This window comes from Bradyrhizobium sp. CCBAU 11361 (assembly GCF_028128935.1).
GTDB classification, from domain to species: domain Bacteria; phylum Pseudomonadota; class Alphaproteobacteria; order Rhizobiales; family Xanthobacteraceae; genus Bradyrhizobium; species Bradyrhizobium niftali.
In genome coordinates this window covers 113,876-158,497 of the sequence record NZ_LBJZ01000004.1, presented here as the reverse complement: position 1 = coordinate 158,497, position 44,622 = coordinate 113,876, and the positions used below count along the sequence as shown (strand labels likewise).

Genomic DNA, 44,622 nt, shown 5'->3' with positions numbered 1-44,622 from the left:
ATGCCATCGCCCGCAACGCTACTGTCAGGCGAGAACGTCGCAATGCTCGGTGCGGCCGGCGGGGTCGTATCAACGACGGTGCCCGCCGAAGAGGTGCCCGACGTCACACTTCCATCGCCAACCTGAATGACAAGTGGATGATCAGTCAACGCGACGTGCAGGTTCGAGACGTTCGTGTAGATCGCGATGGGACTGGTCCCGACGAGCGGGTCGTAAACGTAAACCACCCCATAGGACTTTCCGAGATTGACCGTCACATCACTAGTTGGGGACGCGATCTCCTTTTTCAGGTTCGGATCCCAGATGACATGCTCATCCCACACCACAAGATCAAACGTGCCATTGTGCTTCTCCAACAACATCTGGGAGGCGCTCGATGGCATGTTGTCCAGACTATAGGCCAGGCCGCCGGGCGTGAACGGTTGCGAGGCGTTGGGATCGCTCAAAATCGTCGTGAGGTTGTGTATTGCGGTCGCAACACGCTTTGGACTACCATCATTGTTGAATAGGCCGAAATGAGCTTCCTTGTTCGTAAAGTTCGGATCAGATGCCTCATCGAAGAGCTCATACAGGAAGGTTTGCGCGACGCCGTCCTTGAACGCGTCCATCAGGGTGTCGAGCGTGTACTTCGCCTGGACCGTCTGATCGACCCCGCTCATGGGATCGCTCGTCATCGTGTCGTAGCCCGTTTCCGTGAAGATGACGGGCAATCCGGCCGCGTCCCATTGTGCAATCTTCACGTCATTCATCAGGACCTGGTTCGGCGTGGCCCCCGACCAGACGTAGGCGTGAATATTAGCGTAGTCGGCCGACGACGAGAGATTTCCTACCTGGCTATAGTTGGCGCTGTTCGGCTGAGATAGCGTGAGATTGTAAACCGGCACGTCCGCGAGGTTTGCATCGGCCTGAACGGCTGCATAAAGTGCTTTCTGGAATGCAGCCGCGCTCGATAATGACGAACTGCCATTGTACGAAAAGGTCTGGATATCCACCTCATTGGGGCCTTCGATCGCGAACAGCCCGTTCGGATAAGCTGCGACAAATGCGTCCAGCTGTTTGATGAATGTCGAGAGGTTGGTTCCTGGCGGAGTGAAAAAGTCAAACTTGATTCCATCACTCGCCAGTTGTGAATACGCCGCCTGAGCGTGCGCCGTCGAGAACATGCTGCCGTCGCGGACGGTCGTCACTCCAAGGTACGCGAGTGAACTCTCAACCAGTCCAACATTCTCGTACACGGTCCAGTTGCCAAGATGGGTATTTACGCCGATAGACTGCACAAACTTGGCGGCGTCGATCGCTGTCACATTTGATATGGCGGTCGTCATTATAAGCCCTGCAACGACGACCAGGAGGCGGTCGTATCGAGTCACAGACTAGGCGACAAGCATTGCGATCGATTGAACGGCCGTTTCTCGTTTTTATCGAAGAAGGAAGATCAAGGTCGAGCTGGTAGCGATAATGATGCTTTAAGATTGGCGAACGTTGAAGCTGCGTCTCACGAACGAGAGGCCCCGCCCCCGTGCAACTACGGATATTTATGTGTTACCAAATCGACCAAGCGCCGTGCGCACTCGCCAACGAGACTCGTATAGATTCCAACTGCAGAAACACAGTATTTACCGATATTTCACGCTAGTTCTGCGACGAAAAGCGAGCGGCGCATACTGCCTCTCCTAACAGCGCCGCGGGCGCTGGCGCGGTGGGCGCGCCGGCGTTGGCGTGGGCTACTCAGCGAATGGCTTGCCCATCGGCACCACGGGCTCCGGACCAGGCTCTTCTGAGCAACCGATCGGTTCAAATAACCGGCAGAAAATTTGCATCGGACCTTATGCCCGCGTGCGGAGGGGTTGCCCCAGAAAGCGTGACCAAACCAAATCAGACACCACGGGGGAACGGTGCTATCAACAGGAATGAAGATATTCCTGTTAGTGGCTTTCATGGTCGCAGGCTGGTCATCCGCGTCCGCCGAGACAAACGCTCCGGATTCGCTGAAAGGGGAATCGTCCCTCCACGATGAAGTTAAAGCGGCCAGGGCCAAAGAGAAGGCGGACGATGTTCGTGGGCCGAAAGAACGATGGTGGGATCGCGACGCCGAAGGGAAGCGGCCTTGGGACAAACCCACGAGCACATCAGAAGGGTTTCCAAAGCCATAACGACTGCCGCTGCCTTGAGAACGCGGAACGCTTTCAGCGGTCACTGACGCTTGTTGCCGAACTCTGGTGGACGCGTGTTTTTTGTGTAGCAGTAGCCGGCAATTGTGGCGGCCGAGTTGACGGTATCGACCATGACGAGCGATCGATCGATCCCTCTGGTGAATACGAAGACGCGGCCCGGCATTTTGCGCCGGGCCACCAAGGCGGCGAAAAGATCAGACGTATTGTACAACCGACGCAGCGTCGTTGCCGGTCGCGAAGCCATAGCGCGGTTCGAAGCCAAAATGGTGGCGTCGACCAGCGAGGCCGCGGTCCCGACCGTCACCGACAGCCGAAACCACTTGAAGCCGTTGTTGAAGTCGAGGTCTTCCTGCTTGAGGTCGATCGCGACTTGGTCGTTGGCGTTGGATGCCTTGACCAACAGCCTTGCCGTGACATCCTTGACGCGCGTCCGCGGCGCGCCTGATCGCAGTGTTCACCTTCAATCGAAGCGGTGGCCTGATGATGTCTTACCGATTGTTCTAGCCTTTGCTGGAGCTCCACGGTGCGTTGAGGCAAAAATAGTTGGTCGTTGCTCCTCGAGCGCGGTGTACCTCGCGATGGCGGCAAATGTTCGAACCCGTGTTCCCGGTGGAACAGTACTGATCCATCGGTCGTCAAGGATTGTTACGCGAGAGCAATACGAAATGATGCAGCTCCTTTCCGTTGACGACAAAATGCGATCAACGATTCCCCCAACGCGACGGACGACGTTACAGCGTCGCTCTGATCGTCGACTTGGCATATCCGAGCGGCTTGCGCGCGAGTGGCCGGCGACCGAGGCGTCATCGACAGGCTTCGTTCACGCGAACGACGCTGATGTGAAGGGGGCATGAGCAGGATCGACGAAATTCATTTGATCGAGATCACTGCTGAATCGCTCCTCATGTGCGAGGTGAATCGCTGACGACTCCGGCATCATCAAATTTCCCAACCTGAATATCGGTGGCGAGGGAACGATATTGTCGTCTGGATAGGCAAGGTTCTTGGTCTAGGTTCTACCGGCGATGTCGTTGGTGTTGCGCTGGAGCCAGGCAATTTGGCCGTTTGGTTGCGTCAAAACGGTGGCACTTGGAATGGCGACGCAACTGCCAACCCCGCAGCGAAGTAATGCGCCGATCGTCGGATTCCACAATACATCTGGCGACAACTTCACGGCCAACTTCGGGGCGACGCGTTTGTGTACACGGTACCGTCGGGCTTCACCGCCGGCTGGCCGTTGTGATGCCTATCACCAGAGCAAGTGGGGAATGTAAATGGCTACTGACGCTGACCACCAGCACTCAAGGCGCGAACCTCAACCCATGCGGCGATCGGCCCCGAATAGGTTGGGTCCGATCTCGCTGCGCTCGACGGAGGGAGAGAATCTAGAAAGAAAGTTGCTCTTCCGCTGCATCTCAGGTTCTCTCGGGGACGCAAATTGCATGCTCTCAAGCGCAATTCGCACCCGACACATGAGTAATCCCCGATAACAGCTTATCGGGCGGCTGGCTGATATTGGGTTACGAATGAGGCTACCAGCATGCCCCCTAAGGTTCAGCTTCCGGACCCAAGAATCGCGCGTGAAGGGTAATGCAGTGCTTGGAGTTGTCCAGCCGAACCCTGACTTGGTTTATGGTCGCGCCATTTCCGACGACGACCCCGTGCTTGCCGGCAAGCCTCGGGCCAGCTGACGGCGCCACAACTATGCGGCTGCCCTTGCTCAGTCTCTCAATCACTGTACTCTGCTCAGCTGCAGACCGTGAAGTGCGACTGCTCAGTGGCATGGTCTCCCAACCGTTTCGGTCGCTCCTATAGATGCTTCGCTGCCCCGGCATCTCAGAATCTGAGGCACCGGCGCTGACCCGGAGTTGATCCAAACCTTCACTCGGACGTGAGGTAGATCGGCCTTCTGACGACATACGAAGAGCACCGTTCGCGCGCGATTGTAGTGATTGCACACCTTCATAACAAAATAGAAAACTTGTTTGAATAGCCGTAGTTTTTTGAAGAGCACTGTCCATCTGTTTAGAGTTGTGCAGAACGCAACTCAGATAATCATCGCGTCCACCTTTATGCTTCGCAGCTCGATGAAGGTGGTCGCAATCGCACATAGTTCCGCCCAGCATAAACAGCCGGCCATGCAATCGATGCATCCAAGCTACGTTGCAAAGAGATAATCGCTGCTATGAACACCAACGGACGTAGCGATGCCCTTCAGCGTAATTAGTTCATTGTGACCGTCCAATCCGGAGTGGATTTGCCAAATAGAATCGGCGCCCGTGGTGCTGACGAAGGTAAATGTCGCACCTTGCGCTGCCGTACCGAAGCCCTCAAAATCAATAGAGTCTCCAGCTGCGGCGCCATTGCCGGCGAAGTCAGAGATTGTGGCGCCATCGGCAAGAGCTGCTTTGAACTTAAATTGATCGTTGCCCGTTCCCCCGATAAGGGTGTTCGCTCCTCCATTTGCAACGAGGATATCGTCGCCTCCGCGGCCATCCAATGTCACACTTCCAGACTTGCCGATAATCTGATCGCCAAAATCGGAGCCGCGCACTGCAGCAACTCCAGTGAATGTGTCGGTTCCGACATGTGCGAGGTCTCCATTTACAAGACCCGTGGAGGTGCCAGCGCTGAGGTCTACGTTCACGCCGTTGGCAGCGTGATAAAACGCTATACGAGTGTTGCCGTTTCCCGTGATGGTATCGTTGCCGGCTTCTCCCTCGAATTCGTTTAGCGTGCCATTGCTGCCGGCGTTCACGCTAGAACCGCTGAACCCCGTTGCATTAAATGTGTCAGCGAAATCAGTCCCGCGGATAGATTCGATCGATTTCAATGTATCGTTGCCTATCGAGGCATCGCCAGAGACCGCGCCCGCTGCAAGATCAACGACAATTGCTCCTGTGGTCGTATCATTGGACGAAACTGAATACAGGGCGCGATCAAATCCGCCACGCCCGTCAATGGTGTCGTTGCCGGCGCCGCCGATAAACTCCTCTGCACCGGCGGCATTATTGCTGCCAAAGAGTGCGTCGTTGAAATCTGAACCACGTACGGAGTTTACACCACCCGTGAAAGTATCGAACCCGACGCCTGCTATATCACCTACGGCGGCGCCTTGTCCGGTTCCAGCAACCAGATCAACAGTGACCGCGGCGAGTGCTTGCGAGTAATCAACACGAGTGTCGCCGTTTCCTGTCACGGTGTCGTTGCCCGCCATGCCTTCGAAGGTATTGAAAGTGTCATACGAACCTGCGTTTGTGCTGCCGCCATTGAAGCCAGTGGCATCAAACGTGTCTGCAAACCTGGTGCCTCGAACGAGCTCGACACCGTGCAGTATGTCACTCCCCACTGAGCCGTCGCCCACCACGGTGCCGGCTGCAAGATTGACATTAATTGCAGCGGATACGCTGCTGTCATTATAGTTTGCGAGGTCGTAACCGCCACGACCATCTATTGTGTCGTTACCAGCGNCACACCTATGCTGGTCGAAACAGCGCTGAGATCACCCACTCCGTCAGCGGCCACCGCCGAAAATGAGTGACTTCCGTCTGTCAAAGTGCCAGTGGTGAAGCTCCAACTACCGTTGCTGTCAGCGGTCGCCACACCAATCTGGACTGTCTGGTCAAACAACTTGATCGTAACGCCTGCCTGTGCAGATCCGGTCAGGGTCAAATGATCTGCGTTGGTGAGCCCCCCGGCGCCCAGCGTGCTTGCAGAAGCGAGCGAGATCGTCGGCGCCGTCAGTCCGGCCATGGTCATGGATACGCCGGTAGCGGAGACGAATGCGTAGTCGGACGATGACAATTGCGTCACGCCGGCAATTCGGAAACTGTCAGTTCCCCCTGCATAATGAACGGTCCACTCTTCGCCCACATTCGTCAAGTAAGCGCTAGCATCGTGGCCCTTCAGGATCAGCTTGTCGTGCTCCGCCGTCGTGCTGGTCAGGACGTGAAAGTCGGCTATCGTGTCGTGGCCACTACCGATGCCATAAATGAACGTGTCATTACCCGCCCCCCCGAAGAGCCAATCATCGCCACCGGCACCATTCAAGACGTCATTTCCGCTGGAGCCAACCATCCGGTTGGCCAGTTCGTTTCCAGTGCCCGTAAGGCCTCCCATCATAAGGGTCAGATTTTCGACATTTGCGGACAGCGTATAAGATGTCCACGCTTCGACGCTGTCGATGCCACCGCCCGGATTCTCAGTGATCTTCTGATTCACATTGTTTACAACGTATGTGTCATCGCCAGTCCACCCGACCAGCGTATCGTCGTAGTTTAACGCCGTAATCTTATCGTTCGCAGCGGTACCGTAAACAGTATGGCTGCTGGTTGATCCGTTGATCCAGGATGTGATGGTGCCTCCGACCGGCAAGCTTCCTGGCAGCTGGAAGTCATCACTGGTGAACGCTGAAATCGTGGCGTTGCGAAAAACTAGCGTATCCTGGCTTGTCAGCGCGAGATACACGTCGTTGCCGACCTGCGTCATCGCCGCCTTGATGTCGTTGAAGGAGGTGAACGCAAAGCCGTTCAGTTGAACGATATCGTGTCCCGAGAGTGATCCAGGCGTAAAGTCGGTGATAACGTCCGAGCCATCGCCCGACTTGATGACGAACGTGTCGGCACCTCCGCCGCCGGTCAGGATGTCATTGCCAAGTCCGCCGGTGATAATGTTGGCCGCATCGTTGCCGATGATGATATTGGCTTCGGAATTGCCGGTGCCGTTGATCGCGGCCGACCCGGTCAGCGTCAGATTTTCGACATAATCAGACAGCGCGTACGAGACGGAGGACATGACCGTATCGACGCCGCCGCCGTAACCTTCGATAATCTTAGCACTTGGATCCGTGACAATATAGGTATCGTCTCCGAGACCGCCGATCATCGTATCGGCCCCGCCCGCACCACCGAGCAGGTCGTTGCCTGACGTTCCGGTCAAGGCATCCGCACTCGCGGTGCCCGCGATGGTCGTTGTTGGAGCTCCGCTGGTCAGAAGCGTGTAGTTCGCGAGCGTATACTCCGGCAGCTGATAGGCCTTGATGTAGTCAATGCTCATCTGCGCCGTTGCGCTCGGATCCGCATTGCCGGCCCAACTGCCGCCCATCGCCAGATTAGCGATCATGTACATCGCGGTGTTCATGTCGGATGGGGTTGCAACCTGTCCGACCTCCACGCCATCGACAAAATAGGTCAGCGTATAGGGCGTCCATTCTACGCCGAAGGTGTGATCGCCGGCTGTGAGATCGGGGGTATTCGCCCAATAGCCCTGCCCCGACGTGGAGGAAGACACAAAGCCCCAATGGGCCTGGTCAGGATCTCTACCCAGCGCTTCCAACGCGTCGAGTTCCGTCGCCTGGCCGTGCGTGTTGATCGGCAGCATCCAGAAGGCAGGCCAAGCGCCCTTGGTATCAGGCAGCGTGGCCTTCATCTCAAAGTAACCGTAGGTCTGGACGAAGCTATTCTCGGTGGTGATCACGCCCGACGAGAATTGATGGTTGCCGACATAGGCCGCATCGCTGGAGGGGATCGGCGCCGCCGTGATGACAAGATGGCCGTTCTGTATCGAGAACGGATTAAGGCCTAACGGGCTCGACGCCTGGGTCCCGGGCAGACCAGTGAAGCTCGGGTCGACATACACCTCCTGCTCACCGGAGAGCGTGTAGCTTGCTACCCCGCTCCAGGCGTAACTCGTCTTCCAGGTCAGATGCGGGTCCTGGCCGGCGGAAAGCGAGTTGAAATCGTCGCTAAAGGTCTGAACCAGTCCTGTTGGCGCTGTGACGATATTGATGTTGGAGGTCGTGAAATTCTGAACCTGCGTATTTTCGAGCGTTAGCTTCTCGCCGTTGCCGAGCGACAGAACGACATCCGTGCCGACCTGCTGCATGGCGGCCGTGACGTCGGCGAGCGTCTTGAAGTTCGTGCCATTGATTTGAAGAATGTCCCCACCGGCGCCTGTCCGAAAATCGGTGATGCTGTCGTTGCCATTCCCAGTCTTGATAACAAACGTGTCGCTGCCGCCTCCGCCGGTGAGGACGTCATTGCCCTTGCCTCCATCGATCATGTTATTGCCGGCGTTGCCGACGATGATGTTGTCTAGATCGTTGCCGGTCGCGGGAGAGCTGTAGCTTGCCCCCAGCGTTAGATTCTCGACATTCGGCGCATTGACGAGACTATAGCCGTCGATCATGCCATCGTAGATGGTATCGATGCCTTGACCGGCGAGCTCGACCACCTTCGTTTCGTGATTGTACATAAAGTACGAGTCGTCGCCTGCGCCGCCGATCAACGTAACGCCGTCGCCGATCGCCTGCAGCGAATCATTGGTCGCGCCGCCCGTCAGCGTCCCCCCGGCTCCGACCGTGGTCCACGCCGTATTCGGCGATGCGCTGACCGGCAGCGGATTGTCGAGGACGACGTTTGCCGCCGTAAGAGACGAGAGCGCAACATTCTCCAACGTGAGCGTCTCGCTCGACGAGAGCGTGACGATAACATCAGTGCCGGTCTGCTTTGCAACGGACATGAAGTTTGCAAGCGTTGCAAAACCGTAGTTCTGCACGCGCAGCACGTCCCCACCGGTGCCGCCTTGAAAGTCGCTGATGGTGTCGGAGCCATACCCCTTCGAAACAACGAAGAGGTCGCTGCTGGCGCCGCCGGTTAACAGGTCGTTTCCGGTACCGCCAAACAGGATATCGCCGCCGGAAGTTCCATTGATCGTTAAGGCATAGGTCATGATGGTCGCGTGCTCTCGTTGCACGACGACCATGGAAGACGGGCCTCAATGGCGACTTAGCCGTACGTGGACAATTTGAGATATGGGTCGGTTTTCGAGCGACTCCGATAACGAGGCTCTAAAATCGCCCCTTCACGACGCTTTCACAATCACGATAGCCCCGTAGATTTCCGGGGTCGCTGCTCTGCCGCATCTGATGAAAGCGCTGTCACCCCACGGTCTCTTATTCGCCTGAGAGCCCTGCCGCGGGAACGATACAGTAACCCTCTGGCTTGGGCTGCGGCGTGATCGTTTTTGGTGAATCACGTGGCGGACGCACCGGCTACTTCGTCAAACCAGCGCGAACCGATCTAGGGAGCACGTAATCTATAGATCTGATATTTCGGAGTGTCAGCCTCGAGCGAATGAGCAGTGGCAAGATAGGCGAGCAGCTGTCCGTGGTGTTGGTCAAATGTCTGAGGTGGCTCAGACAGATCGGCAGCGCTCTTTACAATACCGAACCACCTCGCGCCGCGGCGAATCAGATCCTTGATGACCATGATCGACGGTTCGCCGTCTTCCATGTAAACCGTGAAATAATCGTCTGGAAGCGGAAACAACCAGCCTCGATGTCGGCTGTAATAGATCGCTACCGGATTGCCCGCGACGCCGCCGCTCACGACCACTAGTTCTTCCGGCCCTGCAAGCCGTGCCAGCGCATTCCCAAGCTCGTAATCTGCCGTTGCAAGAAAGGTCTGCTTGACCTCTTTGGCGGCAATGATGTTGCTCGCAAGAAGCACCGCGATCAATGCGATAGTCCGTGCCAATGTGCCCAATTCATACTTGTCGCGCCCGAGGGTAGCGACTTTCACAAACCCAATGCCCGCCAGAGCGACGATGGCTGGACTGGCTATATGGAAATTCCACGGCTGTTCCACGATTTCTCGCGCGGCGATGAAATAAAGTAGCGCAAAGCCACCGAGCCAAACATGGAAAATCCAGGGGGCCAAGATTTCGGTCTTGGCTCGCTCCGCGCCGCCATCCTGGCCACTGATCGGCGGTGAACACAAAGCGACTGCGCACAGAAGCATGATTGGCCAGCCCCAGAGCCATGTCCTCACATGGAAGAGCGCTTCTTTGACGAAGAATCGCTTGGACAGGAACTCCGTAAAGCCGTCGCTCCAAATGTATCCTTGGCCAGCGATATGGTAAGGCGGATACGTACGACCGAGATGGACGGTCCAACGGTAGTAGAGACTAACGAGAACGATCGCCAAACACAGCCACAGGCCGAATAGAACGATCCGCTTTCGGCGGGCGAGTTTGGTTGGTACGCACCACACGATGTAAAAGGCCGCGGGCAGGGCTGCCAAGGCCGGAAGCTTTGCCAGAATGCCTAAAATGCCCGCCCCTGCTGCCGTCCAAAGCGTTACAGGGTGGTGTTCTTGTAAGCCCTTGACGAGCAGCCACAACGCAAGCGTTACAAAGGCGACCATGGCAGGGTCTGGCAGATACGATGTATCGACCACGATGGCCGCAGGAAGCAGGGCATAAATCAGCGCTGCCGCGCGAGCGTCCCAGGAATTGCGAAGCCGCAAGACCAGATTGTGTAACGAGGTAAGCGTTACCAGGCCGAACAGCATCGCCGCCAATCGGCCATGCCAGTCGCGCCAACCCAACAGGTGATCTAGGTAAGCCGCGACGTATGTTAGAGTCTGAAATTCCCGCCCCTGGTATCCGGGCCTGTCTCCATTCCAACTCACTTCTGGCCAGAAAGGGCTCCAACCGTTTTTGGGCAGGTTGTCGGCCATCATCGCGGTGCTCGCTTCGCGCCACGTGAACCAGTCGGTGAGCGGCTGTGTCAAATCCCCGAGGCGCAAAGCTACGGCCACGACCAAGATGCCGCCTAAAAAGAGGTAGACAAGCCTACCTTGCTGCGAGCCCTTGGCGCCCATCCATACACCGTATCGTGCACTACATTGCCTATACGTCCCCGGTGCTTACTTGGCGCCTCGCCGCAACGCAAGCATGTCTCCGGCGCTGCATAGAATATGAGCATTGAGTCCATCAACGGCTCGACGACGTCGGCAGAGTTCGCCGGAGAGGTTGTGCAAGACGATGCAAGCCGTTGTAGCTAAGCAGCGGCCAGCTTGGAGCTACTCTAAGCCACTCTCGACGGTCGCCGTCGCGAGGTAGCTTAAATGGACGCAGCCCGCCATGAGGATTGCCTCAGGGACCCCGTTTGCCCGCAGCCACCGACTCGGCTTTTGCCATGGCGTTACGATCACCAGGACGTTTCCAAGCAGGAATGAGATCTTGGCGAAGCGAACGGTCCAGACACCACAGGAAGTTTGTCCGTGACCCGTTCGCTGCGCTCAAACGTTGAAAGGTATAGCAACGGCCCCAATCCACGATATGAGGCCGCCAGTGACTCCTGCTCGGAAGAACGTCAGAATTCGAGGCATTAACCTCAGATGGCAGAAGCGATTGTCCAGGTTATGCAAGCCACTCCAAACAAAGTTGCCGACCCGACCAGGAAAACCAATTCGTTCCGCGCGGCTGTCGCATTCCGCGAAAACGACTGCTCACCCTCAATCAATATGGCCGAACTCGTTCCCATTCGAGCGTACTTCCGACGATTGCATCGAGTGTGCCGAAAATTGGCGTCCATCCCAGTTCAGATCGCGCGAGGCTCGGGTCGGCCACAACTGCGACCGGATCTCCGGCGCGCCGCGCCGTCTTGCGGATGTCGAGCTTCGTTCCAGCGATCCGCTCGATTGCACGGAGCACCTCCATGACCGAATAGCCGCGACCGTAACCGCAATTTGCCGTGAGATTTGATCCGCCGGTCCGAAGCCGGGCAAGAGCAAGCCGATGAGCAACCGCGAGATCCCTGACGTGAAGGTAGTCTCGAATGCAGGTTCCGTCTGGCGTTGGATAGTCCGTACCGAATACCTCAACAAATTGTCTTTTGCCGAGGGCCGCCTCGCTTGCGACCTTGATAAGGTGACTGGCGCCTTTCGTCGCCTGCCCGACACCTTTCTGTGGATCGGCTCCCGCCACGTTGAAGTATCGCAAGACGGTGTATCTGAGCGGATGCACCCTGGAAACATCCTCCAGCATCCACTCCGAGATCAGCTTGGATCGTCCGTAGGGTGACTGCGGTCGAACGGGATCGTCTTCCCTGACGGGCAATAGTTCTTTGGAGTCGTACACCGCCGCGGTCGAGGAGAATATGAAATGCGGCACGCGGCCGCCGACGGCGGCCTCGATCAGGCTGCGCGTCTTGCTGGTGTTGTTCAGATAATAGTGAAGCGGGTCCGCGATCGATTCTGGAACGACGATCGAGCCGGCGAAATGGATGATGGCATCAATGTTGTGCTCGGCGATGAGGCTGGACACGAGCATCGCGTCACCGACATCTCCAACGACCAGCCGGGCATTTGGAGGGACAGCAGCTTCGAAGCCGGTGGAGAGGTCGTCGAGGACGACGACCGTTTCGCCGGCATCAACCAGGTCCAATACTGTTTGGCTCCCGATGTAACCTGCCCCACCAGTCACCAGAATTGGCATATGCGATGCTCCCCCTCTGCGGACTTCAGTTCAGAGAAGGCGATTTTGCGCGGCCCCCGTACGCGCGTCCCAACCGATGAAGCAACCACCGCCCCACTTCGAGGACGGCGATCTTCGCGAAGCTCATACTTCGCGCGACGGAGCGAAGAGCAGTCCTCGAGCGCCAGCTGCGCCTCAGATCACTTACAATCTCATCTTTGTAGTATCTAACCCAGACCCGCCGTCCGAGGAGACGCTCATGCTCCAGCAAGGGAGCGCCTGCCGTGCGGGCTCTTTGGCGATCATTGATGCGGAGCACCCATTTCAGCATGACGGAGGGATCTGCGGACATATTCTGTCCGTGCCAGCGATAGAGTGCAACAACCTCGGGGTGAGAACGGACCGGGTGTTTCGCCGCCATGCGGAAATAGACATCATAGTCCTCACAACGCGGCAAGGAGACGTCGAACGCCCCGATATCGCACAGCTTCTTCCGATCGTAGATAACGGTGGCATGCATGCCAATGGCGTTACCCGTCAGAAAGGTACGAAAAGCGTCGGGACCGATATCCGAATAGACGTCTCCACCCAGCGGCTCGCCTTGAGGCCCCACGCGGCGGTGCGCTCCATAGACGAGACCTGTGCACGGACTAAGGGCATGGCAGACCAGGCCCGCCCGCACCGCATTAGGCATCAAGAGATCATCAGCATCGAGGAAAACGATGTAGGATGATGACGATGCCTTTAGCCCGGTGTTGCGTGCCGCGGCAAGTCCGGCGTTCTGTTGCGTGACCAGCCGGACGCCTGGATAACCGGCAACGACGGACGCCGGATCGTCCGTTGATCCGTCATCCACGACGATGATCTCGTCAAACGGCACGGTCTGCGCGAGTCCGCTTTCGATCGACGCGGGAAGAAAATGAGCCTGCTGGTAGGTATTGATTACGAGAGCGATTGAAGTGGTCATGAAACTCGTCCGCGGCTGGCAACACCGGGTTCACGCCCGGATTCTCTCAGCCGCAAATCCTCGAAAACGTAAAAAAATATTGTCGATTGTGCCTTCAAAAATAAGATCAAGCAAGCAGCCGCTTCGCCCTGATAGCTGGAGAACCGGGACGAGACTACTTTGCTTCGTCCGGTTACCTTAACGGCGACATGGTCGGGACGGCCTGGAGGCATTATGAATAATGCTCAGAATACCAAACGGGACCCATCCAAGCGGGCTGGCACGATGCCATTGGTCAGCGTTCTCATTCCTGCCTTCAATGCCCAGCAAACGATTGCCGAGTCCCTACGCTCTGCGCAGCGGCAGACCTATGCCGAGCTCGAGATCATCGTGGTCGACGACGGATCCACCGACGACACACCGAACATCGTGTCTCGGTTCGGCGAACAAGACCCCCGAATCGTCCTGATACGTCAAGCGAATACCGGCGTCGCCGTCGCACGAAACACAGCTCTTGCAAACTCCAAGGGATCTCTGATTGCCCCGCTGGACGCCGATGATCTTTGGCACCCTCAAAAGATCGAACGGCAGGTCGCCAACCTGCATCCGGCGCCCAACGACGTCGGGCTCGATTATTGCTGGTTCGTCGACATCGACACGGACTCGCTGGTCACCCGCTGCTACGAGAGCCGCTTCGAGGGAGATATTTACTGCCCCCTCATCCTGGGCAACTTCATTGGCAATTCGAGCGTTCCGCTGATCAGAAGGGCGTTGCTCGAGGAAATCGGTGGTTGGGAGCCCGGTTTGCGTGCAGCCGACGCCCAGGGATGCGAAGACTGGCTGCTCTACCTGCAAATCGCCGAACGCGCGCGCGTCGTGCTCTCACCGGCCTTCTTGGTCGGTTACCGTCAACTGCCCCAGGCGATGTCCAGAAACGTGGGGCAGATGACGCGCTCCTACGAGATGACGATGAGTTACGCCCGGACGAAACGGCCGGATATTCCAGATGAGCTGTTTGCGAGATCACGCCACGATTTCGACATCTACATCTCCGCCATGTGTGGGGACACAAGCCGCCGGGCGACCACGATCCGACACATGCTTGCCTCGATAGCACGTGATCCGCTGAACGAACAACACAATGTCGGCGTACTGCGAGAACTCGCCCGCCGGCTTCTCCAGATGCCGCGCGCTGCCTCCCGTTTGAGCATGGGCGCGGATGCCGCAGCGCACGGGCGCCCCTTCAGCGCAATCGAACCTGATCTGCGGTGCCCGATTTGCAGTCCAAACGAGTAGATCGTTCCGGGGAACTCTTGCTGTTGCGCAAAGTTTACCAAGCGACGGCCAACTGGTCCGGCACACCTTATTCTCATCTCACAATTCCTGTATGCTGCCCGATGTTTCCACCGGCGGTATTAGTATGAGTATGGGTTCGGCGATTTCAGGCAACGGCACAGGGCGACCCGATCCCCTCGTTTCCACCATCATGATTTTCCTCGACGCTGAGGCTTTCATGGCAGAGGCCATTGAAAGCGTCATCGCCCAGACCTATCCCAACTGGGAACTCCTGCTAGTCGATGACGGATCAACCGATCCGAGCACCGCGATAGCCAGGGAATTCGCAAGCCGGTATCCCGGGCAAATTCGATATCTCGAACATCCCGGACACGTAAATCGCGGGATGAGCGCGACCAGGAACCTGGGCATAAGCGCAGCCCGCGGTGAATTGATCTCGTTCATCGATTCGGACGACATCTGGGAGCCGAACAAGCTTTCCGATCAGGTGCGGATCATGCGCGAGCATCCCGAGCTCGGCATGGTCTGTGGCGCGGTGCTTTACTGGGGCAGCTGGTCGGGAGACCATGATTTCCTGATCCCGACAGGGCACGTTTTTGATCGCCCGGTCCCGCAGCCGGAGGCGCTGCTCGCGCTCTACCCTCTTGGCAAGGCAGATGCACCATGTCCGTCCGATGTTATGATTCGAGCCGATGTCCTGGCGCGCATCGGCGGCTTCGAGGAGCACTTCACTGGCGAGAAGCAAGCCTATGAGGACCAGGGATGCTTTTCCAAGCTCTACCTCGAAGCCCCCGTATTCTTCTCCAGCACGGTCTGGCTGAAGTACCGACAGCATCGCACCTCTTGTCTCACAACGGTGCGCCGCGAGGGGCAGTACGCGAGTGTTCGGCTGTACTATCTGTCGTGGCTCAAGCGCTACTTAAATACGAGGGGAGTGGCGGAGCCCCGTATCGATGAAGCCATCAACCGCTCGATGTGGCGCTATGCGCACCCAGTAATCTACCGTTTGCTAACCTTGCCCTACCGAGTGCTCGAGGAGATTCTCTGGCGGGTCGGAAAACATCATCTGCTCCACCGGAGAAGGCCCGTCAGGCCGGCCGGTCAACCCGGTCGCGTCTGAGAGCCGCAGGGTTCGTGCGTCGCTACGAGCCGGGCACACGCAGATTGGCGGAATGGGACAACCGCACGATGCCGTGGTACTCTCTCAAATAGGGCCAATATGCATCGTTGACGGTCGCTGCGACGACCTCGAAGCTGAGGCAAGCCTCGACGGACAGTCTTGGCTCTTCCTCTCCCCAGGCAAAGAGGGAAAATCCCGCGATATAGGTCCCCGGCAACAAGCCGAGTGAACGCACATTGAACACGATTTCGACCGGCTGCGTGAAGTCAAACTGGTCGACGCCTTCCGCGAGGCTTTCGAGGGACGAGATCCGTGCTCCCTCCTGATCGAAAATGCTGATCTCGGCGACGCCACGCCTGAACGGCTGGCTGGCACCGAGCCGAAGAACAAAATCGTAATCTCCCCCGAATTTGAGATGATCGCATGCGGTTTCGGATGACGGTTCGAGAATGCGAAGCTCGCCCCAAAGCTCGTCTGTCCCCGTCCGTTCACCTTGGGTGGATCGTGGGGTCGAGCCCAGCAGATAGGCATCGATGACGGAAGCGGATGCGCCGATCTGTTTCAGATGGCCAGCCTCCAGATAAACCGCTATATCGCAGAGCTGGCGGACCATTGCCATGTTGTGGCTCACGAACAGCACGGTTCGGCCTTCTCCTGCGGCATCCTTCATCTTGGCGAGCGACTTGCGCTGAAAATCGGCATCCCCGACCGCCAGGACCTCATCCACCAACAGAATATCGGGCTCGAGATGTGCCGCAATCGCAAAGGCCAGGCGGACATACATTCCGGAGGAATAGCGCTTCACGGGCGTCTCCATGACATCGCCGATGTCCGCGAACTGGATGATGCGATCCAGCTTCGACGTAATCTCGGACTTGCTCATCCCGAGAATCGCGCCGTTGAGATAAATGTTCTCGATCCCATCCAGTTCGGGATGGAAGCCCGCGCCCACTTCAAGAAGACTGCCAACGCGTCCCCTCAGTGTGGCCTCTCCCTCCTCCGGCTCGGTAATCGACGTTAGCACCTTGAGGAGCGTCGTCTTGCCCGAACCATTTCGGCCGATAATCCCGCAAACGCTCCCGGCGGGAACGGAAAACGTGACATCCTTCAGCGCGTAGAACTCCCTGCTCGCTCGCCCCGGCCGCTGATCGCGTCGGCGAGCGAGAAACAGCTCGACCTCCTCGCGCAGGGAACTCATTCCGATGGCCCCGCGCCGATATCGCTTCGAAAGCCCCCGAATCTCGATGGCCAGATGGTCCTGCATCTCAGATCGTATCCATAACGGTGCGCTCAACGCGCTGATAGAGTACAACGCCGCATGCCAGAGCAATCGCCGTCGTGAGAAGCGAAGCAAGGACCTGGCCCGGCGTGAGCATGGATTCGCCGAGAAGGCACCAGCGGCTTTCCTCGACGATCGCGGCCAATGGATTGGCAAGGCTCGCCATGACCCTGTACTGCTCGGGAATAGCGGAGAAAGGATAGAGGACCGGGGTTACGAACATCGAGACCTGGACCAGGAACGACGTCATGAAGCCCAAGTCGCGGTACTTGGCCGTTGACGCTCCTAGAATGAGCCCGGTCGCGAGCGAGGCGGCGGCGAGATGCAGCACCACCAACGGAAACCCGACAATGCGCCATGAGAGCCCGTCCGACTTTCCCATCCAGTGAAAGGCGATGAGGAACACAAGGACGACGACGAACTGAATCAGGAGCGCTACTCCAGTCGAAATCAGGGACGACAAGGGGACCACAATGCGGGGGAAGTAGATCTTGCTGAAGAGGTGTTCGTTTTCGATGAAGACCAGGCTGGTGGCAAAGATGACCTGCGAGAAATAGGACCACACGATCAGGCCCGAAAGATAGAACAAGGGCGCCGGCTGATTTGCAGTCGACACCCCGGCCACACCGCTGATCGTGACCGTGAAGACCGCCGTCCAGACCAGAGGCTGAAGGATCAACCAGCCGGGGCCAAGCAGCGTCTGCTTGTGACGAACCTTGATGTCACGCAGAGCAAACAGGAACAGGAGATCGCGGTGTTCCCAGGCGCGTCGCAAGTCAAGGTCGAACCAGCCGCTCCGACGCTTGATGATCGTAATTCGCTTCGCGCTTCCGGTCATAGCGAAGGATCCTCAATCCTCTTTTCGAACTCATCGCCCTTCCAATCGCCCACGTAAATTCGCGGTAGCGTCAGGGGTTCGGCGTTTCGCCTGACAGAACGAGCGTCCACCGTGCAGGCAAGATCGAATCCGGCCTCTCTGACCGCTCGCACGGTCGTGTCGCTGTGATCACCAAACGGGTAGGCAAAGGTCCGCACTCGGGTGCCTGCGAGTTTCTCGCAGGCGCGCCGACTTTCCGCGATCTCCCTGAACTGAACGTCCGCGCTATGAGCTGGCAAGGTTGGATGCGTGAGCGTGTGTGCCCCGATCGTAATAAGACCGTCGGAGATATTGCGAACCTCTGGAGCCGTCATCGCCCGATGCATCTCCCGAGCGACGAGGTCGCAGGAGGACCATTCGCCGATCCCTGCCAGGAGCTTCGTCAGAACCTCGTGCGGAAGGACCCGCAAGCGACCCCACACCTCCCGGAAGATCCGATCGCGCGCTTGATGATCCGAGGCCGGCGGCACCGTCCAGTGGCACTCCTTGCCTGCGATGTCCAGTGTGAGGCTCTCGGGCAGATGTTCGATTTCGAGGAAGACTCGCGCAACGGCGTCCCACCAAAACTCCCTGTCCGTGCCGATGATCCCGGTCGTCACGAACAACGTCATGGGACAGTCAAGCCTTTGCAACACGGGTCGCGCGTTCGAATAAACGTCATGATAGCCATCGTCAAAGGTAACCGCCGCGAGCGGCTTGTCCGAAGGCGCGCGACGCCGTTCCAGGTCAAGCAATTCGTGGAGATGGACAACGCGTCGAAGGCGCCTGAGACGCGCGATCTGCTGTTCGAACCGCGCCGGGTGCACCGCAAGCCCCCAGGGATCGACCGGAATATCCGCGACACGGTGATACATCAGTATGATCGGATCGGCGCCAAAGATCCGCCGCCCAATCGATCGCTTGAGGCTTCGCAACGGCTGGAGCGTCATTCGCCCCGCCTTCTTGCCGCGGCGGATACAATCACGGGAAACGACTTATCGAGCACGTCAAGCTTGGCCTGTGATACTTCAGAGACCGCCAATCCTTGCAGGAAGCATGTCGCCGCGAACACGTTCCCGAACGTCTCGAGCTCAACACCCTTTTCCTCGAAGAGAGACCCTAGCAGTCGCCCTAGTGCGATCTCCGTCAACGACCAGAACCACGTATGTCCCCATGCACCCCGAGCGACGGGGGAAATTCCGGGCACCGTCACAAGAAGCGTTCCGCCCGGTTTGAGCGCCCCCGCAAGCTCCGCCAGCGCGCCCCGCATGTCGAAAATTAGATGGAGGGTTTGCGTGAGGATGACGCAATCAAACGCCCGTTCAGGCAAGGTCCCCGGGACCGAGATATCGCCAATGATTGTGGCGAGCGGGTTGGTCACGTCGACATGGAGAACGTCGCTTTTCTCGACCTGCTTGCCGCCGAACCGGAGCGTATACGCATTGTCGCCAATTTCGAGAACTCTGCCGCGAATCCTGGCGGCGTTGCGAGCCAGAAAACTCTCGATGTAATAGCGATCGATCGGCGCTCCCCTGTCGAAGCCGAAATCGGCGCTGATCGGCTCGGTTCGTCCGAAATCTCCGAAATCGATGGTGCCTGGCGGCGGCGCCCAGAGGCAACGCGACAGACGCTGACCGATCGGCGCGGGGGCTTTCGCGATGAGACGCAGCAATTGTCGACGGCCGAATCTTGCGACGTCACGAAGCAGGGACGAGGCGGTCATGAGGGATCTTCCAATATCGGCTGCCCGGACTCAAGGCGTGGGTCAAGCCAGGTCAGGCACACAAGCATGCACCTTTCATCGCACCTGATCACTGCCGTCCCCCTCTACCCATCGCTCACAACGGGCTTGGCACGTCCCTGTCCGGCCAGCCAGGCCCGATATTCCTTCGACGCAGCAAGGAAGCCATTGTCCAGCAACTCATCGGTCGTCGACAGCAACCTTGCCGACTCGAGTTTCAGGCAAAGACCCGGCAGCTTTTGGAGCCCGGCCCAATAGCCCGAATACTCGTCACTCGTCAGATAGCCATAGCGCCCGCTTTTGACGGCTTCGGCGACCTTTGCGTAAAAGGAGTCCACGAATGGAAAGTGGAGAAGAACACCGGAGAAATCCGCCAATCTAGCATTCAACGCGTGGTGCCACGCGATGAAGGGCTTGATCTTCCCATCCATTCGAAAGAGAGAAACCTTGCTAAGACCATTCTTCGTTCCGAAGACCTTCTTCCTGATGCCGCCATGATAAGTCATGATCGCAGGGTTGCTAACCTCACCGAACACATACGGCGTCTTGTCGACGGCCGATACGTCGTAGAAGGGGTACTGCAAGCATAGGCCGATGCCAGGCCTGATCCTTGCCTCTGAGATCGGTCCGTCACTGAACATGTCCAGCATCTGGGTGATCACGGCGTTGAAACCTCTTTGATCGAGGTAGCCAATTAAGGCGTGCAATGACGCGTGAGCCGATCCGGGAAAATCGAACTGTTCGTCGACGTCCACGCACAGACACCACCGATCGCGGCAGTACTTGTTCGCCAGATAGCGCTTCATGGTGTTTTCATAGGCATGATAGGGAGCAGAGCTCGCCAGCAGCGTGACGTCGGCTTGTCTGGAAAGTACTTCGATTGACTGATCGGTCGACCCGTTGTCGAGGATCACGAAATGCTTGATTCCCATCGAGCGGTGATGAGTCAGAAAGGATTCGAGCCAAGGCTCGCCGTTTCGCATGACGCTGATGACAATGACGTCATCAGAATCGGAAAGGAGCTCTACCGGCCCGCTGAGATGCCTGACGCGGAACGGCAGCAGGAGGCCCCGCAGCCCGAACTGGACCGCGTCGAGCTTGTTCACGCGTCCGGGAAGGGAACGTAATCTATCCAGAAACACGGCAGGGCTGTCCTTTATCTCTTCCGTGAAGAGGTACTCTGCTCCGCAGATGCAGAGCACCCCGGGTGCGGCAAGCTCCAACCATCAATGCGATGAACGTCGTGCAGCCGAAGGGTGATCTCGCCACCTCAAAGCTGTCTCCACGATGAAATCGATCTGCGAGTTCGTTGGGTGCCAACCCAATTCGCGTGCGGCTTTTTCGAACGACGCGACGAGCTTTGGCGGGTCGCCTTCACGGCGCGATCCATAGAGCACGGCCGGGGCGGCCCCGGCAATGCGTGCAATAGCCTCAACAAGCTCGAGCACGCTCGTACCCACGCCGGTACCGAGATTGAAGACGTGCACTCCGCCCTGCCGGATCAACATTTCGCCCGCCAGCAAATGTGCCTGCGCGAGGTCTTTGACGTGGATGTAGTCCCTGATCGCGCTGCCATCGGGCGTTGGAAAGTCCGTTCCGAAGACCGTGAACGGACGATCTGGACTGCGAGCGGCTTCGATCATCAGCGGAATGGCGTGGGTCTCGGGCTCGTGACATTCGCCAATCTCCCCGTCAGGATCACAGCCTGCCGCGTTGAAGTACCTTAGCGAGACCGAAGCCATCCCGTAGGCCCTGCCATAGTGCTCGAGCATGCGCTCGATGATCATCTTCGTCCAGCCATACGGATTGATCGGTAGTTGCGGATGCCCCTCGTCGATCGGCACGTGTTGAGGCACGCCATAGCTTGCGCATGTACTGGAGAACAGAATGCGATCGCATCCGGCCGCGCGCATCGATTCGAGCAACGCAAGTGTACCGGCGGTATTGTTCGCATAGTACAGCGCGGGATCCGTCACCGATTCACCCACATAGGCCAGAGCCGCAAAGTGGGCAACGAGGTCCGGCTTGTACATCTCCAAGGCACCGCGTACCCGCGTCCCATCCCGGATGTCGCATTCGATCAGCGGCCCCCAGCGCACGGAATCGCGCCAGCCCCGTGAAAGATTATCGACGGTGATGACAGCCCATCCAGCGCTGGCGAACGCTTTGCAACAATGCGACCCCACATAACCCGCGCCACCGGTGACAAGGACGGTTTTTGTCATGCTACCACAGCAAGTCCTTCCGAACGGAGCAGGTCGTCGAAATATGCGATCGTCTTCGTAAGGCCTTCGCGCAGCGGCACGGAAGGCGACCAACCAAGCGTATCGCGCGCCCGACCGATGTCGGGCTGCCGCTGTCGTGGATCGTCGGTTGGAAGTGGCTTGAACTCGATCAGAGACTTCGACGCGGTGAGCTCGATGACAATCTCCGCCAGTCCAATCATCGTAAACTCGTTGGGATTTCCGAGATTGATCGGTCCGGTTATCTCATCGCCCGTGTCCATCAACCGCATGAGACCATCGATCAGATCGTCGACGTAACAGAAAGAACGGGTCTGTTTGCCGTCGCCGTAGATCGTAATCGGCCGGCCAGTGAGAGCCTGCACGATGAAGTTTGAAACGACTCGCCCGTCATTGAGCTGCATCCGCGGACCATAAGTGTTGAAGATGCGCGCGACCTTGATCGTGAGATTGTGCTGTCGCCTGTAGTCGAAAAACAACGTCTCAGCGCAACGCTTGCCTTCGTCATAGCAGGAGCGCGGACCGATGGGATTTACCCTACCCCAATAGGCTTCGTTCTGCGGGTGCACCTCAGGATCACCGTAGACTTCCGAGGTTGAGGCCTGCAGAATTTTCGCCTTAACTCGCTTTGCCAAACCCAGCATGTTGATTGCCCCATGCACGCTGGTCTTCGTCGTCTGCACGGGATCGTATTGATAGTGAATAGGGCTGGCCGGACAGGCCAAGTTGTAGATCTCGTCCACCTCGACATATAAGGGAAAGGTAATATCATGTCTCATGAGCTCAAAGTGAGGACACTTCAACAGGCCACTCACGTTCTGCTTAGAGCCCGTGTAGAAGTTGTCGACACAGAGAACTTCATGTTGGGCGTTTACTAGTCGCTCGCACAGGTGCGAACCTAGGAACCCCGTACCACCGGTAACCAGTATCCGTTTCGTTTGACGCGGCACGGAACAACCCTTTGTAATTATTCGTTATTTACTCTATTGTCGTACAATCGTCGCTATTTAAACGCCTTCCCGATAAAGTCTTATTGGATTGCTTTCAAGAGTACAGTTCAATTGCGATTAAGCATTAAAACAGTATGGCGCGTTCTCAAGGTGTGCTGACCAACAAACTTGTCTCGATCGTCGTGCCAGCCTTCAATGCTGCGGACACGATCCACGATACCGTCGTCAGCGCGCTAAATCAAACTTACCGGAATATAGAAATCATCATAGTCGATGATGGCTCCTCGGATTGGACGAAGTCGATTGCGACCACTCTGATGCGGGGCGATTCGAGAGTCCGATATATCTACAAGCAGAACGGCGGCGTAGCATCGGCGCGCAACCGAGGAATTGCAGATGCGCAGGGAGATTTCATCGCCACGCTTGATGCCGATGATCTCTGGCACCCGACAAAGCTTGAACGACAGCTCGAGCGGTTTGAGGCAAGCGGCCCGGAAACCGCACTCGTGTACGCGTGGTGCTGCTGGATCGATGATGACGGCAACGTTACCGGTTGCGCTCCGCCAATCCGGCAGGAAGGCAGTATCCTAGCACAAATGTGCCTGGGCAATGTCGTCATCAGCGGCAGCAACGCGCTCATAAGGCGAGAGGCATTGGTCGCCACAGGCGGCTTCGATGAGTCACTGCGCTCCCGCGGAGGCCAGGGGTGCGAAGACTGGAAGCTGTATCTCGAGATTGCGGAGCGACACGAGATAGCTGTGGTGCCGGAATATCTGATTGGTTACCGCATCTCCCCAGGCTCAATGTCAGATGATTTTCGGCAGATGATGAGATCGCGTCGGATGGTAGAAATTGAGTTCAACCAAACGCATCCGGAGCTTGCCGGTCAGTTTGCGCGTGGCGAGGCGATACTCGCCTGCTCGCTAGCCCTGCGAGCAATCGAACAAGGGCAATTTCGTGATGCACTGGAGCTAATCACTAAGCTATCGCGCAGCAGCCTTCAGACGGGCATCGCGTCCCTGATCTGGCTATTGGCCGGCCTAACTCGACGTGTGCTAAGGTGGGTTCAGACGGGTCCTCGAACTCCATCTAGCAAATTCCTGTCGGTATCTCCGCATAGGAACGACCAAACACCATGCAGCCGATCGAGCAACTAGAGGGCATATTGCACGTCCGGGCAGACCAATGCCGACTGCCTCACAATCATCTGCTTTCACTTCGTATAATTTTTTCGGACGCGAGCTCATCAGTCGGATAGACACGAGCTCGGCGAGCTTCGGCCAAGACTTCCCCCTTCGAGGATTTTGCCACCGCGGTCCATTGATACACGTCTGACCTGCAAGGACCGAATGTTCGGATGCTTCCAGACGGCAGAACGCCGTTTGCCGGCATGGCGATTTCCTGACCGCCCATTTCCCTGGTCCCTTGCGAGAGCGTAAGTACAAGTAATTTGGCGTCTGGGGGCACGTTTTTGAAGCGGATCTCGGGATTCGGAAAAAGTGTGATACAGCCTCCTGCGCCCTGCCAAGAAAAATCAATGGTCATTGGTTCGGCCAAGGCTTCACCGGACGCGGAGATCCATGCCGCGAATGCACAAAGCAAGATCCTGACAAGCACGATGGCCTCTAGTTCTTCAATAGCTGTAGCATACGCAGAAAAATCCCAGTCGAACCTACCGGAGAAAGATGCTGGGCAATCCAGCTTCGCGAAACTGGGCGACGTTGTCGCACAGGAGACGGTAGTCGCAAGCAAGACAAGAGATCAAGCGTCAAATGCACTGAAAGAACTCACGAAAGCGGTTTTGCCCACGATCGAGCCCTCAGCTAATGGGACGGGATCAATAAGGTGACGGGCCGTGAGCATGTAAAACTTCCGCCGCTATTAAGGGTTAAGCGAGTCTCGCATAGACAATCAAAGGGTGACGGGTCATGTATCCCCAATTGGCAAACAATGAAATCGCGCGTCCGGTAGGTGTCCATTGAAGATTCTGGTTCATGACTATGCCGGCCACCCCTTCCAAGTCGATCTGAGCCGCGAGCTTGCCTTGCGAGGACACCAGGTTACTCACGCCTATTTCCACGGCGACCATGGCCCTAAGGGGCGCCTTCACCGCACCTCGTCTGACCCGGTCGGCCTGTCCTTCAAAGGTGTAAGTCTGCCGCGTCCGTACGACAAGACCTCCTTTGTAAAACGCCGTTTTGACGACGTCGCGTATGGCAAGGCCGTCGCACAACTGGTTCTGGCGCTCAAGCCCGACCTCGTCATCTCGGGAAATACTCCCACCGAAGCCCAATCGGCAATCGTGAAGGCATCCCGCAAGAGCGGCGCATCCTTCGTGTTCTGGGTTCAGGACTTCTACAGCATCGCCGCTTCAAAGCTGCTGCGAAAAAAGATGGGCGCCGTGGGCGCAGGGATCGGCGCTTATTATTCGTATCTCGAACGTGGGCAGTTTGCCAATTCTGACGCAATCGTGGTGATCACCGATTCCTTTGCTGATGTTGCAAAAAAATGGGGCAGCGCCAAGGACAAAGTCTTCACCATCGAGAACTGGGGGACACTAAACGAGATTTCCCCGCTCCCAAAGGACAATGACTGGGCACTCCGTCACGGGCTCGGTGGCACCTTCAACTTCCTTTATTCGGGCACACTCGCACTGAAGCATAATCCTCAGTTGCTCGTCGAACTTGCAAAGCAGGTAAAGGGACAGGCAAATGTTGTTGTCGTCAGCCAAGGCGTGGGCGTCTCCGAGCTCGAGCGGGCAAAGAACGAGCAATCGATCGACAATTTGATCCTGCTGCCGCTGCAACCGTTCGCTGATCTGCCCAAAGTTCTTGCAACGTCGGACGTGACAGTTGCAACGATCGAACCGGATGCCGGCATGTTTTCTGTTCCCTCCAAGGTGCAGTCATATTTCTGCGCCCAACGCCCGGTATTGCTGGCGGCGCCAGCTGAAAACCTTGCTTCCCAAGTGGTCCGCAAGAACGGAGCGGGCATCGTCGTCGATCCGACCGACAAGGGAGGTTTTCTACGTTCCGCAATCCAATTGATGAAGGATGATGCCCTTCGCATCGGAGCGGCCGAAAGTGGTAGGAAATTTGCTTTGAACAATTACGACATCAAACGGGTGACCGATCGTTTTGAGACTGTATTCCAATATGCTATCGATGCGAGAGATGTGAGAAAGGGAACTTCATGACTAAGACTGCCCTGGTGTGCGGCGCGGGTGGGTTCATCGGCGGGCACCTGGTCAAACGGCTTAAGCGGGAAGGATTTTGGGTCCGCGGCGTCGACCTGAAATTTCCGCCGTTTGCGGAAACCGAGGCGGATGACTTCGCCGTTGGCGATCTCCGCGATCAATATTTCTGTCGCCAGATTACGGATCGGCGGTTCGACGAGGTGTACCAGCTCGCCGCGGATATGGGCGGTGCTGGCTATATTTTCACCGGCGAGCATGACGCCGATGTGATGCACAATTCGGCCACCATCAACCTCAACATGCTCGATGCCTGCCAGAAGCGGAATGTGCGCGGGATGTTCTATTCCTCTTCAGCCTGCATGTATCCCGAACACAATCAGATGGATCCGAACAATCCGAACTGTGCCGAGGATTCCGCCTATCCGGCGAACCCCGACAGCGAATATGGCTGGGAGAAGCTGTTCTCGGAGCGCCTCTACCTTGCCTATAATCGCAACCATGGCATGCGCAATCGCGTCGCGCGCTATCACAACATCTTCGGGCCGGAAGGCACCTGGGACGGCGGCAAGGAGAAGGCACCAGCCGCGGTGTGCCGCAAGGTTGCCCAGGCTACCAACGGTGGCGACGTCGAGATCTGGGGCGACGGCACCCAGACGCGCTCGTTCCTCTTCATCGAAGAATGCCTGGAAGGCACGATCCGCCTGACCCGGTCCGACTTCGAGGGCCCCGTCAACGTTGGCTCGGAAGAGATGGTCACGATCAATCAGCTTGTCGACATCGTCGCCGATATTGCGGGCAAGAAGCTTCACAAAAAGCACATCCCGGGTCCGCTCGGTGTGCGTGGCCGCAATTCGGACAACCGGCTGATTGGGCAGAAGCTCGGCTGGAAACCTAGTGCTACGCTACGCTCTGGCCTTGAGAAGACCTATGAATGGATCGAGCGGCAGGTGCGCGGGAACAAGGAGCGGGCAAAAGCGGCTTAAAACGCCTCCGGATCTGACCAATTGAAAGGAGATGAAGCGCAGCCAGCCAAGCTGGCGGCGCTTCATTGTTGTCGTCGATGCAGTGGGGCTGGCGAACTCTTGACAGAGGATGCCTGCGACCATGCCAAACATTCGCCCAGACTTCTGGTTCGGTGGGCACGAGGGATCTCATGATGCAGCACCCGACCCGCACAGACGCGAAGATCGGAGTCGTGAATGGCTTCCGCGGTATCGCCATTCTCATGGTGGTGCTCCACCATCTCTTTATCCCCTACGCGGCCAAGGACCCACTGCACGCCGGGCAGCTCGACCCGAATGGCATCTTCGCAGCCTTCATTGCAAATGCCTGGCTCGGCGTTCCTCTCTTCTTTGTCCTTTCCGGCTTTGTGCTCTATCTCCCCTACCGTCTCGGACGTCGCAATATAGAGAGCCTCGCCGATGTTCGGTCGTTCTATCTGCATCGCGCCCATCGGCTCTTGCCCCTCTACTATGTCGTCGTCCTTGTAACGCTGACGTTGCATGCCCAGACCGGCGTCGGCTCTCTGCGATGGTATCTCGAGGCTGGCGGGCTTCTTTCAACACTGTTCGTGTTTTCGCCTCACGGGTTCATGCCGCCGTCCAACATGGTGCTCTGGTCCGTCGCCGTTGAGATCTGGTTCAGCCTGCTGTTTCCAGTCTTGATCATCGCTATCCGCCGCTGGGGCATTGGCACCGTCGTGGTTGCGGCGCTGGTGGCATGTTCAATATTCAACTTCATTGGCGGCTCGATTCCGGTCGCGAACATCGGCTCTTTCCGTCCATTCACCAACGGCATATTCGGAAGCTGCTATCAGTTCGTCTTGGGCATGTTGGTTTGTGATGTCTACGTGCGACACCTCGAAAATCCAAAACGGCCTGCGTCGAGTCTCCCGTCGCTGCTCTCAGGCCTCGTGCTGGGCGGGTTCGGGCTCTATCTGACTCACCACGCGCCTTGGCTCGCTGTGCGAGTTCTGGGCGGCATGATGTTTTCGATGGCTTCTTCTCTCTTTCTCTTCGGCAGCCTGTTCGCCGGCAGCCTCTTCCGCTCGCTTCTCGAAATCTGGCCGCTGCAACTGCTCGGCTGCATGTGCTACAGCATCTACGCTTGGCACGGGATCGTGATGAACGACATGATTCCGCCCGAGGCTTCGATGCTGGCGGACACGATGCGGCTGCTAACGCCGTTCACGTTTCTGACCTTGGCGCTAAGCGCCCTGAGTTATCGCTACATCGAATTCGGTCACGTGAGGGACTGGAAGGCGCTGTTCCTGATCGCGCCAGTGCGCCCCGCGCCGTCGACCAGCGTGCATTCTCCGGTGCTGATCGTTCCGGCTGAAGAACCAGGCATGCGCTGAAAACTTCATGATCACGCGTCCCGGGGGCGGCCGGTTATGCTACCTCGACGAGATGGGTTCAACTGAATGTCATTCACAGGATCGCATTCGCGATGATGCAAACGACCAGACGCGATATGTTGATTGGCACCGCGAGCATTACGTTCGTCGGCGCCAGCATCTCGTCAGCTGCTTACGCGCAGGCACCAAGTACTGTCTTGCCTGTTTTCGATGAAGGCTTCAGCGTCTCGATCGGCGACACGACAATTGGAAGCAGCGACCGTCTTGCGCAGCTTCCGGTGACGCTCAGTACCCCCCCCAACCGCACCATCGTCGTTGAATATTCCGCGCGCACGGGGGCCAGCGAGTCCGCCGCCAACTTGGCGGCCCTACGTGGCCAGGTGATCTTTCAGCCAGGCGAGCAAAAGAAGCTAATCGAGGTTCCCCTCCTGCGTCCGCTTCAAACTGGGGAGGCAGTTGAAGTGCAACTGGCCGATTTCCGCTATCCTTGGCACACCTACGCCAAAAAGATCGGCCGGATCATATCGAGCGAGAGCGCTGCATTTCACGTCACTTCCGGAGACGTGGTCGAACTACCGCCGCTTCCCACCGGCGGCTCTGTGGTTTTCTCGGACGACCTCCTTGATCCGCACTTCGCCAGCGACAGCGGATTCCGCCCGGACGGAAAGCCATGCTGGCAAAGCCGCTTTAATCACGGCCGTCGACATGACAGTAATCGGGAGCTGGGTTACTATGCAGACCCTGCGCTGAATCCCGAAACGATGGTGTGGGGCGTCGCCTCATCGACCGGACATCGATTCATCCAAGCCGAACGCATGGAAAAAGGTCTGTCCGACGGAAACGGGGGCAAACTGATGCTCGGCTGGCAGAAAGACGTTCCGTTCAAATATTCCGCGGCTATTATCACGTCACGAACCTTATTTGATCGTATAACGACCGACAGCTATGTCGAATTCAATGTGAAGATGGCGAAGGTCGTGGGCAGTTGGCCGGCGCTGTGGCTGAAGCGCGCAAATGATGCATGGCCACCAGAGATCGACTTACTCGAAGCGTTTATTACTTCCGCGGACTTTCCATCGGACGCCATCACCTCCAGTATTCACTGGGTAAGCGAAAAAGGGCACCAGACCTACGGCGCGACCGTGCCGCTTGGTCACGTTGAGCCCGCTGCGAACATCTTCTCGAGATTCAACCGTTTCGGCTGCCTCATCGCAGAAAAGCAGATCGTCTACTACTTCAACGGCAAACCCTATTGCGCGATGCCCAATCTGGTCGGCCCCGGCCCTTGGTATATGCTGATAGATGTTGCGGTTGGCGGCGTGGCGGGCGAACCGGATCCAAGCGCCTTCCCGGCCGCAATGCAGATTGCGGGCGTGAAGGTGGTTCAGTTCTCATGACGTGGGTAACATGTCTGATTGGTAAGGCCGATGAAGAAAGCACGTTCTTGGTTCGATGCCAGGCAAGGACGAGCCGATAAGTAAGATGATGCGGTCGTCGGCCACCCGGGCGCGTAGGACCAAGCTCCTGACAATGCACGCCTTGGGACCAGACCGCTCCTGGCCTATGTTCAACCACACAAAAGATTAGAGATTTGGCCCTTCCTGAAACTACCACTTCGCGGCTGCGATCCGCTTCTGGGTTTGCTTACGCAAACAGAATCGGTTCGTTCGCCATAAGTCTAGGTTCAATTGCTATTTTGGCGAGGCTACTGCCGCCGCACCAATTCGGATTGGTGGCCATGGCCACAACTACTATCGGATTGCTGGGGACCTTTCGGGAGTTCGGCCTTTCGGCCGCGGCCATTCAAGCTCCAACCCTCCCAGACGAAGATCGCGACGCGTTGTTTTGGTTCAATTTCTTATCGACAACAGCCGTTAGCTGTGCCGTGCTGCTCATAGCTCCAGCCGTCGCGTCGTTCTACCGGGAACCACAAGTTGAGTTCCTGCTGAAGCTCGCCGCACTTGGATTCTTCATTTCAGGCCTGTCGACACAGCACAATGCCCTGCTTCGTCGCACCCTCAGTTTTGGCGCCATATTTATGGCAGACTTTGGAGGCCTCTTTATTGGCTCGGCCGTCGCGGTCGCCCTTGCGATCTATAGTGCAGACGCGGTGTCGCTTGTCGTCGGCAGCATCGTTCAAGCAGCATTTTCGTCGGTCGTTACTATTTGGCTGGGAAGATGGCTCCCACATGCCCCAAGAAATCTACGCGCGCATCTGAAGCATGCGTCGTTCGGTGCCAATGTAAGCGTTTTTAGCCTTCTCAATTTTCTTACTAACAATATCGCAAGTATTGTGGTTGGACGTTGGGGCGACGCGACCGCCATGGGATTCCTTAATCGTGCACAAAGCCTCTATGCTTTGCCCAGCAATTTCATCCTGGGTCCGTACCTTCAAGTTCAGTTTCCTTTGCTCTGCCGCGCCTTCAACAATGACGAAGAAACGCGGCGCATATATTCTAGTCTACTGCTGTTCACCGGCATCACCTTCATTCCAGCTGGAGTAGTGCTACCCTTCGTGGCCGCGGATTTGACTCGAATCATACTTGGCCCCCAGTGGATCGAAACCGGCCGGATCTTGGCGTGGTTTTCACCGGCGATAGTTTCGCTAGGACTAATCGGACCGTTCGGTCAGTACATGACAAGCCAAGGAAGAGTAAGAGAGCTTAGCCTCTGGGGCCTTGGTGACTTCGCCATCCGAGGTGGGGGAGCTGCCTTCGGCGCTGTGTTTGGGGCGCAGCAAGCAGCCGCCGGTTTTTCCTTGGCGACCCTTGTTGTAGCTACCCCGATTCTAGTGTGGATTACGGTACGTCACGGTCCTTTTCGCTTTCGTGACTACGTTAGCTCTGGCTATCCAGGAATACTCATCGGGCTAACCACACTAGTGGCTGTGCTCTTGTCCAAAATGATAGCCGACTCGGGAAGTATCGAATCGCTGGTGCTCGTGCTTTCCTTTAGTGGAACAGCATGGATCTTGACCATGTTTGCCCTTGCTCGCACACGCGACTTGCTATTGAGGCCAAATCCGAAGGGAAACAATGTTGGCGCGCTTCAGAAATAACATACTCACCATTCTTCGGCAGCAGCTGCACCGAATTGATTCCGGTTTGCGCGGCGGCGTTAGACATGAGTGCGAGGTAATCTATCAAAACATCGTTGATCGTGACCTTCTGTCTCTATCAATACCAAACAAATTTTACCCTTTAGGCGCGGCGGCCAACTACGGGCTTCTTTACCTGATACTGCGTTCGGCACAGGAGTTAGATATCCGATCATTAGTCGAACTTGGCGCGGGACAATCGTCGCTTATGATCGACGCGCTAAGAGCGCGCAAGGTGATCCAGGGAGATACGCTTACCATCGATCACGACGAAGAGTGGGCCGCTCGGATTGGCAAGATCGTTAGCCATCAAGTTGTGACCGCCCCACTTACTATCGTTGACGACAAACCATACACTTATGAGGGGTATGATCTCTCGAAGGTCGACCTTCCTCAGAGAATTGATTTTCTGCTGATAGATGGTCCCTTGGGGTGGGGCAAGAGTCGCACGTATGCTAGACACGGAGCTCTCCCTATTCTGGAACGATTGGACCCTGACGGTTTTCTGATAGTCGTGGACGACGCTGAACGCGAGGGTGAGGCGGCTTTAGTGAACCGCATCTCCTCGCATCTCAACGACAAAGGCATCCAGTTTAGGTCCACTCGTATATTAGCGTCGAAGCGACAGGACGTCTTTGCTTCTGGCAAGATGATTGCTGCGGCGTTCTATTAGCACCTTCACCTGAAGTACCTGACTTACTGCAAGATGCGCGCAACATGGCACCGCGGACGCTCAAAATCGTGCAAATGCACTGAGCTTATCGCGCCAGCAATCACGTGATACAAAGCCATATTGGAAAAGAGACGCCAACCTGGCCCGGTGACAACATTGACCATTTCCGTCTACATTCCGACCCACAATCGAGTTGACCTGCTGGCGTCTGCGGTCAAATCGGTTCTTGGGCAGCAATTTACCGATCTCGAACTCATCGTCGTCGACGATGCTTCGACGGATGGCACGGCCTCATTCCTGGAGTCGATCGCGCGCGACGACAAGAGGGTCCGTGCCTTGCGCAACGACAGCCCTCGCGGTGCGCCGGGGGCGAGAAACCGTGCCATCCTGGAGGCGAAGGGGGAGTTCATCACGGGCTTGGACGATGATGACACTTTCGAGCCGCAAAGACTAGGCGCGCTCCACGATTGCTGGGCCACGTACGCCCGGCACAAGGTGCCCATTTCCTGCCTCTATACGCAGGATGTCATTCTCAGTGGCGGCAAAGAGCTGTTCGTCACGAAAAAGAAAGGAACCGTGGAGGTCACCGACCTCGTTGAGGCAAACCATATCGGAAACCAGGTCTTTGCCGCGACCGCCGTTTTCCGGGAGGCGGGACTTTTCAACGAGAAGCTGCCTGCTTGGCAGGACTTTGAGTTCTTCCTCAGGATTGTCAAACGATTCGGACCCGCTCGCCTATTGGACATGCCCCTCTATCGCTTTGACGTGACGCCCAGCCGGGATCGTATTTCTACCAAGCAAGACAGGGTAAGAAGAGCCTACGAGCTGGTAGCGAATCTTCACTTCGCGGAAGACGCTTGGTCGCGACAGCGACTCATGTTGCAGGTGTTTTCGACCTTCTACGGAATCAAACCGACTCCTCGGGACCTCGCGCGCTTTGCGGCCCTCGGCTTCTGGCCGCGCGGATGGGCGACCTTATCCAAGAGAATGTTCCGGTTGTAGACGACATGCCATCGACTGTCAGCGAGAAGGTTATTGGCGGACTAGCCCCGCCCCAAGGTAATAAGCACCTCAAGCACGGTAGTACAGCGATCAGTCCGCAATACGCAGCACACAACGACAGCGCGAATTGGCGCGGCGAGAGGATTGGCTGAAGTGATAGCCTCCCGTGATTGGGTGACGGCTATTCCGCTGGAACTGGTTGCGACGTAACTGCCGCATGAACTCGCTTGGTCCGTATTCGATTGCGTAGCGCCAGCAGCGGCGCTTCGATCCACGCCCAAGACAAGCTTGCAACAGCAATCGAGATCGCGATGTCTACGAGGCCCGAGAAGGACTGCCTTAGAATTGGAGTGTAGCTGCCAAGCAGCGCCAGGCCAAAGAAGCCGTGGAAGATGTAGAGGCCGTAGCTGATCCGGCCGATATATTTGATGGGCGAGAACTCCAGTGATCGCACCAACAGTGACGATTGATTAGCAACGATTTCCGAGAGCAGAACGGCGACAAGAATTCCTGACCCAAACAACAGCAGCAATCCGACGCCCTGAGACGGCGCCAACCACCATTCAATGATTGGACAGAGCATGTAGAGCAGCAGAGCAGGCGCTGCCAACCATCCAAGCCCCTTCCACTTCATTGCTGAAAGTCCACCTAGCGCCATCAGGCCAAAATTTGTCAGCGAGCCTGTGTAGATCGATCGGCCGGGTAATCCAAGTGCAAAGCTTACGACCCCGAATCCTATGGCGAGAGCAATGACAAAGACGCAGATCTTCCAAGCGTGGGTCTGCGGAGTCAGTAAGAAGGCGACTGCTGCCCAGAGATAGAACTGTTCCTCTATAGCAACGCTCCAGAATGCTCCAAAGTGAGAGGGATAGTTCGGCCAAACGTAGCTTTGGAAGATGTTGCTCGTCATCGTCAGAAGAGAGAATATCTCGTCGCCCCTAAGCTGCGGCCTTCCGCCCACAAATCCATAAGCAGCGATCAATGCGACTGTCAGATAATAGATCGGCCAGATCCTGAAGGCGCGATTCTCGTAGAATCGAACGATCTCCCCCCTGAAGGTGTTCGCGCCGCTCTCAATCGCGCCACGGGCTCGATGCAGGATACCGATGACAAGAAAACCGCTGAGCACAAAAAATAGATGTACGCCGTAGCCGCCCAGCGCGAGTTTACTGGCGAACGGAAGCTTATGCTCGGCCAGTACCATCAACACCGCGATGGCGCGAAGACCATCAAATCCGGCAATTCTCTGCGTCATTCACGCCGCGAAACATTTGGAAACGTACAGCCTTAAAGAGCATATTTCCACTGCTCCTGCAACGCAGGGAACGAACTCGTAATCCGGTCAATTAGAGGACTAACTCGTCGCAGCGCGCACCATCGCGATTTGAGAGAGCAATCGAGTTGGGCGAGAAAAGGACATTTTCTGGTCATACCGATCAGATATCCCAGTAACTAGGAGGAGACGCCGATGCCCAACTCCGCGAGAAGCCTAATCGGCCCGCTATTGCAAACCGTCTTTCCATCCATGATGAAGCGACGCGCCGAATTGAAGTACTGGCACGAGCGCTATTCCGTTGAAAATAAGGCTCTTTCAAACACGCACTACGAGCCCCTCTACACGTCCGCTTTCGGGCTTGATTGCAACGCCTATTCGGGAAAGCGCATCCTCGACGTCGGATGCGGCCCCCGGGGCAGCCTGGAATGGGCTGACGTAGCGGCCCAACGCGTCGGGCTCGACCCGCTTGTCCCCGACTATCGCAAGCTCGGAATCGATCGGCACAAGATGGAATATTGTGCGGCACCGTCGCATAAGATTCCCTTCCCGAACGTGCATTTCGACATTGTGACGTGCCTCAATGCGCTCGATCATGTCGATGATTTTGAAGGCACTGTCGCCGAGATCAAGCGCGTGACGAAGCCGGGTGGGCTCTTTCTCCTAAGCGTCGAACTCGATCATCCGCCAACACCGGCCGAGCCCATCACCATTACGCGCGATCAGCTCCGCGCATTTTCTCCTGAATTCGAGCCAGTGCACGAAGAATTGTTCGGCACGCCCGAGGATCACAATCTGCACGCCGCTATTCTATCAAAACTGCCTTACGTTCCAAACCAGCCGGGCATCTATGTCGGCAAGATGCGGCGCGCCAGCTGATCCCTAGGCTTTCGTCGTCTCGGCCGTCCGCTCGCACTTCAACGAGGGCCCGGGATCGGCATACTCGCGATCAGCGCACCTGGAGCGACAGCAGGCGGCACGACAGCGCCTTCTCGGGCTGCACAATGTCGGTGCTGCAGGCCACCGGGCTCGGCAGCACCTGCTTGGCCCCCTTGTCGCCGCTCACCTCTGATATCAGCTTCGCCGTCAGAGTGAAGGATCCGGTACGCGTGACTGCGGGCAGCGAGAGTTCCACGATATTCGCGCCGTCGGATCGCTTCTTCAAAGATGCCGGCTCCAGTTTCGCATTCGCTGTTGCCGCGGTCGTTCCGTTCGCCTGGTCAACAAGAGAGGCCTGAAGCGTCCTGTTCGACGGATATCCCTCGGGCAACCTGATCGGGATTTCCACGGTGACCGACTGGGAGGCACCCAGAGATGCCGCACCAGCACTGACCGGCTTGCCGGCGACGTTGCCAACCTTCAGGAAGGTCGGCTTCGGCATGTCGTTGATCGTCGTCGAATAACCGAATTGCTTGGGGTCGGGCGTGACTTCACTCGGCCCGCATTGGCGCGCCCCTTTGTCGGACTCGGTGAACTGGCAGACGCGGACATAGTCAATCTTGAAGGCCTGCGGAAATGCGGCCTCATCGATCCCATGCCGGCCCGCCCATTCGCTGCCGCCGACGGCGAAATTGAGGTCAACATGCGCGGGCGGCCCGAGCTGGCCATCCTTGCGCAGCCATTGATAATTGCGGGTGTAGATCAGCTTACCATCCCAGAACAACGAAACCTTGTCGGGAGCCCAGAGATAGCCTGCGGTGTGCCAGCCGAGATTGAGATCCTCGCTCGCGTACAGGTTCTGAAACTTGGCCAGGAAATTCCTGTCGACGTAAGTGTACTGCTTTTCGTTGAACGGACCGATTACGTTGGAATGCAGCGAGTTTGCCTTATCCTCAACCCCGTTGATCACGAACTCGAAAATGTCCGCCTCGGGCGGATGCCAAGTCTTGCCGTCGAGGTCGTAGTCGGCCTCGAGCCAGAAGGCCGGAAACACGCCCTTCGCGTTCGGCAGAAACACCCGCGCCTCATAGTAACCATAATAAAAGGTTCGATGGCTTCGGATCATCGCGGACTCGAAGAGGTTGGTTCCCTCCGTCTTTTTGGCCACCAGGCTGAGCACACCGCCGGAGACGACGTGATTGTCGCGATAGCGCTGGTTCTCGTCCTTAAAGTGGTCCATCGTTTCGTTGTTATAGATATAGCGGGTGGCCCATTTCGTCCGGTCAAGCTTGTCGCCGTTGAAGTCGTCCGAAAACACGAGCTCCCAACCGGCAGACCATGCCGGCTTTGTGGGCAACACCGCACTAACAAACAGCAGCGCCAGCAGCGCTGACTTATGAATTCCGGGAGTCATCATCCCTGAGATACCTTTCTCAAATCCAGCGTCATTTACGGAAAGGGCGCCATCGATGTCCAGATCATGCTCCGCATTGACAGCTTCCGGGTGGGCGTTCAGGTTGCCCGGGATGTCGACGTCAGTGAGGCGAATGTCTTACATTTTGCGGGTCCTTCCATGATTGCGGTCGTCAACCATCCCAAAGCGATGGCGGCTGCCCTAACGATGCTTCCCGTCCGGGTTGACGAAGCGAGGCCGGCAAAGGCGGAACACAGTTGCCATCGCTCGTTCCATCGGCTACCCGCTAGGCTTGCTGCAGATTGGCGAGGAAACCCGTGACGGCCGGATTTGCCCCACCCGCGCTCATTATCAATCTTGATCGCGACATTGTTCGATGGCGAAGCCTCTCGGGCGCCCTCGACGGGCTCGGTATCGCCTATCAGAAGGTCCGCGCCGTCGACGCTCGCAAAAAGATCAACCTCATTCGCCGCATCGTTCATCGCGAGTTCGTCTATCCGTCCGAAAACCGTAATCTCACCGATGCCGAGATCGGTTGCTACCTCTCTCACATCTCCGCATTGAAGCGCATCGTGCGGCAGAATCTGTCCGCCGCGATGATCTTCGAGGATGATGTCGTTTTCGACAGCCAGTTTCGACAGTTCTACCAGAATGATCTGCCGAGATTCCTGGCGGTAAGCGATATCGTCAAATTTGAAGGCATTCATTACCCCCACACATCGAAATCCGGCTTCCTGATTGCGCAAGGCGTTACCAGCGAGCTCGTTATTCGCGTGAAACCAACCCTCGGCGCTGCGGCCTATGCCGTAACCAAAGAGGGCGCCATCGCCTTGCTCAAGGCATTCTCTGTCGCTGACCGACCCTTTGATCATAAGCTCGCATATTATGATCGCCATTGGATCGATTACGCGGAGACAGAACCCTTTCTTGCGCGGCAAGCCGACTACACCAGCAATCTCGAGCACGAACGCAAAATATTCGATCTGGACGTTGATGCCTCCCGGCGGCTTCGGCGACTGCAGAATAAACTCAAGGCACCGAGCCGTGCCGCGCTGCGGTTTGCCTACATTGCAAAATTCCTGATCAAGCGCCGGCTGCGCACGCCGAGGCGAGAGTCTCTCGCCTGACAATCACAAAGCTCGCGCGGGCGTACGCCGAAAGCCTCGACCAACTTTGGCAATCAGGACATTGCGGGCCATGACGATTGGCCTGTGCAACGCACGCCCCAGCCAGCCCGCCCGCCGACGCAACCTATTGATCATTGACGTGTCAGCCTTGGATTGGTTCCACTCTATTCGCCGATCGATCTCGATGTTGCTGACAACGGACGCTTGCTGAATCAACAAGGGCCGGATCTCTCCAAACGTAGCATTGTATCCTTCATAGCCAACCAATAGGTGATCAGTCGGCCAATCGAGGATGGAAAGGCGGCTTAACAATGCTTTCGCGCCACGCAGGTTGACCGCGTATCCGGCCGAACCAAGCGTAGGATTCAAAGGCACAATGAGTTTTGTAAACTTCCCACTGGATATGACCGGGCCGGTGCGGGAGGTGTGATCATAGAAAATGCCTTCCAGCTTAACTACGTCGCAACGCGCCAGATAATGCGGCAGCTCAGTGCGATAGAACTCCAGAAAGCTGTCCGAAAACTCGGCATCATCTTCCAGGATGACTGCCCGATCGATGTTTTGTCGCACCATCCGACGCAAAATACCCATATGGGACAGCGTGCAACAGATCTCGCCAGTAGTAAGCGGACGCCCGATCTTCGTATTAATGAAATCCCTTCTGATCACGGAGCGGATCAAGGACAATTTGCGTTTTCCGTCGATTGCCGAAAATCGGCAATAGGGCAGCCCAGCCCGAACCATAAAGTTCCGGATAGTCTCCCAACGCTCCATGTCACGCGTTAGATTAATGATGAAAATCGGAATATTGGTCTCGTTTGCCATCGTGCTTCCGAAAACGCAGGGGTCTTAATCGTGCGACGGTCGAACTGTAGACCAAGCATGCGGCGAGTGCTAGTTAGAGGTCAGGCAGCCAGTTGCCAAGAGCGGGCTCAGCAAATCTCGAAATCTTGCCGCTGACATGACCGTGCCCTAATCTATATTGGACAACGGAGCCTCGACGGCTAATCCCTTACGGTTGAGCAATGAAGAACATCCTTTGGATCTGCGGACGATTGCCTACACCGTTATTCACCGGCGACGCGCTCTACTCTGCGGGCCTGTTGAAAGCGTTGGCGCAGACCAATGAAGCAGCAATCACTCTGGTTGGGACCCGCAGGACTGACGAGCCGGTGGGCGACCATATCCTGAGCCTGCCAAACACCACTTGTGTCGACGTTCCCCCCACCCGCTCGTCAGGCCTCCGGAGTCTGCTTTCGCCCCTTCCGCGAGATGCGTTCAATCTGAGTACGCCCGAACTAAGTCGGTCTCTGGCAAAACTACTGCAGCGAAATTGGGATTGGATCGTGATCGATCACGCCTATTCCGCAGGGCCGCTCTCCGCAGTTCTGCAAAACCGCAAACGCGCATCGATCTGCTATATCTCGCATAACGCCGAGGGGGCCATCCGGCCGCGGATCGCTAGCAGCTTCAACAACCCGCTGCGCCGGACACTCATGCGGCTGGATGCCGAAAAATATCGCAGATTGGAGAACATGATTCTGCAAACTGCAGATGCTGTCACGTGTATCTCTGCCGAGGATGCATCCTACTTCGAGCGGTTCTCGAAGCAGGTCCACATTGTTCCACCGGTCTATCTTGGCTCTGTCTGCCCTGCCCGTCAGATCCAATCCGACTGCCCTCGCTCGTTGCTCCTCCTGGGCTCTTTTGAGTGGGGCGCCAAGCAAAGGAACCTAGAGCTAATCGTGGAAAGCCTGCTACCGGCTCTTCAACAGAATGGAGTTACCCTCAACGTCGTCGGCACAGTCCCGCAGCATTTTCGCGATCGTTTCACCAGCTTCCGCCCGCATTTGTCGTTCCATGGACGTGTCGACGATGTTTCGCCATTTGTCGCCTCCTGCCGCGGGGGGCTGGTGCCGGATTTGCTTGGCGGCGGGTTCAAACTCAAAGTTTTGGACTATGCGTTCCAGCGGCTGCCGATATTCGGTTTACGCAATGCGCTGGCCGGCACCACCGTCACGGAACAATCAGCAATGTTCCCTGCCGACGGCTTGGACAGCCTCGCCGAGACCATCATTCGCAACATCGATGACCTTGCCACGCTCAATCGAAACCAGGATTCACTATTCGAGTTGCTTTCCGCCCGGTTCGGCCTGGAAGCCGGAACCCGTTATCTTTCGAAGGTCTTTCTGTGAGGGGAACGGCATTGTATCTTCGCCGGCAAGTCGCAGCGGGGCCGCTCCAAATGGATGGGCTTCGAGGCCTGCAGACTGTCGACGGACGCTAGATGAGTTCAACCACCACCAGCACCATGGACTCGGCGTCGGGCCCGATCTCGGAACTTCAGTCGGATTTCGAACTGAACTCGACCGGAAAGCGCCTGGTCTCGATCTCGATTTTCTCCGTCCTTTTCCTTGGCCAAATTGCTTACAACATCGGAGAATTTCCGCTCGCATGCGACTTGGTCTGTTACGCTCTGTTGACAGCCTACCTGTTAGCCTCCGGATACGCCGCGCCGAGCGTTCCTTCCCTGTTTGTGTTCATAAGCGTGATCGCGCTCGCCGCGTTTCGTATTCCCTTCGCAACTTCCGGCACGTCCTGGAGCTCGCTTCTGCTTCTGACCGTCCTCTACCTACCATTGTGCTTCCGTTTCAAATGCCGCCCCGGACTTGAACCTGTTCAGGATTACACGCTGAACGCCTATGTCTTGGTAGCGTCCGCGATCGCAGCAACGGCCGTTGTGCAAATCGCGCTGGTCAATGGCCTTCACCTCAAGGCACTCGCGAACATTTACTTTGTATTACCCCAAGCATTGCGCGGCGCCGGCTTCTACACTTTCTTCCGTGAAGAAGGAGGCATCGTAAAAGCCAACGGGTTCTTTCTTCGTGAAGCGGCCGATCTGTCGCTTGTAACGGGGCTCGCCCTCCTCATCGAATATCGTACCAGAAAGAGATCGATCGTATTGGGTCTGCTTGCGGCAGGCTTGCTGTGCTCATTCTCCGGCTCAGGATTGATCGCAGTGTTCGCCGGTTTGCTACTGCCCAAAACGGCGAATCGCATTCCTGCCTTCATCGTCACTGCAGTCGGCGCGGTGCTATTGCTCGTCATTCTCTACAATCTGGAGCTCCCGTTTCTCGCCCCGTGGTTTGACCGCCTGTCTGAGTTTGGAAAGTCCGGAACGAGCGCTTATGCCCGATTTGTGGCCCCAATGGAGATGGTACAAAACAGCCTCGACGGCGGGATATTGAACACGTGGCTCGGCAAGGGCGCCGGCAGCTTCTTCCGGGACCTCTCGCTGGCCCGATTTACCTATGAAGTGGCCGATCCGACCTGGGCCAAGGTAACTTACGAATACGGCCTGCTTGGATTTGTTCTGCTGCTGACGCTGGTCACGATCCGGCTGTATTCGAGTTCCCTGAGGGTCGAGGCTTGCCACTTTTTTCTGGTGAGTTGGATTGGCTTTTCGTTTCTGCTCAAGCCAAATTACTGTCTCTTGATCTGGCTTCTGACCCTCGTGCCGAACGCACGTCGGCTGTCCAGGCCATGACGCCCGTTGTGCCGATATCCCACCGTGGAACGCACTACCTCACCACCCTAAGAACGTTGAGGGCGACCCTCATCAATCTGGGGCGGCTTGTTGGTGCGTAGCGCCAACTTACGAGGGAGCGGGAAAGCTGCCTGGGGCCAGCCACCACCGCTATGGTCCAGAATAACAACGACATTCGCTGGGAGTATGAAAAACCCTGCGGATAGGACAGGGCTCGGAGAAAGTCAGCAATGATGCGTCTTGCGCTGTCCTTCGCGATCGGATGACGGTCGGGCCGCAATGCGTATGACGCAGCGCGCAGGCAAAGAAACAGCATGTTTCTGTTCAACGCCTCAGGGGCGACAGACAACCCAACACTGGCGGCAATTTCGCGAAAATACCCAATCCGTCGCCGGGTGACATCCACTTCTCGGGCGAAGCGGGTGTCTTCCAATTCCAAAAATGCACCGTGATTTGCGCCGTGGACGCGGTAATCCACGAGCGGTTTGGGGATCGTGATCACATCACCAAACGCGGGGGCAGCCGTCACCAAATAGCTGTCGGGCGCTCTGTCCACGAAGTCGGTCTTGAAACTGAAAATTTGATCAACGACCTCGCGTGGATAAGCATTGCCAGACCCCGGCGGGGTTGGGTAGACGCCCGCAGTAATTGCCCACTCACGAATTTGTTGAGGCGTAGGGGTTACAAAATACTGTGGCAGAATACTGCCCGTTGCATCTCCATCTGCATCAATTGTTCGCATTTGAAACTGGAATTTGCTAGCTTTTTCAGACCAAACCGCCGCAATTTCGGTCATTACGTCGGGATGTAGCGCATCGTCGGAATCCAGAAAGATGACGACGTCGCCTGAAGAACGGCGGAATCCATTCACGCACGAGGGCATTTGGCCGGCATTTGCCTGTTCGATAAGCGTAATTCTGTCCGCAAACTTTCCAATCACCTCAAGCGAATTGTCTGTCGATCCATCGTCGACAACGACCACTTCCACCTTAGGCCATCGAATTCCTAACGCACTCCTGATCGCCGCGCCTACAAATTTTGCATAGTTGTAGTTCGGGATGACGACAGAAAGAGCTAATTCACTCGGGTCCCGGGGCATTTCGATCCTGACTGACGAACATTCTGGTCGGTCCATTTTCCCACGCCAGCTTCCTTCATGCTGTCTTGTGATAAGGACACCCCAACCAAGGCGAAGGAAAGTCGCGTGTGGTGAAGAGCCGTGCCACGAAACTGTCTAATTGTGTTCACGGATCTGACCTAACTGGCATGGTACGCGATTTGCTAGCACAACTACAAATCTACGAAGTAGACTTGGAAGTGACGATGTCCGCTGAACTGTATCGGGAACTGTCTTGGCTTCCAAGACCGCCCGAGGATTTCTCTTCTCGCTGCAAAGACCTTTTGATGACCGGGACCGAGTTGGGAGACCAAATCCGGTTTCTCGCGACCCATGCGCTGGATGAGCGGCAGCTTTCGCGATTGGGACGCGCGATTGTCTCGGCCCGCGAGCAGGGACGGTCCCTGCAACCGTTGGCTCCATTTCGGCTTGGCCTGATCGGAAACGGCACCTTGGATCTCATGGTCCCCGTCCTGATTGCGACGGCCGCGCGCCACGGCTTTGCCCTCGAATGCATCACCGGTGCGTACGATCAATTCCTCCAGGACGCCTTGCAGCCGGACTCACGTCTCAACACATCCCGACCAGATGCAGTCCTGGTTGCGCTCGATCACAGAGGCCTTGCGCTTCAACCCAGCCCTGGCAACGAACAGGTTGCCGCTCAGACCATCGACGCCGCAATCGGCCTCCTCAACACCATTCGTGCGGCGATTGCGCGCAACAGCGGCGCTGTCTGCATCGTCCAGACACTTGCGGCTCCTCCAGAAGGGCTGTTCGGATCCTTCGATCGCGCGCTGAGCGGAACGAGCAGAAACCTCGTTGATCGCTTCAATCAAAAGGTGTGCGAGGCGGTCCTCCAGTCAAATGATCTGCTCCTCGACGTTGCAGGCGTTGCTGAAACGGCTGGCCTTGCAAACTGGCATTCCCCGGCACAATGGAATTTGGCTAAACTGCCATTTTCCGATGATTACGTTCCGCTCTACGCAGATCACATCTGCCGGATCATTGGAGCGATGCGCGGCAAGAGTCGCCGATGCCTCGTGCTCGACCTCGACAACACAGTTTGGGGCGGCATCATCGGTGACGATGGACTTGAAGGAATTCAGATCGCGCAAGGCGACGCCACAGGCGAAGCGTTCTTGTCGGTCCAGCAGATTGCCCTCGCCTTGCGTGCACGTGGCGTCGTTCTGGCCGTAAGTTCGAAAAATACGGATGCGATCGCACGGCGTCCCTTCAAGGAACATCCGGACATGCTCCTGAAGGAGGATCACATCGCCGTGTTCCAGGCAAACTGGGATGATAAGGCAACCAACATACGTGCGATCGCAAAGGAATTGGCGCTTGGTCTGGATTCCTTCGTTTTCCTCGACGACAATCCGGTCGAGCGCGGCCTGATCCGGCGCGAAATCCCTGAAGTGGCGGTTCCCGAACTGGACAGCGATCCCGCCAGCTACGCCCGCACCCTCGCGGCAGCAGGCTATTTTGAGGCGATCGCTTTTTCCGATGAAGATCGCGCGCGGGCCGACATGTATCAGGCAAACGCCCGCCGCTTGAATTTGCAGGGACAGACTTCGGACCTTCAGTCCTATCTGCGGTCGCTGGAGATGCGTATCGTGTTCGGCTCCTTCGATCGCACGACGAGGTCGCGCGTTACACAGCTGATCAACAAGAGCAACCAGTTCAATCTGACCACTCGCCGTTATACCGAGCCCCAGATCGAACAGCTCGAGCACGACGGTGATGCGATGACGCTGCACGTCCGACTGCTTGATAAGTTCGGCGACAACGGGATCATTTGTGTCGTCATATGCCGCCCGTCCCGCCCGGGCACCTGGACCATCGACACCTGGCTAATGAGCTGCCGAGTGCTGGGACGGTGCGTCGAACAGGCGGTGCTTGCTGAGATCTTGTTCCGTGCACGCGCTGCAGGCATCTCGACCCTGGAAGGCCTTTACGTTCCAACCGAGCGAAACGAGATGGTCGCCGAACATTATGGAAAGCTTGGATTTACGCGGATAGAAACCGCTTCCGACGGCAGCAGCCGATGGGAGCTGAAAACCGATGCAGAACTCGGCG

Annotated in this window: 33 protein-coding genes and 1 pseudogene (1 of these 34 running past the window's edge); 15 read left to right on the top strand and 19 right to left on the bottom strand. The window is 56.9% G+C overall.

The genetic code is table 11. From position 1 onward, the window contains the following. From XI08_RS02320 to XI08_RS02290, 7 genes and pseudogenes are all read right to left on the bottom strand, one after another. Positions 1-1,325, bottom strand: a pseudogene (locus XI08_RS02320) (RHS repeat protein); the annotation flags it as partial. 868 nt (positions 1,326-2,193) lie between these two features. Beyond that, complete coding sequence (locus XI08_RS02315; RefSeq protein ID WP_271573195.1) at positions 2,194-2,574, bottom strand: hypothetical protein; 381 nt, start codon at positions 2,572-2,574, stop codon at positions 2,194-2,196. Between the two features lie 1,758 nt (positions 2,575-4,332). Next, positions 4,333-5,541 (bottom strand): calcium-binding protein, encoded by a 1,209-nt coding sequence (locus tag XI08_RS02310; RefSeq protein WP_271573194.1) that lies wholly within the window; start codon positions 5,539-5,541, stop codon positions 4,333-4,335. An 83-nt stretch (positions 5,542-5,624) separates the two neighbouring features. After that, entirely contained in the window at positions 5,625-8,903 is a 3,279-nt protein-coding gene (locus XI08_RS02305) for a family 16 glycosylhydrolase (protein ID WP_442869750.1), read from the bottom strand. Positions 8,904-9,253: 350 nt separating this feature from the next. Next, entirely contained in the window at positions 9,254-10,837 is a 1,584-nt protein-coding gene (locus XI08_RS02300) for an ArnT family glycosyltransferase (protein WP_271573192.1), read from the bottom strand. A 640-nt stretch (positions 10,838-11,477) separates the two neighbouring features. Beyond that, positions 11,478-12,455 (bottom strand): UDP-glucose 4-epimerase GalE, encoded by a 978-nt coding sequence (galE, locus tag XI08_RS02295; RefSeq protein ID WP_271573191.1) that lies wholly within the window; start codon positions 12,453-12,455, stop codon positions 11,478-11,480. Positions 12,456-12,480: 25 nt separating this feature from the next. Next, a complete protein-coding gene (locus XI08_RS02290; RefSeq protein WP_271573190.1) occupies positions 12,481-13,401 on the bottom strand; it encodes a glycosyltransferase in 921 nt (306 codons plus the stop codon). 213 nt (positions 13,402-13,614) lie between these two features. On the opposite strand from XI08_RS02290, the gene XI08_RS02285 reads away from it, so the two are divergent. Further along, entirely contained in the window at positions 13,615-14,676 is a 1,062-nt protein-coding gene (locus tag XI08_RS02285) for a glycosyltransferase family 2 protein (protein ID WP_271573189.1), read from the top strand. 91 nt (positions 14,677-14,767) lie between these two features. Beyond that, on the top strand, positions 14,768-15,796 hold the full coding sequence (locus XI08_RS02280) for a glycosyltransferase family 2 protein (protein WP_271573188.1): 1,029 nt from the start codon (positions 14,768-14,770) through the stop codon (positions 15,794-15,796). 22 nt (positions 15,797-15,818) lie between these two features. Here the strand turns inward: XI08_RS02280 and XI08_RS02275 are convergent, their stop codons facing one another. From XI08_RS02275 to XI08_RS02245, 7 genes are all read right to left on the bottom strand, one after another. Continuing rightward, positions 15,819-17,060, bottom strand: coding sequence for an ABC transporter ATP-binding protein (locus XI08_RS02275; protein WP_271573187.1), 1,242 nt, complete (start codon positions 17,058-17,060; stop codon positions 15,819-15,821). A 1-nt stretch (position 17,061) separates the two neighbouring features. Beyond that, positions 17,062-17,913, bottom strand: coding sequence for an ABC transporter permease (locus tag XI08_RS02270; protein ID WP_135177743.1), 852 nt, complete (start codon positions 17,911-17,913; stop codon positions 17,062-17,064). Beyond that, positions 17,910-18,881: a polysaccharide deacetylase family protein gene (locus XI08_RS02265; RefSeq protein ID WP_135177744.1), complete on the bottom strand. Its 972-nt coding sequence runs from the start codon at positions 18,879-18,881 to the stop codon at positions 17,910-17,912. Before XI08_RS02265 ends, XI08_RS02270 begins: the two co-directional genes overlap by 4 nt. Then, entirely contained in the window at positions 18,878-19,654 is a 777-nt protein-coding gene (locus tag XI08_RS02260) for a class I SAM-dependent methyltransferase (protein WP_271573186.1), read from the bottom strand. The genes XI08_RS02265 and XI08_RS02260 overlap by 4 nt, the downstream gene beginning before the upstream one ends. 104 nt (positions 19,655-19,758) lie before the next feature. After that, complete coding sequence (locus XI08_RS02255) at positions 19,759-20,778, bottom strand: glycosyltransferase family 2 protein (protein ID WP_271573185.1); 1,020 nt, start codon at positions 20,776-20,778, stop codon at positions 19,759-19,761. Between the two features lie 120 nt (positions 20,779-20,898). Further along, a complete protein-coding gene (galE, locus tag XI08_RS02250; RefSeq protein ID WP_271573184.1) occupies positions 20,899-21,897 on the bottom strand; it encodes a UDP-glucose 4-epimerase GalE in 999 nt (332 codons plus the stop codon). Then, on the bottom strand, positions 21,894-22,865 hold the full coding sequence (locus XI08_RS02245; RefSeq protein WP_271573183.1) for a UDP-glucuronic acid decarboxylase family protein: 972 nt from the start codon (positions 22,863-22,865) through the stop codon (positions 21,894-21,896). The genes galE (XI08_RS02250) and XI08_RS02245 overlap by 4 nt, the downstream gene beginning before the upstream one ends. 134 nt (positions 22,866-22,999) lie before the next feature. Between XI08_RS02245 and XI08_RS02240 the strand changes: the two genes are divergently transcribed. Then, positions 23,000-24,022 (top strand): glycosyltransferase family 2 protein, encoded by a 1,023-nt coding sequence (locus XI08_RS02240; protein WP_271573182.1) that lies wholly within the window; start codon positions 23,000-23,002, stop codon positions 24,020-24,022. A gap of 46 nt (positions 24,023-24,068) precedes the next feature. Here the strand turns inward: XI08_RS02240 and XI08_RS02235 are convergent, their stop codons facing one another. Next, on the bottom strand, positions 24,069-24,482 hold the full coding sequence (locus XI08_RS02235; RefSeq protein WP_271573181.1) for a hypothetical protein: 414 nt from the start codon (positions 24,480-24,482) through the stop codon (positions 24,069-24,071). 361 nt (positions 24,483-24,843) lie between these two features. Between XI08_RS02235 and XI08_RS02230 the strand changes: the two genes are divergently transcribed. The 7 genes from XI08_RS02230 to XI08_RS02200 all read left to right on the top strand — a co-directional run bounded on the left by XI08_RS02230 (position 24,844) and on the right by XI08_RS02200 (position 33,189). Next, positions 24,844-26,061 carry a glycosyltransferase family 4 protein gene (locus XI08_RS02230; RefSeq protein ID WP_271573180.1) on the top strand — a complete coding sequence of 406 codons (1,218 nt, stop codon included), beginning with the start codon at positions 24,844-24,846 and terminating at the stop codon, positions 26,059-26,061. Further along, positions 26,058-27,044: an NAD-dependent epimerase/dehydratase family protein gene (locus XI08_RS02225; protein ID WP_271573179.1), complete on the top strand. Its 987-nt coding sequence runs from the start codon at positions 26,058-26,060 to the stop codon at positions 27,042-27,044. Before XI08_RS02230 ends, XI08_RS02225 begins: the two co-directional genes overlap by 4 nt. 170 nt (positions 27,045-27,214) lie before the next feature. Further along, positions 27,215-28,417 carry an acyltransferase family protein gene (locus tag XI08_RS02220; RefSeq protein ID WP_271573178.1) on the top strand — a complete coding sequence of 401 codons (1,203 nt, stop codon included), beginning with the start codon at positions 27,215-27,217 and terminating at the stop codon, positions 28,415-28,417. Positions 28,418-28,509: 92 nt separating this feature from the next. Further along, positions 28,510-29,814 (top strand): glycoside hydrolase family 16 protein, encoded by a 1,305-nt coding sequence (locus tag XI08_RS02215; RefSeq protein ID WP_271573177.1) that lies wholly within the window; start codon positions 28,510-28,512, stop codon positions 29,812-29,814. A 194-nt stretch (positions 29,815-30,008) separates the two neighbouring features. After that, positions 30,009-31,475: a lipopolysaccharide biosynthesis protein gene (locus tag XI08_RS02210; RefSeq protein ID WP_271573176.1), complete on the top strand. Its 1,467-nt coding sequence runs from the start codon at positions 30,009-30,011 to the stop codon at positions 31,473-31,475. Next, positions 31,453-32,187, top strand: coding sequence for a hypothetical protein (locus XI08_RS02205; RefSeq protein WP_271573175.1), 735 nt, complete (start codon positions 31,453-31,455; stop codon positions 32,185-32,187). Before XI08_RS02210 ends, XI08_RS02205 begins: the two co-directional genes overlap by 23 nt. 156 nt (positions 32,188-32,343) lie before the next feature. Further along, positions 32,344-33,189 (top strand): glycosyltransferase, encoded by an 846-nt coding sequence (locus tag XI08_RS02200; RefSeq protein WP_271573174.1) that lies wholly within the window; start codon positions 32,344-32,346, stop codon positions 33,187-33,189. A gap of 181 nt (positions 33,190-33,370) precedes the next feature. Here the strand turns inward: XI08_RS02200 and XI08_RS02195 are convergent, their stop codons facing one another. Further along, positions 33,371-34,444 carry an acyltransferase family protein gene (locus XI08_RS02195; RefSeq protein ID WP_271573173.1) on the bottom strand — a complete coding sequence of 358 codons (1,074 nt, stop codon included), beginning with the start codon at positions 34,442-34,444 and terminating at the stop codon, positions 33,371-33,373. Between the two features lie 213 nt (positions 34,445-34,657). Between XI08_RS02195 and XI08_RS02190 the strand changes: the two genes are divergently transcribed. After that, positions 34,658-35,341: a class I SAM-dependent methyltransferase gene (locus tag XI08_RS02190; RefSeq protein WP_271573172.1), complete on the top strand. Its 684-nt coding sequence runs from the start codon at positions 34,658-34,660 to the stop codon at positions 35,339-35,341. Between the two features lie 70 nt (positions 35,342-35,411). On the opposite strand, the gene XI08_RS02185 is transcribed toward XI08_RS02190, so the two are convergent. Beyond that, positions 35,412-36,758 carry a glycoside hydrolase family 16 protein gene (locus tag XI08_RS02185; RefSeq protein WP_271573171.1) on the bottom strand — a complete coding sequence of 449 codons (1,347 nt, stop codon included), beginning with the start codon at positions 36,756-36,758 and terminating at the stop codon, positions 35,412-35,414. Positions 36,759-37,072: 314 nt separating this feature from the next. Here XI08_RS02185 and XI08_RS02180 point away from each other — a divergent pair, with 314 nt between their 5' ends. Then, a complete protein-coding gene (locus tag XI08_RS02180; RefSeq protein ID WP_271573170.1) occupies positions 37,073-37,882 on the top strand; it encodes a glycosyltransferase family 25 protein in 810 nt (269 codons plus the stop codon). Between the two features lie 3 nt (positions 37,883-37,885). Here the strand turns inward: XI08_RS02180 and XI08_RS02175 are convergent, their stop codons facing one another. Continuing rightward, positions 37,886-38,707, bottom strand: a complete 822-nt coding sequence (locus tag XI08_RS02175; RefSeq protein ID WP_271573169.1) for a glycosyltransferase family 25 protein — start codon at positions 38,705-38,707, stop codon at positions 37,886-37,888. Between the two features lie 200 nt (positions 38,708-38,907). Between XI08_RS02175 and XI08_RS02170 the strand changes: the two genes are divergently transcribed. Further along, positions 38,908-40,077, top strand: a complete 1,170-nt coding sequence (locus XI08_RS02170) for a glycosyltransferase (protein ID WP_271573168.1) — start codon at positions 38,908-38,910, stop codon at positions 40,075-40,077. A gap of 92 nt (positions 40,078-40,169) precedes the next feature. After that, positions 40,170-41,429: a hypothetical protein gene (locus XI08_RS02165; protein WP_271573167.1), complete on the top strand. Its 1,260-nt coding sequence runs from the start codon at positions 40,170-40,172 to the stop codon at positions 41,427-41,429. 34 nt (positions 41,430-41,463) lie between these two features. Here XI08_RS02165 and XI08_RS02160 read toward each other — a convergent pair whose 3' ends face one another. Further along, positions 41,464-42,564 carry a glycosyltransferase family 2 protein gene (locus XI08_RS02160; protein ID WP_135177766.1) on the bottom strand — a complete coding sequence of 367 codons (1,101 nt, stop codon included), beginning with the start codon at positions 42,562-42,564 and terminating at the stop codon, positions 41,464-41,466. A 188-nt stretch (positions 42,565-42,752) separates the two neighbouring features. Between XI08_RS02160 and XI08_RS02155 the strand changes: the two genes are divergently transcribed. Next, on the top strand, positions 42,753-44,622 hold the 5' portion of the coding sequence (locus tag XI08_RS02155) for an HAD-IIIC family phosphatase (protein WP_271573166.1). Its footprint extends 50 nt past the window's final position; the window shows 1,870 of its 1,920 coding nt (coding positions 1-1,870); it begins with the start codon at positions 42,753-42,755; its stop codon lies off the right edge, out of view.

Bases quoted from the DNA above. Each gene is read 5' to 3' on its own strand.
- XI08_RS02300 (WP_271573192.1), bottom strand. From the start codon at position 10,837: ATGGGCGCCAAGGGCTCGCAGCAAGGTAGGCTTGTCTACCTCTTTTTA.
- galE (WP_271573191.1), bottom strand. From the start codon at position 12,455: ATGCCAATTCTGGTGACTGGTGGGGCAGGTTACATCGGGAGCCAAACA.
- XI08_RS02290 (WP_271573190.1), bottom strand. From the start codon at position 13,401: ATGACCACTTCAATCGCTCTCGTAATCAATACCTACCAGCAGGCTCAT.
- XI08_RS02285 (WP_271573189.1), top strand. From the start codon at position 13,615: ATGAATAATGCTCAGAATACCAAACGGGACCCATCCAAGCGGGCTGGC.
- XI08_RS02280 (WP_271573188.1), top strand. From the start codon at position 14,768: ATGCTGCCCGATGTTTCCACCGGCGGTATTAGTATGAGTATGGGTTCG.
- XI08_RS02275 (WP_271573187.1), bottom strand. From the start codon at position 17,060: ATGCAGGACCATCTGGCCATCGAGATTCGGGGGCTTTCGAAGCGATAT.
- XI08_RS02270 (WP_135177743.1), bottom strand. From the start codon at position 17,913: ATGACCGGAAGCGCGAAGCGAATTACGATCATCAAGCGTCGGAGCGGC.
- XI08_RS02265 (WP_135177744.1), bottom strand. From the start codon at position 18,881: ATGACGCTCCAGCCGTTGCGAAGCCTCAAGCGATCGATTGGGCGGCGG.
- XI08_RS02260 (WP_271573186.1), bottom strand. From the start codon at position 19,654: ATGACCGCCTCGTCCCTGCTTCGTGACGTCGCAAGATTCGGCCGTCGA.
- galE (WP_271573184.1), bottom strand. From the start codon at position 21,897: ATGACAAAAACCGTCCTTGTCACCGGTGGCGCGGGTTATGTGGGGTCG.
- XI08_RS02240 (WP_271573182.1), top strand. From the start codon at position 23,000: ATGGCGCGTTCTCAAGGTGTGCTGACCAACAAACTTGTCTCGATCGTC.
- XI08_RS02225 (WP_271573179.1), top strand. From the start codon at position 26,058: ATGACTAAGACTGCCCTGGTGTGCGGCGCGGGTGGGTTCATCGGCGGG.
- XI08_RS02220 (WP_271573178.1), top strand. From the start codon at position 27,215: ATGATGCAGCACCCGACCCGCACAGACGCGAAGATCGGAGTCGTGAAT.
- XI08_RS02215 (WP_271573177.1), top strand. From the start codon at position 28,510: ATGATGCAAACGACCAGACGCGATATGTTGATTGGCACCGCGAGCATT.
- XI08_RS02205 (WP_271573175.1), top strand. From the start codon at position 31,453: ATGTTGGCGCGCTTCAGAAATAACATACTCACCATTCTTCGGCAGCAG.
- XI08_RS02195 (WP_271573173.1), bottom strand. From the start codon at position 34,444: ATGACGCAGAGAATTGCCGGATTTGATGGTCTTCGCGCCATCGCGGTG.
- XI08_RS02190 (WP_271573172.1), top strand. From the start codon at position 34,658: ATGCCCAACTCCGCGAGAAGCCTAATCGGCCCGCTATTGCAAACCGTC.
- XI08_RS02185 (WP_271573171.1), bottom strand. From the start codon at position 36,758: ATGATGACTCCCGGAATTCATAAGTCAGCGCTGCTGGCGCTGCTGTTT.
- XI08_RS02175 (WP_271573169.1), bottom strand. From the start codon at position 38,707: ATGGCAAACGAGACCAATATTCCGATTTTCATCATTAATCTAACGCGT.
- XI08_RS02170 (WP_271573168.1), top strand. From the start codon at position 38,908: ATGAAGAACATCCTTTGGATCTGCGGACGATTGCCTACACCGTTATTC.
- XI08_RS02165 (WP_271573167.1), top strand. From the start codon at position 40,170: ATGAGTTCAACCACCACCAGCACCATGGACTCGGCGTCGGGCCCGATC.
- XI08_RS02160 (WP_135177766.1), bottom strand. From the start codon at position 42,564: ATGGACCGACCAGAATGTTCGTCAGTCAGGATCGAAATGCCCCGGGAC.